This is a genomic window from Coleofasciculus sp. G1-WW12-02 (genome assembly GCF_040219735.1).
Taxonomy (GTDB): domain Bacteria; phylum Cyanobacteriota; class Cyanobacteriia; order Cyanobacteriales; family Coleofasciculaceae; genus Coleofasciculus.
Genome location: NZ_JAVJRX010000059.1, coordinates 1 through 57,671 on the forward strand (window position 1 = coordinate 1; position 57,671 = coordinate 57,671).

Below are 57,671 nucleotides of genomic sequence, written 5' to 3' on the forward strand. Positions count from 1 at the left end.
CGTCGAAGGAATTAACAATAGATTAAAGGTAATAAAACGTTGTGGTTTTGGATTTACCAATTTTTATAACTTTGAAAAAAGAGCTTTATTGTTTTGGCATTTAGTTGATAGTTTAGCATAATAAGTACCGAAGAACCGAAATTCACCGATTCCATCAAGGACTCCTTTCAAGCAGAGATCGCCCTTGGCAGAATTTTTTCTCGGAAAATGATTTCAAAACAATTTTGAAATTTTTAATGATGTTAGGGAGTCCTAATTTAGGGATGTCACAACACCCAGCCGAATTAATTTTAGAAGCGCCAGCCACTCAGATTAGTCAAGATACTATCAAAATTTATTCTTTTGATGAGTATTTCAATCGTTACAAGGAAAAATTACACATAGCCATCAGGCGACAATGGATAGGACAAAAAAGTAAGAGCGAACATGGAAGAGCTATTAGTCTTGCAAAAAAGCCAGATAACTTGCCTTGGGTTTTTGACGACGTAGTTGGAATTCCAAGAGGAGGATGGAGAAATGATATTGATGAAGCCGATAGGAAAACCGTCTATTTTTTAATGATTGAAAAGAAAAAATAGGTGGCGCGATAAAAATATAACGCTTAACTAAGATGTTGTTATGGGGTGAAGTTTTATCTGGTTTAGCTTTTTTTGAGGATCGGCGGCTAATAAATCTTGGTATATACTTTTGGCTAAAGCATAGCTTAAATTGACTGGAACAGCATTACCAATCATTTTGTACCCAGCAGCTAATCGTTCATAGTAAAAAATAAAGTCATCATTAAATGTTTGAATTCTAGCACATTCTCGAACTGATAAACGTTGGTAAGGATTGGGTGATTTAGGGTCAAACATCCATTGATCCTTTCCGATATGAATCATTTTATTTGCCTGGGGATGGATTGGTGCATGACGACCACCTGCCTGAATGGTAAATGATGGTTCATTCCAGGAACGAACACGGTTACGAGACATATAAATACTGGAGAATCCGCCAACCATATATTCATGATTGGCAACAAGACAGTCTTCCCCTCGGGTCTTGTTATTGCTCAATGCCGGGATTGCTGATTCTCGCAAATTCCATAAGGCATCTCGTAAGGTAAGAATACGAGATACAGGGACTAAAGCGTCAAAATTGAAGCATTTATTCAAGTTGATATGATAACCAATAAAAATAACTCGCTTTCTATCTTGAGGCACATTATAATGCCGAGCATTCAAAAGTTTGTAGGAAATGACATAGCCAGCTTCCTCAAAGGCTGCAATAATGTTCTGTAATGCCTTTTCGTGCTTTTTGTGAAGCATTCCTGAAACATTTTCCGCCAAGAAAAAGCGAGGTTGCTTGTCTTTCAAAATCCGGATATACTCTAAAAATAATCTGCCGCGATCGTCATTGAATCCCTTTTGGGTACCTGCCTCACTCCAACTTTGGCAGGGAGGTCCGCCAATAATCCCGAAGCAGTCTGGAATTTCCGCAGAAGAAACCTGTCGAATATCACGCCGATCAAGAAACGTATCTGGATGATTACTTTGATAGGTTTGCCACATATCTTTGTCATATTCATTTGCCCATATCACCTTAAAACCTGCTTGACGAAAACCCATATCTAGCCCCCCACAGCCTGAAAATAGAGAGACAATCGATTTTTCCCTTAACGTTCCATTGGTGTCTAAGTTTTGCTTGTCCATCTTGACGCTTTACATCCTGTAAAAGATTTGAGAAGCCTTTGCTTAAGCATTAACTATTTAATTAGCTAATTATCTTTTTGTCAATATAGCTGTTTAGCTGGGGTACAATTTGCTTAACGTGACTTACTCAATCACTGGGCTAATGGCACAGACGCAAAGAAAGCCGGTATACGTGAAACCAGAACATCATGAAATTTTAAGACGCATTGCTTTTGAGCAACGTTGCAACATTTCGGATGTGTTAGATGCTGTATTGGAACAAGCAGACTGGGAAACAATAACGCAAGAGGCGAGAAATAAGCCTGTAGAGCGATCAATGAAACGGGGAGGAACCGATCAATGACAATATTCATGACTGACTAATGAACTTGCCAATCGTCTATCACCCCGACTACGTTACCCCCCTTCCAGCCGGACATCGCTTTCCTATGTCCAAATTCGGCAAACTCTGTGAACTCCTCCTTGCCGATAATATTGCCACTCCTGAACAAATCTACACTCCCAACACCCCACCCACAGAATGGATTCAACTGATCCACACCCCTGACTACATCCAAGCCTACTGTAACGGCACACTTGACCCGAAAGCCCAGCGCCGGATTGGATTACCCTGGAGTCCCGGCTTGGTTAAGCGAACTTGTACGGCGGTTGGGGGTACAATCCTGACGGCTCAACTTGCCCTGACTCATGGTATTGCTTGTAATACGGCGGGAGGAACTCATCATGCTTTTCCCAGCTACGGATCAGGCTTTTGTATCTTTAATGACCTCGCGATCGCGACTCGTGTCCTCCAGACTCTGGGATTAGTCAAAAAAATCCTCATCCTTGACCTTGATGTTCACCAAGGGGATGGTACGGCGTTTATTTTCCAAAATGACCCCACTGTATTTACCTTCTCCATGCACTGTGAGGTCAATTTCCCCGCCACTAAACAAAAAAGTGATCTTGACATTCCCCTCCCTATGGGCATGGATGATGATGCTTACCTGCAAACCTTAGCCCACTATCTCCCCGATATTTTGTCTGAAGTTCAGCCTGACTTAATTCTCTATGATGCCGGAGTGGACACCCACGCCTGCGATCGCTTTGGGAAGCTAGCACTTACAGATACTGGAATTTACCGCCGTGAAATGCAGGTACTCAGCACCTGTATTGCATCAGGCTATCCTGTCGCCAGTGTGATTGGGGGCGGCTATGGAGATAACCTTAATACCTTGATATACCGTCACTCTCTCCTCCATCGTGCCGCTAATGATGTTTATCGTCATCTAGTGTGAAGGGAACAGAGGTAGGGTGGGCATTATTGCCCACCTTACATAGGGGTGAGCCGAGCACCTAGTAGTTTACAATTCATAATCAATCTCTCGGCACTGATACACTTGAACAAAACTCGCCTGCATTCTCCCACCTCACTTTCGTAGGTGGGGGTTAAGGCGAGGCAAAGTCCCATAGCCCATAAAGTGTTAGAATATCGAAATCTTGAGCGGTACGGTAAAGGACGGAAAAATTCCGAGTAATCCGGAGACACGACCTCTCAAAGTAAGGTAAAACAGCCTGTAAATCCTGTGTGGTCGGTTTATACACGTCAGACCCTAGGTAAAAGTTTTTCTTAGCCCCATAGCGGAAACGACTTGGGGGTGTTTACGGGCAAAAGTTCCCGTAACACGGCGAGAATGCCGCCTGTCGCGAGGGATAAACCCTTGTAATTAAGACACCCACACCTCGCGATTCAGGTGGGGGAGCATTCATGAGTTAAGAAGGTTGCTCTACCCAGCTCGAGGAGATACTGTGCTGCTATCAAAAGGCTTTGAAATTGAGATGTATACTGGCACTCCCCAAGGGGAAATTGTCGGTCTTTCTGATCAGATTGTGGCATCCTTGGATGGATTCATGCGGGAACCCGACAGTCGCAATGTCGAGTATACCACCGCTCCTCTATGCTGCTATGACCGCCTTTTATGTGCATTGGTACGCCCGCGTCAGCAACTACGTGCTTATCTGAAAACCCTGGGAAACTACACCCTAATTCCCGGAAGTACCCTTTCTCTAGGGAGGAGCGATCGCTTCTACCGGTCTGACCCGCAAAACCCTTATCATGACTACATTGAGCAAACCTACGGTAGTAATGTTGTCACCGCCAGTGTTCATATCAATGTGGGCATTTCTGACCCAGAACGGCTGATGCAAGCCTGCCGTCTGGTACGAGTAGAAGCACCCTTATACCTGGCGTTAAGCGCATCATCTCCCTTTCTCGACGGAAAAGCGACAGGGTATCACTCCACTCGCTGGGGGATTTTTCCCCAAACCCCTTCTCAGGTTCCCCTCTTTGAAAGCCATGCTCACTTTATTGAGTGGACCCAAGCCCAACTGGCGGCGGGAACGATGTGTAACGTGCGCCATCTTTGGTCATCGGTTCGACCCAATGGCAATCGACGCCCTTATGATTTAAATCGTCTGGAATTGAGAATTTGTGATTTAATCGTTGATCCGATTGCCCTGCTTGCGGTAACAGCCTTACTGGAAGCCCGTTTGACCCAGCTTTTAAATGATCCGAGTCTTGACCCTCTCTACGGAAGTCAAGGATCGACTCGCACTGCTGAGTTAGTCGCCCTCACCGAAGCGAATGAAATGGCGGTTGCCCGTTCGAGTTTGGATGCCCAACTCACCCATTGGCAGGATGGCAGAACGATTTCGGCAAGGGAATGGATTGATGAACTGTATCAAGAGGTTTTACCCATTGCCAAAGCTAAAGGCTTCAGTTGCTTCCTCTCGCCCCTGAAAAAGATTCTCCGCCAAGGGAATACAGCAGAGCAGTGGTTACAACTTCAATCCGTTGGCTTTGACACTCCGCAAATTCTCAACAGAGCCATTCAAGACATGGCGGAACAAGAAAAAGAACTTGAAGACAAGTTATGTCAAGCTTTGGTAGCTTAGTAAGTAGGAGGGATGATTTGTCAAGAGTAATCGGGCTAAAAATTAAAATATCTAATCAGCTTCTTCCCAAAACTTGATATTAAAAAAACATATAATATCAAAATTTCCAATGGGTCTGAGCCAATTCAGGCAACATTCATGAACGTTTAGGGTAGAACTGAAAAGAGGTTCGAGTTTTTATGCTGAGGGTTGTCTTAGTTTACCCCCAAATTCCGCCCAATACGGGCAATGTCGCCCGTACCTGTGCCGCCACAGATACGGAGTTGCACCTCGTCGGACCCTTGGGGTTTGAAATTAGCGATCGCTACCTCAAACGAGCTGGACTTGACTATTGGCCCTATGTCAAGTTGCACTACCACCAAACGTGGGAGGTATTTAATCAGGTTTACCAACAGCTAGGAGGGCGATGGATTGGTTTCAGCACTTCTGGGCAATACAGTTATGTTCAATTTCCATTTCAACCCAATGACTGGCTTTTATTTGGCAGCGAAACCCAAGGGCTTCCCCAGTCAGTTTTAAGGCGTTGTGACGCAACTGTGTTTATTCCCATGACACAACCCGGTGTTCGCAGTTTGAATCTTTCCGTCAGTGCTGCTTTGGGTTTATTTGAAGCACGGCGTCAACTGGGATACCTGATAAGTGAAAGAACATTGCCTGATAACGTTTAAGTATTTAAAGCAAAAACATTAGACCTTCAGCAGGTGCTAATTCCGGAAATTTGGCTCTACCTGAAGCGTTGAACTGTAGGACGGAATACTACATGTATGTATATTGCCGTATATATAAATTTATTTAATCTGATCAAGATTTAATGAAAATTAATTAAAATTTAACAAGTTCCACCTTTGTGCAGAGGGCATTTTCTTCATTTATCTCTGCCAAAAAATTAATGGCGCTGAATTCAGCTATCTAGAATACGGAAAATCCACTCCTTTGATAAGAAATTTATATAAAAAAGATTCCCGCCCAATCGAGGCGGATTGATAGATTTTAATCATCCCAAGTGGGTTGATCCCAGGTAGCCCAAAGCCAAGACCCGCAAGAGAAAGCGCCGTTTTATCCGATGTGACATTACCGATAACAGCGTTTCTACCCCAGGCAAGCTTGGGTAGACTGTACGGTTGTTCTTTACCAAAAATTCACGTAAAGTGCCGTCTGTAATCGTTAACTGCTAAACTATCGGTTGCTAGACTATGAGCTTGAGCTCTATTCAGTTGCTAAATTCTGCGATCACCGGATATTCTGGAAGGCTAACTAACACCAAACCCGCTTATGAGGAAAGGAAAGCAGGGCTAGCCCTCTTCCGGAGAAAAGCCTGTCAAGTCTGTATGTTCTATGCACAGGTTCTTGGCAAAAACCGCCCGACTATCAACCGCGTCTTTTAGAGGGTTAAGTATCAAACTCAACTATATTGTTCTAGAGACAGCGAGTTATGGCTTCATGAAGGGTGAATCGAGCGGTGATCGTCAACAACGAGAAATTTATCCAGTCAGATGAGCTTGTCTAAATCAAAAAAGCAGGGTACTCTTGCCTAAGTATGTTTACTGTCCGTGATCTAAATCACATTTTTGGGTGAGAACCCTCATTGACTGGGAAAAATCATTTTAGGAACTGTTAAGTGCTCGTCACACACTAGGAGGTCGTTTTTGAAACGGACATTTACGCAGAAGGTTAAACAGGTTCCTTCGTGTGCAGCCAACTCCGCCCACTCCTTTGAGGCGTTATTGAAGCTTTCTGAGGAGAAGCCGTCAGTCGGCGCAACGATTCCGACCGAAGGCAACCGCAGAGCTAGGACTTCTGCTGCCATGATTGGGTTGGCAATTTCCATGGGAGCTTCCAGCTTGTTGTTACCGCAACAAAGTGATGAAGCTCTAGCCGTTGAACCCATTGCCTCTGAGCCAACGCTGACAACTCTGCCTGTTGGCGTGAGTTCGCCTGCGTCTGTGCCAACAGAAAGCCAACCAGACGTTGCCACACTCTCGAAACCGCCGCAAGCTAAACCTGCCCCAGCCCCAGCCCCATCACCAGCCCTTTCCACACCTGTGGTGAAACACAAGGTACAGGAAGGACAAACGCTATGGGAGGTCTCGCAAACGTACCAGGTAGCTCCAGAAGCGATCGCGGCGTCGAATCCTGTCCAACCCAATGCCAATCTGTCAGTTGGACAGCAGCTAAAAATCCCGACAGTGAACGGTATCGTTCACGAGGCTAAACCGGGTGAAACCGTCGAATCCGTATCCAAATCTTACGGTGTCGAGCCAAACCGATTACGGAACTCGAGCAGAGTATCCACAGCCGGTCAGCTCAAAACCGGTGAATCGGTCATCGTTCCCGGTCAAGTCGATGACCTGCTCAAGGCCAGACAAAACGTTGCTCTTGATGATTTAAAACACAAACGGAACCGCTTAAATAGCAGTCTGGCGGAGTTGAGGTCTGAGGAGTCCATCAACCAATCAACAACAGCAGCAACGCCATCAGCGTCAGCAACCCCTTTCCCGACGGCAGAACGGAGACCCGATACCCCAGCGTCAACCGCGACGAATTCCAGCACTCCTATTGGTATCCCGGTTCCTACTCCGGAAATTGCGGCATCGCCGACTGTAGACTCAAAGTCGGTCTATCAACCTCAATCTCCCGTAGTTATTCCAGTTCCTACACCAGAAATTGCTGCATCACCGACGGTGGAGTCTCTAGGAGTCAATCCGTACCAGTCACCTGTGGTGATTCCGGTGCCCACTCCGGACCGAGAAGCCGCATCAAGTTCACAATCAAGAGCTACCAGCCTCTCTGAGTCGTCTGTGGTGATTCCGGTACCCACTCCAGATACAGCGGCGTCTCTGGCTGTGGAGGAAAATACACCGAAGCCATCACCATCATCCGTGGTGATTCCGGTTCCCACGCCAAGTCCAGCCCATTTGACCTCACAAGAGCCATCGGAAGACCAAAAACCGATCACCTTCCCCAATACAAGGCTCGAACCCGTCACAACGCCAGAAATCACGGCTCAACCCCCAACACCGCAGCCAGTGGTGATGGAAACGGTGGTGGCGAATAGAGCGGCGACGACGAGTACTTACGAGGTAAAACCTGGAGATACGATAGACGCGATCGCTCGTCGCTATGGTTTATCCCGTTCTGAATTAATTCAAGCGAACGGCTTAAATAATCCCAACCTGATTCGAGTCAATCAACAGCTCGCAATTCCCACGACGGCATCAGCTGAGTTATCCGAGCAAAGAGTAACGTTTTTACCGGGTATTAAAGAGCAATCAAACAATTTTGTTACTCCCTCAGCACCAGCCGAGGTTGAAGCACCCAGAGTCGTTGTTCCAACTACAACAACGTCCGCCTCACCAATTATCCCAACAGCACCAACATTTCCACCCCCAACCGCTTCATCAACTGTTCTCGCCCAATCATCCGTTGGCGAAAACGCCCCAGCTAATACCCCTATCGCCTTAGATGCGAAGCGGAATCAGTCCGCTAATACTGGGGAAAACCCCTACGTTGAGCGTTTGAGGGCTGATATTCTCAGAATGCGGGCAGAATATCGTCATCAGCAAGCCACAGAACCGACCAGTTCACCCAGCAATGTGGTTGTTCCGGCTGTGCCAGTTGCGCCGAGTTTAGTTGAGCAATCAACACCCGCTAGGGTCAATCCGGAATTCAATCCGCAGCGGTATGAACAGGAAACTCAAACCGCTTCAGTTCCCATCGCCGTACCGCCACCTGCGGCAACCCCATCTGAACCGAAGGAGCAAATCTTAGCCGCCGCCCCAGCCCCAGCAGAAAGTTATAACCCGATGCTGCAAACCCCGGTGGGAACAACGGTTGCACCTCAACTGCCTCCTCTGTCTGCTCCGGATATGTACTTGCCGGATAGCCCTGCCCCATTTAATGGCTATATTTGGCCCAGCAAGGGAGTTTTAACCTCTGGCTACGGTAGGCGTTGGGGACGCATGCACAGGGGTATTGATATTGCGGCTCCTATTGGTACACCTATTGTGGCAGCTGCCCCTGGTGTTGTCGTCACCGCTGGTTGGAATTCCGGTGGCTACGGCAAATTGGTGGAAATCAAACATCCGGATGGCAGCTTGACCCTCTATGCCCATAACAATCGAATTTTGGTGCGTCGGGGTCAAGAGGTAGACCAAGGGCAACAAATTTCGGAAATGGGTAGTACTGGCTACAGTACCGGTCCTCATTTGCACTTTGAGGTTCATCCATCGGGACGCGGAGCCGTTAACCCAATGGCTTATCTACCCAAGAATCGGTAGTTGATTCTCCCCGCGACACAAGTGTGTAGAGGCGTTGCCTGCAACGTCTCTTCTGGCGTGACACCGCTCAAATTGTGGAATAGATTGTAGGTTGAGTTGACGCAAGGAAATCCAAATGTCATGCCACTACCGGATTGATACATCTATCGTGGATAGATGCTAGAAAAGATGCTTGTGTTCACGTAAGCTTTATGCTAAATTAAGGAGGCTGTCAAAAAAAACGGCTCAGTAGCTCAGTGGTTAGAGCAGGGGACTCATAAGCCCAAGGTCGCAGGTTCAAATCCCGCCTGAGCCATTTGATTAGAAATCTTGATAGAGTAACCTTCTCGGGGGAATAGCCTTAGTTACTGTAGGTCTGTTCCCCTGAATTTTTTATCGATTTGACTATTGACTTTGACTATGAATTGACTATGATTAGCTTAAAGCTTAGGTGTTCATAGTCAACAAAAGGTCAGAGCAATGGCTTCTCAATCATCACAGCAGAAGGCTTCTAAGGGTTCAGTAGGTGTTGAATCATTTCAGGGTAGGCTGCGGCTAAGACTTCCGAGGCAGCTTTATAGTGGCAAGCAAAAGTATTTAACGTTAGGACTAGACGATACCTCAGAAAACAGGACAATAGCTGAAGCTAAGAAAAAGCAGATTGAGTCAGATATCGCTACAGAATCCGTAGTTGCTGGAACGTTTGACAGAACATTAGCAAAATACAGACCACACACTCATTTAAAGCTCGTAGAACCTGCTGAAGAGGCACAGAAGGTACTGAAATTGGATGAGCTATGGGAAAACTACACCCAGTTTAAATCCAGTCAATTGGAAGAGACGACAATCTTAAGAGATTATGGAAAGATTCAGAAGCGCATTAAGAAGTTACCAACACAAGACTTGAGTGAAGCAGTAGCTATTCGGAATTACCTACTCAAAACATATTCTGCTGAAGTAGCAAAGCGTACATTAAAACAATTAAATGCTTGTTGCAACTGGGCAATGCGTTCTAAGCTGATTACCTCTAACCCGTTTGATGGTATGGCAAGGGAGATTAAGACTAAGAAGACAAGTAAAACATCTCGAATGGCATTTACAAAAGCTGAAAGAGATGCCATTATCCATGCTTTTGAAAATGATAGGTACTCATCTAAGTTTGCTCCGGTCAGTCACTCCTACTATGCACTATACGTTAAGTTTCTATTCCTTACTGGTTGCCGTCCAGAAGAAGCGATCGCCCTTAAGTGGAAGCATATTGAGAGCAATCGAATTGTCTTCTCTGAGGCGGTAGCAACTGATTTAAGAATTAGGAAGTCTACTAAAACTCATGAAGCGAGAACCTTTCCTATCAATAAACAGTTACAAGCACTTCTAGATGAAATTAAGCTAGAAAATGATTCTTCTGAAGCTTTAGTATTTGCCGCTAAAAGTGGTAAAGAGATAGACGCTCACAATTTCTTAAATCGAGTCTGGAAGCCAGTGGTAGATAATTTAGTGAAGGATGGTCAAGTCAAACAATATTTACCACAGTACAATTGCCGTCATACCTTCATTACAATGGCATTAGAAGCTGGTGTAACTGTTACTCAAGTAGCGAAGTGGGTTGGTAATTCGCCGGAAATAATTATGAAACACTATGCAAGTACAATAAGACAAGTGCAAGTTCCTGAATTATAAGCAATCTGATCTAACAAACTTTAAGGATAGGAATTGTTTCTACACATCACCTATCCGAACTGGGATGAAGCAATGGAAGCTGTTAAAGTGGCACGTAGACAAGGTAAAGCATCAGTCATCTATTCTGCTGCAACGCCTCCAGTCCCTCCAGAACTTTGACTATGAGATGACGATGAATGAAATTGACTATTGCTGACTATCCTTGATTTACAATGCATTCAGCCATTTTGACAAGGGTACTCCGCCCAAGGTCGCAGGTTCAAATCCCGCCTGAGCCATTCAGTTTAAATCTTTTAGAGTAAGCTTTTTGGGGGAATAGCCTTAGTTACGGTATGGCTGTTCCTCTGAATTTTTATGAATTTGACAAACGACTAATAAATTTCCGCCTCAAGCTGACTCAGTGGCACAAAACACTCTTGAGGCAAAAGAATCGGTTTAGCCCGAAAAATTAACTTCCCACGATAGCTAAATCGGTCAATTGCCACACCAGTAGGGCGTTGGGTCAGATGAGGATGGACTTCATAATAGGTATGGTATATCTGCCGAGCGGCTCTGAGGAGACCCGGGTCTAACAACATCGGTAGCCCTGTCCGAGTTTCTGTATAGTCTCCTTGCCGTTGCTGTGATGTGTATACCACCCGCCTAACCCTATTGTTTAATTCATCAACATGATTCTTGTCGGACGTTTCGTTGAATCAGAGTAGCTGCGCTCCTGTTTGACTTAACTTATGGCTGTTTGAGTATCTCAATCAAAGCATGTCCCATTTCCTGGCAACCGACAAGGGTCATTCCTGCTGACATAATATCCCCTGTACGGTTACCTTTATCTAAAACTTTCAGAACTGCCTGCTCAATCTGGTCAGCCGCCGTTGGTTGATTTAACCCATAGCGTAGCATCATTGCGGCACTCAACACTTGAGCCAAGGGATTTGCTTTATTTTGAAGAGCAATATCCGGTGCGGAACCGTGAACGGGTTCAAAAACGCCGGGTCCTTTTTCCCCTAAACTGGCAGATGGTAACATGCCAATACTGCCGGTGAGCATTGCAGCGGCGTCTGAGAGGATATCTCCGAATAAATTCCCCGTGACAATCGTATCAAACTGCTTAGGATCTCGAACTAACTGCATGGCAGCATTGTCAACATACAGATGAGATAACTCCACATCCGGATACTCAGTCGCTAATTGGGTGATGCGATCGCGCCATAATTGAGATACCTCTAGAACATTGGCTTTATCAACCGAACAGAGTTTACCCTGGCGTTTGCGAGCGGTTTCAAATGCCACTCGTCCAATTCGGTCAATTTCGGCTTCTGTATACGCCATCGTATTCACACCGCGCTTTTCCCCGGTAACGCTGGTAAAGATGCCCTTCGGCTGACCGAAATAAACCCCACCTGTCAGTTCTCGCACCACCATAATATCCACCCCTTCAACCACCTCCCGTTTCAAAGTTGAAGCATCAATGAGTTGGGGTAATATGGTGGCAGGTCGTAAATTGGCAAATAAACCCAATCCTGCTCGTAATCCCAACAAACCCGTTTCGGGGCGTTGATGGCGCGGCAGGTTATCCCATTGATAACCACCGATAGCAGCCAGTAAAACGGCATCGCTATGGCGGCATTTTTCCAGGGTGTCAGCCGGTAGGGGTTCACCGGTAGCGTCAATCGCCGCCCCCCCCATCAAGGCTTCCGTGAATTCAAAGCTAAGATTTAACTGTTCGCCAATTACGTTTAACACATCTACCGCGACTGCCATAATTTCTGGACCGATGCCATCACCAGGCAAAAGGGTAATACGGTAGTGCTGCTGTGCCATAACTTACGTGTAATCCTGTGGACAATCTGAAAAAGTGGACGCCTGAACCATGCAACTTGACCAGGCAGTCTCTTATGATAACGGCTAATTGCCCCCCCTGACCGGAATCGGTTTCAATTTTTTAATTTCGTTGGGAAAATGGGGATTGGGGAAGAGGTGAGGAGGATAAGAACGATTTTCTGGATGAAATTTTGAGCATGACTCATAGATAGTGAACTCGAAGGCGCATCCGATTCATCCAGATTAAACACGATAGGTTTTACTAGAGGGAGACTCACATTACGATGGCACTGAATTTAGTTAACCAACTAGGGGAATGGAATCCCCAGTTGTTTCGAGAAATTAAAGGGCGGCTTAAACCCCGCAATATCTTAATTGCCGTAGCCATGTCTTTTTTGGGACAGTTACTGCTACTGATTGGTTTTGCCGGTGAATTACCCGTAGTTGAGGAGGAAAAGATTGGTTACAGCCGTTATTGTACAGGTGTGACTCAGGAATATTCTTCTCCAACCTGTCTATCCGATGGCTTGGGTGGGTTTGTGATCAATTGGTCACTCTGGTGGCAAGATGTATTTGTTTGGCTTAGCCTAATCGGTATTTTTGCCCTTTTAGTCGTTGGCATCTATATGCTGATTAGTGATTTGTTTCAGGAAGAAAGTCGCGGTACCCTCAATTTTCTACGTTTGACTCCGGGTTCAACACTGAATATTTTAGGGGGCAAATTATTGGGAGTTCCCCTGTTACTTTATCTAGTCGCTGCCCTCGCCTTGCCCTTGCATCTGGTGTCGGGTTTGGCAGGTGACATTGGTTTGAGTCAAATTTTCGCCTTCTACGGCGTCCTAGGTGCCAGTTGCCTATTCTTTTTCAGTGGGGCGCTACTATTTGGCTTAGTCGGTAATGGGTTGGGCGGTTTTCAACCTTGGTTGGGTAGTGGCGGAATGCTCATATTCCTGTCGATTATCACCAGCATGGTTCATCACGGGGATATGAGTAACACCCCCATGGATTGGCTGACCTTATTTAATCCGGCAATTTTTTTACCGTACCTGATTGAGTCGAGTTCTCTAGATGCGGTTAATACTTATCCAAACGGTGATTTTGGGGATTTGGGTTGGTTTTATCTCCCCATCGGTAAGACAATGTGGGCGATGGCTGGATTTGCCATTCTCAATTGTGGTTTATGGAGTTACTGGATTTGGCAGGGGTTAAATCGCCGTTTTCACAACCCTACGGCTACCTTACTGAGTAAGCGACAAAGTTATCGGTTAACGGCTTGCTTTGAAGTGATGATTCTCGGATTTGCACTAAATCCTGATGTAAACAATTCGAGAAATTATGCCAGAGGGTTGTTTGAGAATTTTGAATTCCTACTGGTGTTTAATCTGATCCTGTTTTTAGGACTAATCGCGGCGTTGAGTCCCCATCGTCAGACGATGCAAGATTGGGCGCGTTACCGTCACGCCAAACGCTCATCGCGCCAAGGTGGGATTATGGCAGACTTAATCTGGGGCAAAACCAGTCCCGCCCCTGTAGCGATTCTGTTGAATTTAGCGATCGCGTCTGCTATGTTACTGCCATGGATTCTGCTGTGGTCTCCCAGTGAATACAAGACACCGGCGATTTTGGGGCTATTGGTAACCGCCAGTCTCATCGTTTTCTATGCTTCAATTGGACAGCTTATGCTGTTGCTGAAAACGCCAAAACGGGCAGTTTGGGCAGCAACTGTGGTGGGTGGAATCATTATTTTACCGCCGATCATTTTCGGCTTTTTGTCCATGTCCCCGTCGGTAGAACCTACGCTATGGCTATTTTCGGCGTTTCCTTGGGCTAGCATCCAATATGCAGCGGGAACCTCAGTCTTAGTTGCCCTAGTCGGTCAATCCCTGGCATTAGTCTTGTTGAATCTTCAACTGACGCGACAGTTGAGAAAAGCGGGTGAGTCTTCGACTAAAGCCTTACTGTCTGGGCGGATGCCCTTAGAGATTCAGTAATAGAATCATCATTGTGGAGACGTAGCATGCTACGTCTCTACAAAGTTAGGACAAAGAAGGCATTGTTTCACTCCCTTTTTCCATAATAAATTCTAGCAACCAAAAACAAACTACCGTTAAACCTGTCAAAAATGTACCCGTGGCAAAACAAACACTATATCCAAAACTCGCCGCTAAATAGCCGCTGACTAGAGAACCCAAAATCGTTGCTACCCCAATAATTGAATTATAGACTCCCAGCGCCATTCCCTCCTCACCTTTAGTCGCCAGCCTTGCTACTGATAGGGTACTAGCTACATTAATCACAGCCCAAGTCAAACCCGTGAACAGATGGGCAAATCCAATAATGACTAAACTCATTGGTGTTGGCTTTAAAAGTGCCAGGATGGTAAAAATCATAAAAATTCCCACTCGCACGGCTGTTACCCAAGTCAGCAATCTAATACTGTCATGTTTTTGGGCGAACTGACCGATTGGAAAATATAAAAATGCCTCAATCAACGCCTTGCCAAAAACAATTAAAAAAATCAAAGAATTTGTTGCTCCCAAAACCTCAGCCAGAAAAATGGGGAAGGCGAGATAGACAATTTGAATCGCGAGGAACAATAGAGCCGAACAAATGTAATAAAGATTCAGGGGACTATATATCTGCTGCTGTATCTGAGTTAGCCACTCTGGACGCAGGATAAAGTAAATCATTCGGGATGGGTAAAACAGCACTCCCCGTTCAATAACAGCGACAGAGAGTCGTCCCAGTAATAATGGACTAAATGAGCGAGTTGAACGAACCTGCTGGGGTTCTTGCACCCACATTAAACAGAGAATCAAACTGAGTAAGCTTACCCCAGCGGCAAAAACAAATAAACTTCGCATAGCTGAGACAGACCCCCACAAATCAGAGAAAACTTCTTGCCAAATTCCTCCTCCAATTAAAGCGATAACAAAACTCCAACTCCCAATCAGATAAAAACGACCTAATGATTGAGACCATTGTTTTTCTGGAACAGTTTCTAGTAATAGAGCAGTTGATACAGGAATAATGGCTGCCATCAAAAATCCTGCCACTATACTGCATTGCTGCACTTGGATGAGATTATCGGCTACACTAATTAACCCCATACACAGAGAAAATCCGACATATCCTAGAATCAAAAAAGGGCGGCGGGAGCCTAATTGGTCTGAGAGATTGCCCCAAAGGATAAAAGCAACCACACCAGCCAGAGAGACTAAGGAACTGGTTTTACCTACATCTGTGATACTCCCACCAACGACTTGCACGATAAACAGGGAAAGCAGGTTAATGAAAAAGCATTCCCCGATTTTGTAAGGAATTAAGTGAAAAAACCAAAGCGGAGTTGAAGATAAAAAATTGATTTTAAGCATGAGGTTCGGCAAAGAGTACGAATGAAGATTTAAGGTGGTTAATCAGTTTAGTGGTAACGTCACTAACGGCTAATCCAGCAACAGTACGACGGCTTAGTGAGCGCAAAATCACCATGTCAACCGACTGAGAAGCATTGAGAATCACCATCGCCACATCCTCGTGGCGAATGACTTTAATCGAGGTACTGACCTGTGGACCTGCACTACAGAGGACATGAGACAACTCAGACTCAAGTGAAGCAATTTCCTCAGATGTTGTTTGTGAGGGACAAACATGCAATAACGTTACCGAACCTTGATTGGTATCCGCCAGCAGTTGGGCAAATCGCACGGTTCGCACTGTTTGTGGTGTGAAGTTCTTTACCGGCACTAAAAGGCGGCGTATTTTTATTGGCTCATCTAATAGCCGCATCACAGCAACCGGACAGTGGGATGACCAAAAAACACTATCAATGATAGTGCCAAACAAACGCGCCCGTAAGCCGGTATTTTCGCTCCAGCCCATGACAATTAAACGGGCGTCTTGTTCTCGGGCAGTACGAATAATTCCCCGCGCCACATCATCCTCAATTCGGAGTGCGGGTTTCGCCTCAACCTTAAACTCAGAACTAATTTGTTTGGCACGTACCAAAAGCCGCCGACTTTGCCCCAGAGTGATTTGCATCTGGGGTTCATCCATCTGAAGTTGATCCTGGGCAATGGATAAGGGTACAATCTGACCCGATTCATGACGTGCCAATAATGCAGCCATTTCAATTAAAAAGCGCTCCGTCAGAGGGTTGCTAATCGGTACAACTACGGTAAAATTGGAGCGATCGCGCTCAAACTGCTCGTCCAGGACTCGGTGTTCGGCTCGACTTTCCCACCAAAGCACCGATTGGCTAATCTCAGGACTGGGCTTGGGTAGAGGTAGCTGGGGAGCAAATTTTGCGGTTAACACCGGACCGAGAACAGAGGTTACCAGCATTAAAACGATGACACTGTTAAACACCGCCTCACTCAGCAACCCCACCTGCAAACCAGCCAAAGCAGCGGCTAATGTCGCCGCCACCTGAGGCAAAGACAGGGACCACATCACCATCATCTCGTTCCAGCGATAGTGATATAGGACTTTCGCGAGCAAGGCGGCGAGAAATTTACTACCAATTAATCCGGCTAAAATAGCGACAGTGAGTCCGAAACTGCTCCTTAGGGTTTCCATGAATACGGGTAAATTGAGCATTAAGCCCATACCGACAAAGAAAAAGGGAATAAATAAGACACTACCCACAAACTCCACTTTCTCTTTCACCGGAGAGCGCCCCACCACATCATTCACGGCTAAACCGACTAAAAAAGCCCCCACAATCTGCTCGATATGAATAATTTGCGCTCCCACTGAAGCGAGAAACACTGCCAGCAAAACAAAGAGAAATTGATTACCTTGATCATTACCAGTACGGCGGAAATACTGTTTTCCTGCCCAATCAAAGCCAAACAAAACAATCGCCGCATAGATAGCTAGTGAGCCAAGCTGCACGCTCAGAGTATAGAGGGAGAATTCTCCGGCGTGAATTGATACACAAATGGCTAATACGAGCAGCGCACTGATATCTGTAAAGATTGTTGCACCAATAGTGACGATGACGGGTTCAGTTTCAACTAAACCTAGACGCTGGACAATCGGATACCCTAATAGGGTATGGGAGGCAAATAGAGAACCAATGAGTATCGAAGCGTTTAGACCAAAACCAAATAGTTGTCCAATTAGGGTACCGATAATCAGCGGCACAATGAATGTGGCAAAACCAAACCCTAAAGAGCGATTTTTCTTTTTGCGAAACTGTTCTAAATCAATTTCTAATCCAGCCACGAACATCAAATAGATTTTGCCGATGTCCGATAGCAGATGTATGGTTTCGCTTTCAGCACTCAGCAGCCCTAACCCATGCTCACCTAGCACTACCCCCGCCACCAGCAAACCCACTAATCCGGGCAATCGTAAGCGCTCAAAAATTGGCGGAATTGCCGAAATTACTAATAAGAGAATAGTAAACGATACAAGTGGGCTATCAGGAAGCCATGTTCGTACTAATTCCATCTGATCATCCTGGTTTAGATAAAGGTGAAAGACTTTACTGTTTTCAGCGAGAACCGCTATTCAGCCAGAAATAACTAGACGTTCCACCGGAACGTCTCTACTACTGCTATTAATGGACTTACGCTCTAGATTTAGGCTGGAATTAATAGAAATGCTATAGATTTTATGCGGCTCATTTACAGTGAGAACAAGCCCCATAAAACTTATCTAAATTGGCTATTGGCTTGGTGGCAAATTCCTGACTCTTCGTTGCTCAGAGCGAATTTTGGGGAGACAACAATTTGTAGCGAAGCTGCCAAGCTAATCCAATATCTGTTCTGAGCAAGATAGCCCCTGAATACCAGACGCGAAAGTTTCTGTTACTTCCGCTCTACCCTAACTAATACGACGTCTCCTTTGAAATTAGATGAGGAATATAAATTTCTATATCCCTAAGTATACATCTTCTTGACCCAACGCGCTGAAGAGTCAGGTATGGCGCGTAAAGTAAATATGTAGGGGCGGGTTCAGGATCACAAGCTGATGCCAGACAATGCCGCGATCGCTCCACGTTCACTCTCACCCGCTTTGGCTACAGCTTACACCTGTGCCAGTCTAGCTCTAGCCACACGCACCTGGTTCTCGGCTTTTTGCAGGGATGCTGGTAACGCGATCGCGCTTATCTAAAATCGCCATCACCTGTCCCCTTGGACGCGATCGCATATTGACATCCTCACCGCCCTACAAGGATGGCGATTCCTCACCACGCCGTAGGGGTTTGGTAACCAAACCCCTACTGGTCTAATTTAGTTAATGGTGGCTGGGGGTGAATCGCCACAACCTTAGGGTAAGCTGATCAAGCTAGATGCTGCTTATTCTTTGTGTCAAGCTTGATTGAGATATTATGACCTTGACCCAGTTTGCCAAGCTCGCAGATCAACGATTATTCTGCCTATGGTGACTCTACCAATGGAAGCAAAATAATTTTTTTTAGACTAAAGACCCAACTTTAAACTTATGCCAACGTTTCGTGATTTTGTCGCTCTAGGAGTGGGGACTGCGATCGCTCTGCTTTATACAAAACCAAGCGCCTCTCAAGATTTCCCGTCGCCGCTTAGCTTTCAACGTCAAACCCCGACTCATCAAAGTGATGGGGTGATACACAGAAGATTGACAGACGTTGAGTCCCAATCGAGTGAGGAGAACTTACTCGTAGATGCAGAGGATCACTCCATTCCCACCGTTAATTCTCCTGTGAACACGATAGAGGAGCCAACTCCCGCAAACAGAAGTGAATCCTTGACCTCTGCAAGTGAACCCGTAACCTCTGAAACTGAAAATTCCCCCAATCCCTCAGAACTTGCTCAAGACTCTAGTAACAGACGGGTTACCCAAGAGCCAGACAGCTTGATTGTTCAATCCCCTGAAGCTATCCCCTCCCTACCCACTCTGGAAGAACCAGAAACACCCTCACCCGACTTTCTCACGCCAAATATCGAACCTTTGCCGATACCGTCTACCACCCCTGATCTACCGATATTAGAATTACTCAATCCCAGTGCCAATCCATTGCTGTTTCCCACCAAACCAGAAGAAGTCCAAGTGCAAACGACTCAGCCAATTACCCTAGAACAGGCAATAGAATTGGCACGGCGAAACAATCAACAGTTACAAATTGCTAGATTCCAGTTAGAACGAGCGGAGTTTGCCCTGCAAGAAGCCCTAGCTGCCGAGTTTCCATCGATTAGCGCCATTGCCGAATTTATCCGCACTGAGTCGGAACAACGGCTACTAGATCAAACTAACCAAAGTATCACATCGACAAACTTTGAGAGCCGACTGGAATTAAATTATGCCGCCTATACGGCGGGGCGTCGCCCAGCAGCCATTCAAGCCGCCGAACAACAGGTACGCTTCCAGCAACTGGGTTTAGAAAGCATCCTGGCAGATTTACGACTCAATGTCACCAGCACTTACTACAATTTGCAACAGGCAGATGCCGAAGTCGAAATTAGCCAAGCGGCGGTTAATGATGCGGCTCGCAGTCTACGGGATGCCCAGTTACTCGAACAAGCTGGCTTAGGAACTCGATTTGAAGTGTTGCAGGCGCAGGTGGAACTCGCCAATAATAATCAAGCGTTAACCAACGCCATCAGTCAGCAACGCATTGCCCGCCGCCAAATTGCACAATTGTTGAGTTTAGATCAGCAGGTGGGCATCTCTGCGGCTGATCCCATAAATGTGGCAGGAGATTGGGAAATTTCCTTGGAAGAAAGCATTATTTTGGCGTTGAAAAACCGGGCGGAGTTGGAACAGCAACTGGTACAACGTAATATTAATGAACAACAACAGCGCATTGCCCTAGCGGCGAATAAACCCCAGTTGAATCTATTTGCCCGATATAATATTGCCGCCCAGTTGGATGATAGTGATGGTCCGACTGATGGCTTAACTTTAGGAGCGCAACTCCAGTGGAATTTCTTTGATGGGGGAGCGGCAAAAGCCAGAGCCAGACAAGCCGAAACGGATGTCGCGATCGCGGAATCCGAATTTGCCAATGAGCGTGACCAAATCCGCTTCCAGGTTGAACAAGCTTTTTTTGAGCTAACAGCCAGCCAGGAAAATATTCAAACGGCATCCTTTGCCCTAGAACAGGCACAAGAAAGCTTACGATTGGCACGGTTACGATTTGGTGCTGGGGTGGGTACTCAAACCGATGTCATTAATCAGCAAACGGCGTTAACTCGTGCCAGAGTCAACCTGTTGACAGCAATTCTGGACTACAACCGAGCCCTAGCAGAGCTGCAACGGGCGATTAGTAATCTTCCAAATAGTATTCTTTTTGATTTACCTTGACCTTGGCTAGATCATTTTCAATCCGCCGACGTAGCCAATGTAGATTTTCCCGGCTTTTTCGGCTCTTACTAAGTCACCAACCCTAAGACCAAACGGTGTAATCGTTCCACCCTTACGCTTCCTTATCCCTGACTTGCCCGGGACTTCAAAGTGCAATTGACGGCGGAAAAGCCGTATTCTTTCCCCCGTTTCACTGCGCCAGGACGGGTAATGATCTTGAATGGGGAGGGAGTGATATTGACGCTGCCAAAGTGGGTGTAACCGCGAGAGTTAAAGCCAGTGAACCGAACATACTTGACGAAATACCCGCAAGCCAACGTCACTCCATCAACTGCGTGGGTCTCCGGTTTGGCTATAGACTTGTTGGTCAAATCCTTCTCTAAACCTAGTTGAGTTCGGAGTTGAGATGTGCCGTTCCCATCTTTTTGCCAACCGTGCCGGACATAGACAGGAGCGATTTTTTCCATCTGGGATATTGCCCAATTCTGCCCAGTCATTACCGGAGAGAAACCTTTGCCCGACTTGGCACGTTTGCGTTTAGTCTGGTCTATGTCGGCTCTAACCCGTTCATACCCTATCCCAGTTACCGGAAATATTGCCGCCAACTCTTTGACTACCCTTAACTCCAACTGCCGTGAGGCTTTGATGGATGGGGGGAGTTTGCACTGTTTGCGGTTATCAAAGCGGCATTGCCGATGGTTACGTTGCTTGAACGGAACATCCCGGTTGATTCTTCTAGAACGTCGAGACCGTCGTAGCATGGCGCGGGTTTTCATCCGCTTTTTAACGCGACCAAATGGAAGAATAAGGTGCAATTGCAGCAGGGTACATTTAGCTGACTGGACACCGACGCCAGAGTATGACTTTCCCGGATCTACTCCGACAGTAATCGGTTGTACTTCCTCTGCCGATGGTTCGATCAGTTGAACGTGATATACACCCAAGTCCGACCATTTCCCAACAGCTTTACCTTCCTTAAGCCACCGTCTAGCCCTAGACGGCTTAGTGGGCATCAGTGGCTTTCCTTCTTTGCTAACTACTGGAACACGATTCATAGAGATAATCCACTCGTGTAAAATGTTTGCGTCTCTTAAGGCATTGGTAAGGGTGTGTCCTGGATTTACCCAGTTTTCAGAGATTCCTGAACCTACATTTAAGCTGAACTAGAGAAGCGTTCAGAAGTGATTATCCCTTACCAACTCATGCCCTATTCATGTACAGACCGTCCATGGAAGGTCTCTACTGGCAGGTTATCTCTGCCAATCCGCGTCTTCAAGAAGTAAGGCGCGGTTCATGAATTATTCTCGCCATTGTTCCACGCCTTACGTCTGGAACAGGCTTCCCTATCTCCCCCAGCCTTTGTACTCTAGGGGACAATTTCGGTAACGACGCGATCGCTGCTAGAGCCACTCCTGACGATCATACTCTGATCCTGTAATTTACCCTCGGCGGTGGCTCCGGTTACGTTAAAGGGGGGATCGACTTGTTTATAAACGACATTCCCTGACGCCTGCATCTTCTGAGTGGGAATGTCCCACCTGACCTGATTGGCGTAGAGTTCGGCTTGATTGCGACTACCCACACCTTGGACACCTCCCCTTAAATTGGCGACTTCGCTCCCCAAATCTACCTGTCCCTGATTAGCCGTAATGACAACCTTCTCTTGCTGATGGACAATCTGAACAGGCTGATTTGAGCGTACTGTTTCCGCCTGGATGTCCCAGATTGCTTCATTGCTGGATATTAAAACTGGGGGATCAATGGACGTAAGCTGAACATTCTTTTTCAGAATAGCTACTTTGGTGTTTAGGTTATAGTCAGTCTGGTTAGCGACTACGCGATCGGTCACAGTATTATCCTTATACCGTTCAATATGAGTCCGCTGATCCCCAATTAACTTTTTTTCTTTGATTTGCCAAGTCAACTGCTCAGTTTTCAGTTGCACATTTGGGTCTTTCGATATTGTCTGTACAGACCCTTTGAGTTCCATTTGCTCTTGGCGTGTCAAATACCGCCCTTCATTCGCTGTGACCTCGATTTGTTCAGGATGGCGTCCCTCTAAATTTCGGCGCACCACTAATAAATCATCCTGGGGTAACCACTCCAATTCCTCACCCTTGAACACTGCACCATTGCGGGTATCTGTAGCGGTAATTTCTCCTCGCAGAAAGATTTGTTTGCCATCTTCCCGGACTTCCCCGCTCTTGGCTGACACTTTTAAAATAACCTTTCCATCCTGAAATAAATCACCGATTGGCTGTTCAACTTGAGCTATTTTTTTATCTTTACTGTATGTCGCTGTGTCAGCTTTTACCCGCCATAAAGGGCGACCTTGTTCATCAGCTTGCTCCAAGGTGACATTGTTAAACACAAGAGAGCCTTCAATATCAGTGGCTTTTGTATCTTGTTGAATTTTCTTGACCGTTTGGCTGTCAGACTGACAGCCGGAGAGTGGGGCAAATGTCAATAGACAGAGGCTCACCGCCAAATATCGTTTCCAACTCAACATCATTGGAGCAAGCTTATGTGCAATTTTGAGGGTTAGCCATCGTCTACCTCGCGGGACTCTGGCTTGGAGTGAAGCAACCCGGAGGGGGATAGAGGTCAAACCTTACCGTTCGACGCCGCACGAGTTTGACAATCCCACTGTTGACACCAGTCCGGTGTTTCGCTGCAACAACTGGACTTTTTTGGCGGTAAATCGCCCGACGCGCTTCCAGTGAGCATCGCTGAGTGAAACTTGGCTTTTAGTATCACCAGAAACGTAACCGTAATGGGTGACACCTGCTTTAACTGCTTTGACGTAATCGCCCTTCCTAAAACCGTGACAGGTAACTGTTCCACCGTACTTGCGTCGTCCTTTCCCTTTAACGGGAATCATCATGTGTAGCTGACGACGGCATACCGGAGGGCGATTAATCACAGCAAACTGGCACGGCGTCACCTCGATAGACCCTAACCAAGTACCACTCTTACCCTTGATTTGGCGATACCGCATGAACTGGGAAGCGGCGAGGCAAATACCGTCAACAGCATGGGCGGCGGGTGACTCCTCTGCCTTGTTTTTAGCCTTGGGTAAACCGAGGTACTGTCTCAGGGTTGAGGTGTACCACCCCTCCTGAGTGTGAACAGCGTAACCAGCTTGTTCTAACTGCTCTATTTGCCAGTATTGACCAACCATTGCAGGACTAAAACTTTTATCACCTCTGGCTTTAATCACCTCAACTACAACATCCCAAAATGGGTAGATTCGTGATAGCTCCTGAATCACCTTAAGCGCTAACTGCTTGTTAGCCCGGATACTAGGGGGTATCTTGTGACCCTTGCGGTTATCGAATCGGTGTTGGCGGTGATTACGCTGGTCGTAGGGAAGGTTACGGTTAATCCGTCGCCCTCGTCGTCCACGGCGCATCATTGCCCGTTGGGTCATGCGCTTAGTCACGTTTTCAAAGGGTAGGTTTAGGTGGGCTAGAAACAGGGTAGCTTTGGTTGATTGAACTGCAATTCCGGTGAACAGTTTGCCCGGATCGACTCCAGCCACAATTTTTTGGGTTTCCTCCCCTGATGGGGGTTTAACTAACTGGACTTGAAAAATGCCTAAGTCGTCATGAACTACCTTGGCTTTGCCTGTCTTTAACCAGCGTCGAACACGGCTGGCTTTGGCTGGCATTAATGGTTTACCTTTCGGCGATAAAACTGGTACACGAATCATGGATATAATCCCTCGTGTGGGTTGTACGTCCCCTCGACCACCGCTCTTCAAAATGTCCTCTCTTCAAGCGCTTAGACAAGTAAGCTTACAAATAGCCCGAACTGGGGAAGTATTCGGGGGTGTGTATCAGTTAACGGCTCGGCGGTCTATTCAACTCTTGCGTTGCCAGTCCTGTCTCTGGCAATCCCTGATTTCAAGCGATAGCTAAATCAGGGTTGTTGAATAGTCCTTACGCCCGAAAACCAAGGACTAATGACTCATAACTTATGACTAATGACCCATGGATTGGTCTCCAGGATCATCCATCATGCCAATACCAGACAAAGGACGGTAGGTATAGTTTTGTCGCGGGGATTTGCGGATACTTTCTTGGATCTGATCCAGATCAATATACCGATCCGCGACGTTAATTAGACTATCGCTAGTCATTGAACGTAAACTAACTACCTCAACCCGCACTCCTCGATAACTGACAGCATCTACAGCATAAGCCAGATCTCCATCACCGCTGACAAGAACGGCTGTATCATAAGACCCAACTAACGCCATCATATCCACAGCAATTTCAACATCTAGATTCGCTTTTTTCGAGCCATCAGGTAACTGCACTAAATCCTTAGCAATGACACGGTATCCATTACGGCGCATCCACAGCAAAAACCCTTGCTGCTTTTCATTGGTGCGATCAACACCAGTATAAAAGAAGGATCGCAGCAATCGGGAACCTGCAGTTAAACGAACCAACAGTTTCGTGTAATCAATTTCGATGCCTAATTGCAAAGCTGCATAAAACAGATTGGAGCCATCGATAAATATGGCAACCCGACCGCGATTTTCTAAAACTTGTTCAGGTGTAAAAATGGGATCAGTACTAAAATTATTCAACATGATTTTTATGCCTCTGTTTTTTATGAAAGAAATAGATGCCTCCTTCTTCCCAACCCTCTTCTCGTCTAGTCAGCCCCAAGTTTCTCGTGGCTGAAAACGACAGAACACCATTTGGCTTCCATCGCCCAAAAACAGGTGGAGATTTACTTTAGCGCTGATTAGCTAAGGTTCCCCAACGGCGATGACTGACTGATGTTTCATGATCTTAAATGAGAGTTTTTTGGTTAAAGTCAATGGGATAGCCAAGTTTTTGGTAGATATCGATGTTGATCGGGAATAGTCAGCGAGAACAGACAAGCTGCTAGTCTAGCTTATTACCTGATACTGTACAAGACCTGCTAACTTGGGATACTGTTTCCCATTCTTGTACAAACTCCCAAACTCATGTTTGGTAAGGAATAGGTTAAATGAGTTGAGGGCATTAATTCCAGAAATGATGTTTTTGCCGACTTGCCTCAAGGTGAGGACAGTCTGAGTATTAGCCACGCGATCGCTTAACCGTTACTTGATCAACTCTGGAATATGCTCGCTTGCCACTGTCTTGGTGGATACCCTCTACTCTAACCCTTTGGTAATAAGCATACCTCTTACCTAAGCTTTGGCGAAGTAAGTCCTTAAGTTGGTTGGCTAAGTTGCTCTTGACGCCTAAATCTGTTTCTTTGAGTTCGGTGAGAAATCATCGATTGTTTCCTAAAACGCCCTCCCTTACTTGGTTGGCATGGTATTGCCAGTTGGCTTTACTTAACATTTTGCCCAGAAGAAGTATTAAATACTACAAAATATTAACAAAGTTTACTAAACTTTGTTTAAAAAAGCTTAAACTAACTAAAAAAAAGAGTTATTTCTCAATATCAGGAATTATTTCGTTAAATTAGCATAGCTCAAGCTCATCTCTAGGTTGAGTGACAGATCAACGGTCTAGATATTGGGCAAAGGCAGCAGGAGAGGTAAGATCTTTCTCTTTGTCGCCTATTCATATAATAGCTATTTTGTCAACTGCTGTTGTTGAATGGGGGAAGTGCGAGAGTTATGAGTTTTGACCCAACACTAAGCCCATAAGGCATGGTGCGTGAGTTAACTCTCCTGGTTTCCCAGGCTTCCCCAGCTTTCCCAGCTTATCCATCCGCCCTATCCTCCCCATCTCACAAAGCTTCCAGACGTTCCACGCCTTACGTCTGGAACAGGCTGTCTCATCTCCCTGATTGTTCCCATCTTCCTCTCCATTTCAATCATCCCCACCTTTAGATATTTGCCAGTCAGCCGTATTACCGCTTATTGTAAAGAAAGATTAAATAACTATCCCTGAGGATTGTATCAGTACTAATCAGTACGGAACAGTGTCTCAGGAGAGAAAGCCCCTACGGGGGAAAGTCATCTAGTATCATCGAAGGGTTGCCTGGAGTCAATGATGCCAGAGCTAAAGAGTCATCCTTATTTTCTGACACCCCGATCGCACAATCCCGATTATCCCTTATTCGTATTTTTACCGGGGATGGATGGAACCGGTCAGCTATTGCGATCGCAGATGCCAAGTTTAGCCGCAGCGTTTGATGTTCGTTGTTTGGTTATTCCTCCCCATGATTTGAGTCCCTGGGAAGACTTAGCCAATCACGTCGCCAGTTTAATTACCAAAGAACTCAGCCAACGACGCTGCCAAAGCGTTTATTTATGTGGCGAGTCATTTGGTGGCTGTTTAGCGCTGAAGGTATCCCTCAGTGCCCCCCATCTATCGCACCGAATCATTTTAAGTAACCCAGCCACATCCGTGAGTCAACCCTCTTGGTTACTTTGGGGATCGCAATGGTTAGGCGTATTACCGGATAATATTTATCACTTATCTGCCTTGACATTGTTACCTGTTTTATCATCCCTCAATCGGATGGTTCCCAGCAATCGCCGCGCCCTCTTAGATGCTATGCGGTCAATGCCTGCAAAAACTATGCATTGGCGAGTCTCAATGCTGAGGAATTTTAAGGTTCATCCAGGACAACTCGAACAGTTGACCCAACCCGTCCTCATCCTCGCCAGCGCTGCTGACCGCTTGTGGTCTTCTTTAGCAGAAGCCAAGTCATTAGTCAAGTATCTGCCAAATGCCACGATGTCAGTGCTACCGAAATCTGGTCATGCTTGTTTACTAGAAACGGATGTCAACCTATTTGAAATATTAAAACAACAAAATTTTTTAGATCTCAGCCTTCCTCAGCCCGAAACTGAACCCGATTTATCGGAAATTATAGGGGTTGTTTAAGCGAGGAGTTGATCTGAACTATCAGAGACGTACCCTGCTACGTCTTGAACACCTCATTTTCCTTACCTTCCCCATCTTCCTCATCTCCCTCATCTCCCAGACGCGCCGTGGCACATCTGGAAAACAAATGTTAAGCTTATCAGTCGGTCAATTTTGATTAAATGACCTGATGTCAACAAAACTTTATAATTTTGTTAAGACATCTTATACTACCAATGGATAGTTAATAAGGAGTAAAGACAACGATGTCGGAGGCAATCAAGCCACTGACCGTACCCAGAGAATTCTTGGGTCCCCCCGAAGATTTTAATCTAACGTTACTAATGTTTATAGTAGCGATAGCTCTGATCGTCTTCTCGACCTGCGGTTACTGGCTGTGGGAGTTACCTGCACCCTTGTGCTTTAGCATTAATGTCCTAGCATTGCATATGGCGGGTACGGTAATCCATGATGCCTCTCACAATGTTGCCCACAAAAATCGGATCGCGAATGCGCTGATGGGTCATGGGAGTGCGCTGATGTTGGGGTTTGCTTTCCCGGTGTTTACCCGGGTACACATGCAGCATCATGCCAATGTTAATGATCCAGAAAACGATCCCGATCATTTTGTGTCAACGGGGGGACCTCTGTGGTTAATTGCAGCACGCTTTTTTTACCATGAGGTCTTTTTCTTTAAGCGCCGCTTGTGGCGTAAGTATGAACTGATCGAATGGTTCTTGAGCCGAGCTTTCGTTGCTGGGGTGATTTACCTGGCGTGTCAGTATGGCTTTTTGGGCTACATTATGAACTTCTGGTTTACCCCAGCACTGGTTGTCGGGTTGGCATTAGGCTTGTTTTTTGACTATTTACCCCATCGTCCTTTTAAAGAACGCGATCGCTGGAAAAATGCTAGGGTTTATCCTAGCCCGATCCTGAATATTATGATTATGGGTCAGAATTACCATTTGATTCATCATCTGTGGCCCTCTATTCCCTGGTATAAATATCAAGGAGCCTATAGAGCTACTAAGCCTCTATTAGCAAAAAAGGGCTGTCATCAGTCATTGGGACTGCTACAAGGCAAAGATTTTTTAAGTTTCGTCTATGATATTTTCCTGGGAATTCGTTTTCATCATAAACGGTCTGAGAAAACTCGCGAAAATTAGACAGATGAGATTGGGTTCGTAGTAGGGGTTTGGTAAGCAAACCCCTACTGTCGCTGAATGTAAGTCAAAAGCAGAGGCGATAAAACCAAAATGCCTAGGGTGCGATCGCGCCCTAGGCATGTCTTTGTCTGAATGGCTTGGTGTAGAGGCTATAGGTAGGCACATTTTTCCATGGTGAAAATCATATCAGAGAAATGGTGCGATCGCCCCTTGTCTGTAGGATGACCCTTGAGAGTGCCGAATGGGGATAAACAGGGGCTGGCGGCAGAAATACTTAACAAAACTTTATTAAGATTTGTTAAAGAATTTAAGCTAAGGCGAGTAATCTGTCTTAAAGTTCAGAGTGGTTTCTACTTTCTTGTACACTTGAAAATCCTGGAATTTCTAACTTTGGGTTTATCCCTTACTCTCCTAATACGCTTTCTCAACGCATCGAGTCGCGCTGTGATTATGTCGCTTTTGAGAGGGCGACAGCCAGCCGTTATAAATCAGTTTCACGCTCACCCTCGGAACCTGCCCAGCCAGTGGTGGAAGGGAAAAAAGTTCCCTTGGAAACGGGGGTCATTAAAATTGACCCGAACTACTGCGATCGCAGCGATGGTAACAGCCGCAGTAGTGGTTGGCAATGGGGTTTCCGCGCAAATAGCCCCAGCCAATCCCAGTACTCTGGCATCCCTGAAAACGGTATCGGTTCCCGAACCTGACAATATTGGAGACTTTATTAAGGACAAAACTGCCGCGATTGCCCTAGGAAAGACATTATTTTGGGATATGCAACTGGGGAGCGATGGTTTCACCTCCTGTGCCAGTTGCCATTTCCATGCAGGAGCCGATAATCGCTCCAAAAACCAGCTTAGTCCAGGACTGTTGCAAGTCAACCCTAATAAAAGTCCCAATCCGGATCAGGTATTTGACCTAGGTGGGGCAGCCAACTACCAGCTTAAGCCGGAAGACTATCCTTTCCACAAATTAAGTAATCCCAATAACCGCAACTCCACAGTTTTGGCTGACACGAACGATGTCAGCTCCTCTCAAGGCGTTTTCTTATCGAAATTCAATGACATTATTCCAGGCAGTTCCCAAGAAGATGTCACCTTCCTACCTGACCCAGTTTTCCATGTCGGAGACATCGAAGTTCGTCGGGTAGAACCCCGCAACACGCCCTCTGTGATTAATGCCGTGTTCAACTTCCGTAACTTCTGGGATGGACGCGCCCAAGAAGACTTCAACGGCGTCAATCCCTTCGGCGCCAGAGATGCCAATGCCTTTGTCCTCAAAAAAGACAAGAATAACCTAGAAAAAGTCAAAATCAGCCTCAACAATTCATCGTTGGCATCTCAAGCCGTAGGACCGCCTTTGAGCTTCTTCGAGATGTCTGCTGATGAGCGCACATTTCCGGATATTGGCATCAAACTGAATAAAAACAAGAAACGAGCTAAGTTGGGTCAAAGGATTAACCGACTCAGACCCCTAGCCGATCAACTGGTGCATCCTGAAGACAGCGTTCTGGGTAACCTGAGCCAAGCACCTAACCCAGGGCTGACGACATCAAATTATGAGTCGATGATTAAGGCGGCGTTTAAGCCGGAGTGGTGGAATTCCAATCAGGCAATCCGGATTGAAGAGAGTGGTGAATTGACGTTCTTTAACCCGAAAAATCAGACTCTGACGACTAACGAATTCTGGCAAATCGACTATAACTTTACCCTATTCTTTGGACTCGCGGTTCAGGCGTATGAGGCGAGCTTAATTTCCGATGAGACACCCTTCGACCACTATATGGAAGGGAAAACCAACGCCCTCACTGAGCAACAAAAGCGAGGGCTGGAGATTTTCCAGAACAAGGGTAAATGCATCAACTGTCACGGCGGACCCGAATTTACTAATGCATCGGTGGCAAATGTCAAAAACCAACCCCTCGAACGCATGAAGATGGCTCAAGGTGTTGCGGTTTATGACAATGGTTTTTATAACATTGCTGTCAGACCGACGTTAGAAGACCTAGGTGTAGGTGGTAAAGATCCCTTTGGTCAACCCCTGTCTATGTCGCGCTTGGAACAGCAGGATGGTTCTCCTTTCCCAGTTGTTCCTGGTGATGAGGGTGCGCCAACCGGTGCGCTCAAGCCCCAGGAGCGAGTAGCTGTGGATGGAGCGTTCAAGACTCCGGGTTTGCGTAATGTGGAACTGACTGCTCCTTTCTTCCACAATGGTGGACAGTTAACCCTCAAACAAGTTGTGGAATTTTACAATCGCGGCGGCGACTTTCACAATGAAAATATCGCCAATCTCGACCCAGATATCGTAAACCTAGGGCTGACAGAGCAGGAACAAGCGGATTTAGTGGCTTTCATGAAAGCTCTTACCGATGAACGAGTACGCTATGATAAAGCGCCCTTCGACCATCCGCAGTTATTAATTTCCGACGGACAGCAGGGGAACCAACAGTCTGTCCAGAATGACGGTACTGGCAAAGCTAAGGATCTGATTTTAGAACTACCTGCTGTAGGTCGTAACGGTGGTTCGGTTCGGGCGAATTTCCTGGAAATGGCGGTACAAACTGAAGCAGAATCAACCTCATCCACCGCCGAGACAACGGCTTCTCCCCCTGGAGGAGGATACACCCAACAGGATTGTCCGGCTGGAACGACGTTCGTCCCTCTACCTGGAGGGTACATGTGCCAGTGACCGAAAAATTGGGTTACCCAACCCCTACGGCGTGGTGAGGAATCGCCGCACTTATAGGGCGGTGAGGATGTCAAATCCGGTGTAGAGACGTAGCATGCTACGTCTCTACTAGAGGGTAAAACTTTTAAGGACTGTCAAAGTAGCCGTATCCTTTAGAGGGTCAGCTATTTTTTTAGTTTGGCAACGGGTAATAACAACGATTTTTGAATGGCTTCGTTCACTTCGGGAGTTACACTCTCAGCCCTCTTGAGACAATTGACCAGAAATTCATTGGCGTTGTAATACTGCTTTAATACTGCCACTTGCTCCTGATTGAACTGCCAATTATGACCGACATTGCGTTGCTCAATCATTGCCGTTCTCAGGGCTTCAATCCAAGCTTTACCCTTTCCTTGCCACCAGTCCTGAAACTCGCTTATCGTTTCAATTAAATTAGCTTGATGGTGGAAGTCTTGCAGTAATTGACGTAGCGACGGAGCTTGGCTGCTTCTCCAATTCGGCAAAACTTTACTATTATCTTGCTTATTCTCCAGCAAATTAGCATAGTTAAGCGCACGAGAAATGACTGAACCCAAAACATCTATGGGATCGTCCGTTAGCGCTAAGACTTGATTGAGAGCTAGGATGCACTCGATAGCCAGATCAAAAGCCAGTTCTAACTCAAGATTGTCGGTTAACTTGGGGTTTAAAGCACGAGCTAAAGTCAGCGTATTGCCAATCCCACCCAGAATCTGATCCACAGACAGATCGAAGTAAAAAGCGCGAACAATTGCTGATTCATAAGCTGTCGGGACGGTACCTGCTTTCTCATCGAGCCAGGTCAGAAATTTTTGGAGTTGTTTGTCTTCAGCCACCAGTCCATCTATCTGTTGTTTCATCAGTTCTAACAGAGGGTCTGCTTTGGGCAACATCTCAGCCGTGAGCAAGCCAACTTCTTGCCAAAACTTGTTAGTTATTTGACGGGTAATCAATTGCAATGCTTTATTGAGTTCGTTAGATGTCGGACTAGCAACAATGGCTTTAGCCGTTAAATATTCATGAAATATTAGATGTGAAAAGGAGTAAATTCCTTTAGCACGCTCGACTAATATGCCATGTTGTGCTTCGATAGATTTGACGACGGTATAGCTATCTAGTGGCTCATCTTCACAGATGTTTGGATTATTGGGTAAACTGTGCAGATAAGTAGCGATATACTGTTCAATTTCTTTTTGCTTAAACAAATAACGTCCTTGTGTGGCAGTGAAGAAAGCGATTTGATTAAGCAAGTCTTCCTGGCGCTGTACGGATATTTTTTCGCCAACTCCCGTTCGCTCAATACTGCGCTGAGTATCCCAGGTTTTGAGCAAAATATCTATGGCTTCTTTATATAACTCTGAGCGAGATTGAGGAAAACTATTTGATTGCTCGAATACTAGACATAGGAAGGTGAGTAATAAGGGATTGGTTGCCAAGTCTTTGATGGAGTGATGACTCTGAATTTCATCAATCAGTTTCTTTTGCTTGCACTCATTATCCAAGAACCATTTTTTCACAAAACCGATAATTTGTTGCTGATCAAATTCTGAAAGTTATACTTCTGTAAACTTTTCAAATCTATAGTCGATTGCGGCAAGTCTGCAACTAATCACAAAATGATTTTTATAAAAATCATCAGCTAGTTTATTGATTTCTCGGATTACGTCTCCTCTATAGGGCTGGCTAACTTCATCTAGACCATCTAATAAAATCAAAAATCTGCCACTATATAACAATTTCTTAAAAAGATTAATTTCCTTTTCGTAACACATAAAGAAAATTCTCTGAATATAATTTTGTAAGTTGAGATTTCTTTCCGTAGACACGAAATCTTTAAGAGAGATAAAAATCGGTAGTTTTTTATCTGGAAATATTCCAGAATCACCCTGAAGCGCTAAATACTTTAAAAATGTTGTTTTCCCTGACGCGGGTTTTCCGAGAATTATCAGCCTTGAATACTTCTCAATGGCTTGCAATCCCAGTATTCTTTCTTCGGGGTTTTTATTCAAGCTGGAATAATTTTCAGTAATCCCCAGATCAGCAACTTCAAGACGCCTACGGGATTGGATGGTTTCTAAAACATGAACGTCGATGTAAATCTTATTTAAAGGAATCGGCTGGGACATATCCAGCACCCGCATTGTGCCATACCGATGTTGAATACTCCCATATCCTTGCTGATACAATCTATGGACAATCACATCAAGTTGAGAACTGTTTGACTCGGAGGCTGTTGTTTTTAAGTCCCCCTCGCTAGACGATGGCTGACTGATTTCGTCCCATTCGAGATCAAGACTTTCACTAAGCTGGATAAAATACTGACGATCGACTCGCTCCCCTCGGAAAAATTTACTGATGGTTTGACGAGTGATTTGCAACTGTTTAGCTAACGTAGTCTGGCTCAAGGCTTTCGCCGTTAATGCCTTCTTGGCTTGTTCTATGCCTTGGAGAGATAGCTGTAGCGATCGCTTGGCTCGCTTGCTCATAATTCAATCTAGTGATTCCAGAGGGATAAAGAAGCTGCTATTGAGTAATTTCACTGACAAAGCCAAAGTTTTACATGTAACTTCCCTAAGTTTGACAGCATGATCTCTGATTTCCCTTGTCTAACGGAGCTTAGGCAGGCTCAGTCGTGTTACGGTTGCCAGCGCAGGTTCTCATAAACTTTACATTATTTTACATATTTTAGCATTGCTTTACAAAAGTTTTACCTCAGCTCAACCTAATCTTTGACACCCCTTTGGCAAAATCCGAAGGGGACGAAGAGCTTTTGCCATTAGTTCCGCTGCTTAACAAATTTTTAGGTCATAGACTCTAGGGAACGCATGACGATTAAGAGGAGAGAACTACTGAAGTACGCCGCGATCGCAGGAGGTTTGCTTGTCCTACCCGCCGGATTCCAGCGCATTGCCCATGCTAAAGATCCGGAGAGTCCCGCCGGGAATCCCTTTACCCTACCTTTCCGGGTACCGCCAGTACTTCAGCCAGTCCGCAGTGATAACACGTCCGGTTCTAATGGGTTACAAGATTTTGAAGGAACCGATTACTACGAAATAGCCATCACAAAAGCACAGGCGCAGATCATCCCAGGGAAAAGCACTGAGATTTGGGGCTACGGTGGCATATTTCCGGGTCCGACGATTAAGCAAAAGCGGGATCGGCAGTCAGTTGTCCGCTACATCAACAAACTGGATGTGCCGATGGTGATTCACTTGCATGGGATGGCGGCGCTACCGGAGTATGACGGTTGGGCGCATGACGCTGTAGAACCGGGTTACTATAAGGATTTTATTTACCCAAATAACCGACCTGCTACAATCTGGTATCATGACCATGCCCTTCACAAAACTGCCCCGAATGTGAACATGGGGCTAGCGGGAATGTATATTGTCTATGATGAATACGAACAGAATCTCAACCTACCCAGTGGTGAATATGATGTACCGCTAGTCATCCACGATAAAATATTTGACCGTAAAGGTCAGATCGTCTACGACGATCAGGGTCAAAAAAGTTTGTTCGGAGATGTGATTACGGTTAATGGTGTAGCATGGCCCCGGATGGAGGTGGCTAGACGTAAGTATCGTTTCCGGGTACTCAACGCTTCAGTTTCCCGATCTTACCGACTCAAACTAAGCAGCGGCGATGAGTTTATTATGATCGGCACAGATGCTGGGTTGAGAAGTGCCCCCGTCGCCGTAGACAGCTTCCGCATCAGTATGGCAGAACGCTATGAGTTTATCCTTGACTTCTCCAAATATCCGATTGGCACGAAAATTGTGCTGGAAAATGAGTCACCCGACAATAACGAAGATTACGAAAAAACAGATCGGATCATGCGCTTTGATGTGGTACGGGATGCCGAAGATACCAGCGAAATCCCCAGCACTCTCCGCTACGTGACGCCTGTTTCCCAACTGATTCCCCAAGCAGTACGTACCCGAGAATTCCGCTACGAACGCACAGGCGGTCAATGGGTAGTCAACGGCAACACTTGGAATCGCTACGAATCTGATGCGAATCCCCAAGTTGGCGATGTTGAGATTTGGACATTGTACACGAATTCAGGCGGCTGGTTTCATCCGATTCACGTTCATCTGATCGACTGTCAGATTATTGACCGCAATGAACAACCACCCTTTGTCTATGAGGAAGGCTGGAAAGATGTCATCTACGTAGGTGGTAATGAGTCAGTACGAGTCGTGGGCAAATTTGGTCCCCACACGGGCAGATATATGACCCACTGTCACAATTTAGTTCACGAAGATCACGATATGATGCGGGCAATTCAAATCGGCAATAACTCGACTGATCCGGCTTTAGTCGCTCCGCCCAAGCCACTACCCGCACCACCCTTATAAACTGAAATTCCCCCCAGCCAAAAATGGTGGAATAGATTTTACAGTTTAATCGGGCGCAAGCCCCTTGCGTCCCCCTATTAGATCCCCCTTCCGTCCCCCTTAAAAAGGGGGAGACCAGAGGATGCGAGAGCGTTTTTTGAACGGGGGAGACCAGCGGATGCGAGAGCGTTTTTTGCACGGGGGAGACCAGCGGATGCGAGAGCCTTTGTTGCATGGGGGAGATCAGCGGATGCGAGAGCATTCGTTGACACCAATGAAGGCGTTACGCCCCTACAGTTTCGGCTCTCCCGTACCTAGGGTGAATAGCACGCTCAGATGAGGTTGGTGGGCATTGCCCACCCTACGATATATCAAGGGTTTCAGTTTTGAAAATTGCCACAACCTAAATAGGATTGCTATAGAGGGTTTTCCATCACAAGTAAGGGAGAGCTACAATTATTTTGCCAATCAAGATTGAGTATTGATTCTATCAACTTAGTTTTCCGGACCATACAAGGAATCGTCGAATTCTTTAAGTTTTTTTACGTTATAAACCTGAGGTTGTTGTGCATAGGTACGAGCCGTAGAGGTTGGACGACTCAGTTGCTCTTTGCCGCACAAGTTACTCAGGTCTAAAACTGTGCCGTCTTCGGTTTGCATATAGCACACTGGATCATCGATATTTAGGTTTATTGAGCCTTGAGGTTGGGTATCCGGCAAAACTGGATTACTAAACGTTGCTTTGGCTACCAGTAAAGTTACAAGAGCAGCAATAAATGATATCATTAAAAATGATTTAATTTTCATGAAAAGCTTCTCCTGAGAATTCAAATTTAACAAACATTATAGCATATTAATTGGCTTAAGTTCAAATATTTATCCTAGAATTTTGATAAATAAAAAAAATCTTATGCTAGCTGCTAATTAGCCAATAGTCACTATTGGTATTCTTGCCCTAACGTTGATGGTTGAAGAGAATTCACGGAACTCGACCAACTCCCGTGGAGCCTACTTAGACTGAATTATAAACCTTAATGGTTGGGATCAGGGCGGGTTTATTGAATTGAGGGGTTTCTCGCCACAGGTAACAGTAAAACCCGCCCCTACAAGCTAATTTCTTTTGTCTGTGTTTAAGTTTAATTGTTAAATAAAGAGGTGATAAAACCAAAAGGCAAGTTGTGCGATCGCGCCTTTTGCTGTGTTGGTAGTAAGGGCTTTAGTCTTCAAAAAGCTAGGTCGAATCAAGTAACTCAACCAACTCGCGTCTGTTTACCTAGACTGGATTATAAACGTTAACGGTTCGGATCAGGGCGGGTTTATTGAATTGAGGGGTTGTTGCCACAGGTAACGGTAAAACCCGCCCCTACAAGCCAATTTGTTTTATCTGTGTTTGGGTTTAATTGTCAAACCGATCAATAAACAACAGTACGCCGTTCTGAGAAGTTATGTTCAGTCATAACGGTAGCGATCGCACGGGCTATTTTTTGTCCTCCAGACATAGACGGTTCTACGGGAGAAATCGTGGAGTAGTCTGTTACTTCATCACAAATCACCCGCAAATCGATTAAGGGTAAACCCGCTTGAACCGCTTGTCGAATAATACAATCATTAAACATCGATAACACGGTAAATGCTAATAGACGCATGACTGGATCAAGGAGGGGACATTGGTCATAAATTGTACAGAGTGCAGTCGGTTTATCCAGTGACAACACCGCTTTCAGCATCTGCTGATAGTTGTGGTAAAACTCCGCTTTCATCGTTGCGATCGCGTCTAACATCTTTGGGGAAGATTGGGTGGATTGAACCAAGATAGAGGCATATTGTAACGCATCATTACCGCCCACACTAATAAATACATGGCTGGCGTCTCTTGGTAAGCGCTGGATTTGGGAATCAATCTCCTGAATCGAATCTCCATCCACAGCTAGAAGAGTTGCCTGATCTCCTTGAGGTAAGCAATTTTTTAGCAAGTCAATGACAGATAAACCATCAGGTACATAAGCAGCATTATCAAAAATTGAATCCCCCAGAAGAATAATATGTGCCATGATTTTATACTTTACATGATTTTAGATTGTAGATTTGCCTGTGTAGCGGCGGTCACTCAACAAGAAGTCAAGGAGATCGTCTACAACTGCCCAGATAATCGTTAACTTTTCACGAGTCTATCTATTATTTTGGCATATTTCATGGAGCTGATAGTCAAAGTATTGGAATTTTTTTACCGTTATTCATACCAGACGATGCTTGATCACCCATAAGCCAATAGGTCACCATTTCGCCTCTCCCCCTCACATTAATCGCTCCTCGCTTTTCCAACGGGTAGTTATACTTGAGTCGCTCATAAGTCGCTTCAGTGACTTGAATACGTCCAGCTTCACCAGAGGATTCCATCCGGGAAGCAATATTAACAGCATCTCCCCACAAATCATAGATAAACTTTTTCGTACCAATAACCCCAGCAACCACAACGCCTGTATTAATACCAATGCGGATTTTAATATCCTCACCCAGTTCAACTTGAAAGCGTTTCATCGCCCCTTGCATTGCCAATGCCATTTGCGCGATCGCCTCCGCATGATCGGATCGCGGAATTGGTAAGCCAGCCGCCACCATGTAGGCATCACCAATCGTTTTTATTTTCTCTATTCCTAATTGATCAACTAACTCATCAAACCGGGAAAAAATCTGATTGAGTAACTTAACCAACTCAATCGGTTTTAACCGAGCCCCTAGGGGAGTAAATCCAACTAAATCAGCAAATAAAATGGTCACATCGTTAAATTGTTCAGCAATGACATCGGGATTATTTCTGAGCTGATCAACAATAGGCTGAGGCAAAATATTCAGCAATAACTGCTCTGACTTTTGCTTCTCTACATAAAGGGCGGCTTCTGCTTGCTTGCGATCGCTAATATCTCGTGCGACTAAAATAGCCGTCTCTGTAGACAGGGGAGAAATCGTTTCCGCTAACCAAACCTCCTTGCCATCAATCGGTAGGGAATATTCAATCGAGACAGTTTCCTGGGTCGATATTGCCTGGAGAATCGCCTGGAGAATCAGATCAGCTTGGGGACGTGGCAAATCCTCATGGAGTTTTCTACCCATCATTGCCTCTGGTAATTTGTAAACATTTGCCACCTTAGTGGGAATCATATTCAAACAGCGTCCCGAAACATCTCTCACTGTCACCATATCAGTCATTGCCGCAAAGAGAGCTTTCATTTCGGCTTGCACTTTCTTCTGTTGCAGCACTGTTCCCAATTGAGCCGCCACACCATTGACTAACTTGGTCAATCGTTTGTCTTCAGAACCGTTAGAATGGATAAAAAATACCAGGATTGCCAATACTGAAGAGGGGGAACTGAGCAAACAACTGTTCGGTTGGGTTGTTGGTTTATCGAGGTTAACATTGGCAATAATCGGTACACCAAAACCCGCTTTTAAACCACAAGCTGTCGCTGATTCCAATCGCAGCAAAACATCATCGGTTTGACTAAAATCGCTGATCCATTGAGAGTGTTGAGTTAACCAAACTTTTCCCGGAATCTCTTCTCCTGGGTAGAACGTGAGTAATTTACTATATTCTCGGAAACCCTCAATGGCTACCTGCAAACTCGGATCAAGTCCTTGGCGTTGACAATGCCAACGGCGGCTAGAGACTAGAATTGACTCATCAGTGGAAGGAATCCAAGCTTCGCCATAAATCCAACCCGTGATTTCGCATAACTTCTGCAATGCTACCTCTAAAGCCGTATCAAAATCGGACGCCGCATTAATTGCCTGAGAAAGGTTTAATAAGAGTTTCACCTCTTCTTCCGCTTGTTTGCGATCGCTGAAATCCTGCTGAGAACCGACAACCCGCACAGGCTGTCCGTTTTCATTCCATTGCACTTGTCCCCGTGCCAAAATCCATTTATAACTACCGTCTTGACAGCGCATCCTGTACTCAAACTTGTACGGGGGAGTTTTTCGCGTTAAATGGTCTTGCAATGTGGCTAAAACTTGATCAATATCCTCTGGATGGACGAGATTACGCCAACGATCGAAGCTTTCCAGTACTGTTGGATCGGTGTAACCTAGCATCCCTCCCAAGTGAGGAGAAGCAAATACTTTTCCAGTGGCGATATTCCACTCAAAGATGCCATCCTGAGTACTATTTAGCACTAATTGCCAACGGTCTTCACTTTTACGTAATGCAGCTTCAGTTTGTTTTTGTGCGGTAATATCCGTAATTAAACCTTCTAGATAAAATACCTTTCCATCGGGTTCAAAAATGCCCTGACCTTGTTCCCAAACCCACTTTAATTCGCCAGTTGCGGTGATAATTCGATAAGTGAGTTGGTAAGAATGGTGATTATCTAGAGCCGCTTGTATCTGATCAAATACAGGGTTTTGATCATCAGGATGAATGAGTTGATTGTACGTGAGTATTTTTTGCTTCGTGAAGGCTTCAACTGGATAACCCGTAAGCTCATAGCAGCCTTCACTGATAAAAAGCATCGTCCAGTCTGAGTCATTGAGACAACGGTAAGCAATACCGGGTATATTACTCATTAATGTTGCCAGACTGCGTTGGCTTTCCGCTAAATCAAACTCGGTTTGTTTATGTTCTCGCGCTTCAATTGCCAAGGACACTAAATCGGCAAGCGATCGCGCGAAATTCTGGTCTTCTGGTGTCCAGTGGCGAACCCTTCCCACTTGTCCTAAACAGATAATTCCGGCGATTTCTCCTCTAATCTGAATTGGCACATCCAGAACCGAGGTGATACCCCAGGGAATCAAATAAGACGCCGACAATTCTTGCGTTCTCGGGTCAGTTTGGGCATAATCTGCGGCAATGAGTTGGTCATGCTGTAATGCCTGAAAATAGGTAGGATAGTTCGCCACAGCAAGTTCAATGTCTTGGCTATGGTGGTTTTGATGCTTGTCAAATAGGTCAAAACAGTGGAGTTTGGTTCTGGTTTTGTCAAATAACCAAATCCCCGTGCGTTCAACGCCCAGACTTTTCACACCGGCTTGGGTAATTTCAGCGAAAGCGGCGTTTAAATCGCCTTGATGGATGGCGGGACTTTTAGCTAATTGAGTCAACACCAGATTATGATTACGCAGCGCGATCGCACTTTCCTGTAAGGCTTGTTCGGCTTGCTTTAACTTATGCGTCAAGGCTTCGAGTTGGCGCGATTTTTGCTCATAAAGCCAGGTTTCCTGAATCCCTTGGCTGACTTGAGAGAGCATTTCAATTACTAAGTCTGATTTGTTAAAATCGAGTTTTTCAACTCCTAACCAAGGAAGCGGTTTAATGAGATTTTTACTCCTGTGGATAACCTGAAATTGTCCACCGGGTAAAATTTGTCCAATATAGGAATATTTGCCAACATGATGATTGGGTTGAATTTGAATCAGTCCCCCCGGTGCAGCAAAACTTTGATTATATGCCGCTAATCGTACCTGATCCACGGCAAAAGATTGGGCAGATTCGACGGCTAATTTCCACAGGTACACTTGACTGTAAGCCGCTTCAATCGGATCAGAGGTAACCCGATTTACACCATATCGCGCCTGAAATTGCTGCACAAATCGATTATTTTCGGGTGTATTTAGACTCTGGAAATAACTCCAACTGGCATAATGTCCAACAGCCACATCGTCCAGGGTTTGGAGTTCCACTTCCGCGACACTCACCGCCAGAATTGGAATGTCATCAGCGGTTATCCCTGCGTCTCGGTACTGATGATAGAAAAATTGGTTTCCTTGTCCATTAAGGGTATTGAAAACAACATCCGGTTGGGTTTGTTGAATTCGTGCGATCGCGCCGCTAAAATCTGTCTCCCCTAAGTCTACATATTCTTCCCCGACGACTTCCCCACCTTGTTGCTTGAGTTGGGAGGCGATGATCTTATTTAAAGTGCGGGGAAAAACATAATCGGAACCTAGCAGATAGAATCGCTTTCCTTTGTTAGACAGTAGCCAAGAAACGGCGGGTTCCACTTGTTGATTGGGACAAGCGCCCGTATAAAAGATGTTAGGAGAGCTTTCGAGTCCTTCGTATTGTAGGGGATACCAGAGGAGAGCATTTAAGGTCTCAAATGTGGGTTTAACCGCTTTACGGGTAGCCGACGTCCAACAGCCAAAAACTGTGGTTACGCCCTCAAATTGAATCAGTTGTTGGGCTTGGCGTTTAAATTCTGCTGGATCAGATGCACCATCAACCACAAGCGGCTCAATGGTTTGAGCCAAAACGCCTCCGGCTTGATTGATTTGTGCGATCGCCATCAGGGCTGCATCAATTAATGGTCTCTCACTAAGAGCCATTGTGCCAGTTTGGGAATGCAAGATACCAACTCGCACTCCAGATGCAGAAGATGGCTGGTTTAAAGGCAACATGATCAAAGCCTAGGGTTATTTTATACAGAGTGTATGAGGAATCTATAGATAGTCTTTTTCAAGGCAATTGAGTGGCAACCAGGAGTTTTATTCAAGTTAAAGTCTAATTACACAAAACTATAGAGCAAAATCAACGCTATGAGTTTTAGAGTTTGAGTTTAGTTATATTATACTTGGGTTAACCTAAATCATTTCATAAAAATTGAGGGTTATAGTTTTAGATAGGTTAGAGTAACTTCAGGTAAATTCAGGTATATTGAGTTACAATGCCCATCTTTCATTTCATTCTACTTTGCCTCCTTACTCCTTCTCTTCTGCCCTCTGCCTTCTTGTCCTAGTCCCACTCCATTTTTAAAGTAGGCACCAACCGTTGCCAGTTACTTAAAAGCTTATTTTGCCAAGGCATTTGTGTTGAACCTTTAACCATCAGTTGAGTAATTTTTTGCTTACGTACACGAATTACAAATCGAGACAAGACACTCATTCCCGAACTGTTCAGGAATTCTAGCTGCTGTAAGTTCATCGTAATCAGGGGGAGTTCTTGAACCATAACCTGATCCAGTAATTCCTCGATGGGTTTATAATCAGAAATTAGGCTTTCCCTCAATAAACCTTTGAAGTTCACGGTTGCCGTTGTTGGTTCATACCATACCGTATAGTCTTCGGTCTGAATGCTCATTCGATATACTCCATCCTATTACTTATGACTTCATTAGATCGTTAGCTGTACCATTGTGGTCACCGTTTTTACTTCAGGGTTTTGGTTAATGGTTTCAATTTTCCAGCCTAACTTAGCACTATAATCATTAGTCATGCTGAGAAAACCCAACTGCGATTGATCACTATTCTCTTCAGCACCTTTTTCCAATTGTCTAAAATAAAATTCATTAAGATCAGAGGTAAGAAATTCGTCAACAAATGCCTCCATTTTTTTTAACTTGTCTTGATTCACGCAATTTGTAGCCATTAATATTAATGTTTTTTCCTGCAAGCAGCTACTAATTTTTATTGGATATTTAACCAGACTATCATGGAATTTAATGCAATTCTCTAATAATTCATTGGTGATATAAGTCGCGGCACTCTTGATTTTTAGTTGTCGTTCAAAGGTTTGGATATCGTCCTCATGGGTAGGAAAAAGATTGGCGATATAGTCCGTCATGAAAGCAACAGACAAGTAGCGAGTTTGCTTACGGCGGGCGCGAGAAATTGCGTGGACATACAACTCCAGCGTAAAAAGCTTGTAATCGGCAAGTATATCTTCTCTGAAGTTTCCTAATATTTGATTCATATCCTTTGAGATTATAGTTTTTTGAGAATGGAAAACATGAACAGCGATTTACTTCTGTTTAAGTATCACCAACGTAATATCATCAGCAACTTTTTGTTTGCCAATATGACGCCGTACATCGTCAATCACGACTTGTCTAATTTCCTGAGTCGATTTCTGATAATTCCGACTAACAATTTCGCATAACCGCTCTAGTCCATATTGTTGTCGCTGGGAGTTATAAGCTTCTGTAACACCATCCGTGTATAAGACTACCACATCTCCTGAATTTAACTCTATTTTTTCCTGAGCAATAAACTCAGAAATTTCTTCCTCTAATCCTAAAGGGAAGCCCAGATAAGTTGTATTAATCCGTTCCACTTTTCCTCCATTACGCACCACAATAACATCCTCATGTTGACCACTGACACCCAAAGTGCCATTGGCATAATCTAAAACAGCCAGAGTTATATTTTTATAGGGATTAATCCGCTGGATGTTGCTATAAATAGTGCGGTTGAGAATATCCAAAAATCTCACCGGATTGGTTTCCTCACTTTCTTGTAAGGTTCGCACAGCCGTTTGAGTCATCAACATCAAAACTCCACTTTCTAAACCATGTCCGGTTACATCACCAATGCTAATTTTGACGTTACCATTCTGTTGAATTACGTCATAATAGTCACCGCCAACTTCATCAGCAGGTTGCATGAATCCAGCAATATCTAATCCTTCCACTAAATCCAGTTCCTCCTGTTTAGGTAAAATCATCTGTTGTAGTTTCTTGGTGACCTCGATTTCAGAACTCAGACGCAGGTTTTCTTGTCGGAGTTTTTGATTAAGAGTAGTAATTTTTTGATGGGCGGCTTGCAGCTCTTGTTTTTGGAGTTCCAACTCCTGATTTTTTTGCTGTAACTGTTGCGCCATGAATTCAAGCTGTTTTTGGTGGGTTATGTCCTTGATTACAAAACTACATCCGGAAAATCCTTTGACAGGTAAATAAATAGGGGTTATTTCTAAACGTAGATAATAGGATAAATGCTGAATCTCTTGGTAAGATTTGCGTTTGTTCGTTTTCGCTTTATCGAAATATTTTTTGGCTAAATTAAACTGCTCATTATCTGATAAATTAAATAAATGTTTATTTAAAAGAGCAGATTCATTAAGCAAAACTCCATGAACAGATCGGAATTGCATGATTTCAAAGAATCGACTATTAAATTCGACTAACCGTCCCTCACTATCCAGGATAGCAATACCCTCTGATGAATTTCGCACGATACTTGTCCATCGTTCTTGTCCCAAATAAAACTCCCGGAAAAGATCATCATCTTCAGCCAGTATATTTTCAAAAATTGCCAGCCATTCTTTATCTCGTTTAATTAATCGCAGACGGGAAATAAATTCGTTTTGGTTAACTAAAATAACAATCGTTAAGTCCAGAAATCCTTTTTTATATTGACTTAATTTTTCATGAAATAAAAACCTGCCTCTTTTATCTTTGCGACTAAACAAGCTGTCTAACGGCTTTCCCACAATAGACTGAGGAGTACAGGCAAAATGTTCACAAAATTCCGGAGTAACGTTAAATATGTTTAGGGAGTCATCTAAAACGAGCATTCCTCCTGTATAAACGGCATAGAGAGGACAATCCTTCACGATATTAGCTCCTGTTTATTTAAAAAAACTATTTATTATTGCTTTCGCCTAGTCACTCACTGTAGTAATTAAACCGCCTCGTTAAAGTAATTCAACCTGGAATTTACAAGATAATTCTTGACAACAAATACAGTGGCTTTCTTCTGAAGCATAGGTTCCTACCCGTTCCTCAACAGTACCTTCGCCATGAAGGAGTGCCATAATTCCCGCTGCGACACCTGTTAACGCAAAACATTGGGGTTCTGTTGCTTCGCCTTTATAGGCTAGATAACCCAAAGCTTCGTATCCATTGAGAGCTTCCATTTGCAACGTTTCGCCCGGTTCATAATTGATGACATGCCAATTGCCCCAACCCAAACCATTTGTTACCGCAATTAATCCATATAAGTTATCCGATTCTTCTTCAACCATGGGGGCAATTAACTCATACCATTCTGCTGAAATAATAATACCGCGAAGGGTGTTCACAGCACAGACTTCTCCAGCAAATAAAAGAAGTTGTTTAGCTGTACTGAATAACCCTTGTTTTTTCATGCTTTCTATAAAACGAATACAGATTAAATTATAAAAATCCGCTGGAGTGTTAGCTAAATAAACATTAAACGCCGGAATTAATCCCTGATTATTCCCATAAAACGGCATTTCAACTAGAGCATTAATAATTTTTTTCTCATCAATATTAGAGTGAGCAAATTCACTCGTGGGTTTAGGGTTAAACTTTAGGTTTAGCTTCGGCAGATAAGTTACAGAAGTAGTTCGGGATTGATCGACGATAAACTGACACGTATCCGCACCCATATTCATACAAGCTTTTTCCTTGACATACACCGATTTTCCAGTAATTCCATGAATCACACCTTGAAGATACCCTTCTGTAAACGTACAGACGGGACAGTTTGACTCAATAAATCCGGCTTTCCATCCTTCGACAAAGTGGGAACTACTTGACGTAACTATGCCTTGATTAATTTGGGAAAAGTCCAAATGTCCATATCCTAAGTGAGCATAGAGTTTTGCGGCTATTTGCCATTTATCTGCTAAGGTATCTTCAGAATCAAAAAAATTCTGGATATAGTCTGAGAAGATTTCTTCAGTCGCTGATAAAATAATCGCTTTGCCATTAATTTGCTTAGTGCCTTCTATAATATTTTGCAGGCGAGCGTTATAATGATGGCAGTGAATCACTACCTCTTTTTTGCCAATAATGCGACGATAAGTATGAGGGTCAAATACTAAATTGAAGCGTTCAGTTAATTCTTTTTCTGTTGGAGTTTTCATTGGTTCTTAGTGAGTGGCGGTCTAAAATTGTTCATGGTACTCCTTCAGAGAATAAATATAGCCTTTTCATTTGAGTTATTAATCTCACCCTGAGAGGGGTAAGGTTTTCACGTTTCATTGGGAAATGCTATAGACAGGGTTTATTGCCTAATGAAGTTGCCATGAACGATAAACGATGAATCCTGAGCCTGGGACTGTATTCCATGGAACCAAAAACGGCTATAGATTGAGATTATATCAGTTTATAGAGAAATAGGATCAAGGAAGAGACATTCGATTGGAAAGAGACATTCCATTGGAAAGAGACGTTCCACCGGAACGTCTCTACAAGGTCAAATCAGGGATACTTTGGTAGCTTCTGTTACCTTTTTTGAAGAATTAAATCAAAGCGTAAACCTTTGCTTCCCATGGGAAAATCGGTTCTCTGCCAACCCATTCAGGAGGAACGATGCGGTTTTGGGTGATTTCTTTCCACTGCTTACCTTCTGGAGTGGGCGACCAATTCGGGACTTTATATTCAGAACCTACAGGAGTTCCATAGTCTGAGAAATTAGCCACGACAATCACGTATTCATCCGCCTTTTTGCCACGCCGCCAGACTAAAACCCGTTTACCTTCATGGAAATCGGCATGAATAAACTCATTCTCATTCACGGCTAGTGCCTTAGATGAGGTGCGGAAGCGAACTAACCGCGCCACATACTCAAAGATGCGTTGTCGCCAATCCTCTTGGACTCGACTATAGTTTACTGGGTCCACCTGTTTATGATCGGTATGTTCATCACTAATATCAAGATCCTGCTGATCCGCAAATTCATCCCCTGCCAAAATCAGGGGAATCCCAACAGCGGTTAAAAGACAAACAAATGCTAGCTTAATCCGGGGTTCAGTATCGTAAACTCCATTATTAATTAGATAGTTATAGAAACGCTCATTACCTAAACCGCCTACATCATGGGACGTGAGATAATTCACCGCTTGAGCGCTATCGGTAAAGCCTAAAAAACGACAATCAATGAGTTTGCGGACACTCCATTCAAAGCTAGAGTCATTAAAGGCATTCTTGCCTAAAATTACCTGTCGAATAATCTGCTTAAATTTTTCGTTCCATAGTCCATCTAAGCGATTTTGGTGAACTAAGGCTAAGGGGACACTTAATTCTTCGCCAACAACCAGAAAGTGCTGACTTGAACCTCCCCGTTTTTCCCAAAGCGTGCGGGCTAACTCTCGGAATTTTTCCAAAAAGTCATAGTTGCCGACATTATTAACGCTATCGAGTCGCAAACCATCCACCCGATAATAGTTCAGCCAATGAGCCATATATACTTTCATATATTCACGGGCTGGCACAAACCAGGATTTTTTGCCAAGAATTGGATGATAGCCTTCTACCCAATAGTTGTACTTAAATAAATCACCACCAAAACCATTGCGACCCACTTGTTCAGGGTCACGTTCCGGATTGCCCTGTGGTCGCCATTGGACATAAAAATCCAAAAAATTTATGTTTTGATACGGATTATTTCGGGAAAACGCCATCACCATATCGGCAAAGAAACGCATTCCCAACTGGTGACACACTTTAATTAGATTGGCTAAATCAGTGGATGCGGTTGGTGCATCTTGACCCTCTGGATGTCCTAAATCAAAATCAGCCGCAAAAAAGTTAGCTGTACCATATCCCCATTCCAGCTTGTCATCACTATCGGCTGGAGGCAATAATTCTAAGGCATTGACGCCTAATTCCGCCAGATGAGCTTTGCCTTCTGCTAAGGTTTCAATGTGGCTAAAATTAGGAGACGTGGCTTGGGGTTGCAATAAAGACAGCACATCCTGAAACGTACCGATTCCTACCTCTCGATTTTCCTCTGTCCTCCCTTTTGTCCAACGGGTTGGTAATTCATAGATCACCAGTTGATTGTTTGGGGGTAGAGTGTCTAATGGGGCGTCTCCTTCCCAGTTCACCGTTTGTCCGCCCGGATCACAGGGGATTAGGATGCCATTGTGATACAAAATCACACTAGCAGGATCATGACTGGCAATACCACCTTCCTCGTCAGGGATGGGGGCGATTATCCGGCGGTCTACAGTGGTGGCGGTTGGATCAGTGCAATAGAGAACTTTGTTAATATTGTCAGGGTTATAGGGTTCAGTATTGTGGATTTTAAACCAGTACAGGTAAACTTGCCCTTCTGTCAGACCACAGTCTTGAGCGGAGACTTCCCACAACTCCGGGAAATCAGGAGATTGGCTGAGGGGAAATTCACCAACTTTCTCGAATCGATCTGAAGCCTTAGCTGAAGGTTTAGCAATGTAAACGCTGGGCGGTGGTTGGGATATACCAGGACGCCACAAGATGAAGTGGGTCTGCTTGCGGCTTAATAGATCGACGAGCATAGTATGGGTCTCCTGAGTGGGAATCTTACTTTGGGTTGATCTGTACAACCGACCACCATTCTATTCTGGGGATTTGAAACGTCAATTCTTCGACTGTCATGTTCGCTTGACTAGCTAGATTTAAAGCGATGCTGATCAAGCCTGATTTAATAAGTAAAACTTTTCAATTTTATGTTTTAGTTTTAATATTCTCAAGTCAATCGGATTTAGGGCGGGCAGAAAAAGTCACTGGCAAATCCTGAGTTGACCTGGGTTTGAGTTTGTAGTATGTTGTTACGGTAATGCTGTATTGGGTGTTTTTTGTAGCATTTTTTTAAACTACATTGCTTAAATGCCTTGAAAATGCGTAATTTTATCCCCTCTCTTGTCGAAAAAATTTAAAAAATACAAATATATTACATTACCTAATTGTCAGAACTCGAACAGGGACGAATTTGACAAAAAAGCAGTTTAATGCATTAGATAAGAATTAAAATAAATTATTATTAGGTTAGGACTTACGCAAAGCCTCTATGTGTTCTATGTGTAGTGGCGTGACACAGCTAAAATTGTGGAATAGATTTGACCTTTAAACCGGGCGCACGCCGTGCGCCCCTACAATGCTAATCCACCAATTAAGGTGTGCCACACCAGTAGGGTGTGTTAGCGTAGCGTAACGCACCTTTGCCACGATACGTGGTGTAGATGTGTAAATCCTGTAGGTATTATTGGTGACAAGTTATCCGCAGCGATTTAGCTTGAGAAATTAATTACAGATGCACAGAGAAATAAAACCATGCGAGAAAAAATTGTCAAACTATTATTTACTCCTATTCCGGGAACCAAAAGTATAGAACAAGGGCTGTTCAGAGTTATTTGTATATCATCAACTAAGTTAAGACAGTGGTCATTTTCTAGTTTAATTTTTCTCCTCAAGTCACTTCGCTGGTTCGTACCGAGTGTAAGTGTATTATTAGTTATCTGGATGATTGGCGGTAATTTCTTCGCTGCTCAACAGGAAAAGGAAATTGAACAAGACATCGAAGAATTTGTCAAACGGTTCCCGGATACTGAACCGAACGATTCGGCGTTGAAGTTACGAGCTTTGATGGCAAAATTGGCAATACATGGCGGTGGTACGCCTGAGTTTCCTATTGACGCCTATACCATGTCTCATCCAGATTTTGCTGTCTCTGAAAGTGACAGAACAGCTTTTGAAGAAATTCGGGAAGAACTAAGAAATTATTTGGATGCTCAAATCAGCAAACCAAATGATAAACTTGCTCCAATACCCGACAAATTAAGACAATATTTAATAGACAATACGGAAGACATAGAAGCGATTAGCAAGCATCTATTAAATAATGAAATTCCTCTGTGGCAAAGAGATATAACTCCAATAGTGGAGGGGGATTATTCATTTCCTTTGCCCAGTTATTTGAATTTGGTTAATTTTCAAAACGTGATTTTACTGGATGTATTAGAAAAAAATAGCCGTGGTCAAGTTAAACAAGCAGCCGAAATGCTAGAGGTATCCTGGAATCTCAATCAGTCACTTCGTAACGACTATTATCTGATTAGTCAATTGGTTGTCTTAATTATGGGCAGATATAGTACAGGTGTAATCAGAAAGCTTGAATATCTTCCCGTAGAATGGCAGCAGCGCTTATTGGAACATGACTACCATCAATCACTGTTAACTTCTCTAGAAACAGAATTTGTATCTGGATTCAATTTTATGCGAAATTTACATTTATATCCACTTGAAGAGGTGTTGATGACGGAAGATTTATTATTGGCTTTACTACTCAAATTTCCTATTTTCAAACCTTATCGTCGCCTTTCTGCAATTGATACGTATAATACACAAATGAAGCTTCTGCCAGAATATAAGCAACACAATATATGTTTGTCAGATTCAGCCGCATCAGCAACACTTGATACAAATCCAGCCTGGTGGAACATTCATGGTCAGACAATAGCACCAGCCTGGTTCAATCAACCTCGCAAAGCGACCCAATATATGCTTGAATTAGAATTAACCAAAAAAATATTGCAGGTCAAAGCATTAGCTGCCAAAACCGGAAAATGGCCCCAGTCAGTCCCGAATATGGAGTCTGAGATTTGTCCTGGTGTTGAATGGGTTTATCAAGTGTCTCCTGATGGTACAATGTCAATTTCTCTAAGTGAGCAACCTGAATGGTTAACCGAAAGAATAGAAAATCAAAATGCACTTCCTCTTACTTATAGCACTCAGCAAATTCCTAATTATTAGAACAAAGTATTTAATGTTAACCTAATTTGTATGTAGTCGGCACTTTAGTGCCAGAAAGAGCGCTAAAGCGCTCACTACGAACTTACCATCCAACCCAAGCTATGCTTACACAAGCTAAACGAAATTGTTATACCTTACTTATAATTGGCTGTATCAGCCTTTCATTCTCTCTGCTGAGTGTGAGTCAGGGATGGGGACAAGAATCTGTTGATAAAGAGACTTCCTTATATATCGAACAATTAAAAAATGATGATGATTGGCGCAAGCGCAGTCAAGCGGCTTCGGCTTTGGGAGAAATTCGTTCAGAAACGGCTATTCCAGCGTTAATTACATCCCTAAAAACTGAGCAAGATGAAGTGGTTCGCCTCAGAGCAACTTTTGCCTTAATCAAGATTGGTTCACCTGCTATTCCCAGCTTAATCGAAACCCTGAAACATGAAAACGTATCGGCTCGTTATAGTGCGACTTTTGCCCTAAGTCAAATGGGTTCGCTGGCTTTTCCCAGCCTGACTGAAGCCTTACAGAGTCAGAATGAACTTATTCGCACTAATTCAGCTTCGGCTATCGCTAAAATTGCTGAACATCGCCAAGATAAGGCAGAAAGTCTATCGATGTCTAATTTAGTGCAAGCTATCTCTAATTTAGAACAGGCTCAAAATCGTATCACTTCTTTCCAAAATATTGAGACTACCATCAATCCAATTCAATCAGGCTTTAAACAGGAAGACATTGATACGATACGAGACTCTCTAACTATTCTGAAGGCTGAACGGCGCGATCGCATTCGATCTCAAGTCTTTAATATAGTCTTTATCACTCTCGCCTCACTATCAATCATCGGTGGTATAATTATTTGGCGTCGCCCTGACTTGATCTTGCGGTTCAGTCGAGTTCTTGTCCAATCGAGAGAACAGAAAGAAAGATTTGATTACTTTCGCTCACAAGTCCAGCAATTCTTCCAACACGCAGGCGCAACCACCAGCCGTCAAGGGAAACGTAGTCTCAAGCTTACCTCGATTCCAGGTAGACTAAACTCCTATACGCCTTTACCGATCATGCTAACCCTTGACCAACCTGTTGACGAAGACGTAACTGAGTTAGTCAAACAATCTAGCCAATTAACGGGCAATTCTCACCAAAAAGCTGCTATTCTGTTGTATCGAGAACCACCAGATACCCTGTTCCGAATGCGGATGGCGGAAGTTAGGCTGCGCGACCATTTTATCCTGATTCCGATTCCTTTTGCCGCGATTGAACAGGCGTTATTAGATGGTAGCACAGCTTCGGGACTTTTAGCCCAATATACAGACCGCTATTTACCAGGTGCTGACTTATTTGATGATCGGAATGCTATTGGCGATACTCTCTCGTTTTTTGGTCGTGTCGAACTTCTCAACCGTCTGGAAGAAGAACTGCGTCGCAACCAAGGAATTGGTCTTTTTGGCTTACGCAAATCTGGCAAAACCTCCATTCTCCTACAATTAAGTTTTGCCATGCGCCAGCATCCCGTGGTTCATATTGACCTGCAACGCTATAGCGGAAAACAGCGTTATGGGGCTGAATTACTCAATCAAGTCTTACAACAACTAATCAAGTTAGTTAATGAACACCATCCTCAATCAAAGGGTACTGACTTAAGCTGGGTTCGTAGTAGGCACTTTAGTGCTAGAAGCGCTAAAGCGCTGACTACAAACTCTGTCAGAATCGCTAAAGCGCTGACTACAAACTTTAAACCATTTTCCCAAGATAGCCCCGCGCCTGATTTAATCTCTGAATTCACCCAGCGCATCAATACCTTATCCCCCTTACTCCAAGCCGCCGGATATCACCTCCCGATTCTCTGCTTCTTAGATGAAATTGAACGGATTATTCCGACAAAAACTGACCCAAAAGAACGAACCGAAGAATTCAACGCTTGTTTCGGGGTGCTGCGGGTATTAAGTCAGGAACAGCGCCAACTCTCCTTACTGGTGGCTGATGTTCATGCGGACTGTAATCGGATTAACCAATGGCAACAACCGGATGTACCCACAAATCCAGTGTTTAGCTTTTTTAAAGAATACTTTGTCTCTCCGTTTTCCCAATCTGAGACAACCCGAATGTTAACCGATATCGGTGAACTGATGGGCGTAACCTTTGATCAAGCCACTCAAATCGCCATACATCGAGAAAGTGGCGGACATCCCTTTATTGCCAGACAATTGGCAAGTTTACTCTGTAAAAAAGTCGCCCCGGAAAATAAGGGCGAAATTAACCTATCCGCCGCTCAACGCTATCTGAATAAACCCTTTACCTATTCAGGTGTACTCAAAGATTACTTTGGACAAAATATCTGGGCAGATTTAGACAAGCGTCATTTTACCTGTGCGATCGCGCTGCTGCAACTCCTCACCTGTAACCAAGAAACTCAGCCGCAGATAACCGAGGAAGCCTTGTTTGCCAGACTCAACCCCGAATTCACCCAAAGCCAATGTCTAGACGCCTTACTCTGGTTAGAAGCCGTGGGATTAATCCATCGAGATGCGATCGCGGACAAGGATTACTATCAGTTACAGGTTCCCCTTCTATCACGCTGGCTACGGATGCAAATGAAACCCGAAGAAATTCAACAATGGCAGCTACAATAATATCATTCTTTTACCCATTGGGAAAACCACAAATGACAAATGACGAATAACAATCGCCCCTTCGATAACTTTAGACTCGCTATCTCGAAACCCGACTACTTTTTCGGACGTCAGGAACTCCTCGCCAACGTCATGCGATCGCCCTTTCAAGTGAGAATCATTCTCGGTGGGCGTCGCTTAGGTAAAACTAGCACGTTAAACACCATTCAATGGACGCTTCTCAACCGAAATAGCCGTGCTTTTCCTGTCCTCTTTAATTTACAACAAGAACAACCCGAAAGTCTAGATAACTTCCGATATTTGCTCATCCTCCGATTACAAGAAGCGCTTATACAAAAGCAAACCCAATCGTCAAACGCCGAGTCTCGATTAGGCTTGAGACGAACCTATCGCCGCTTACTCAGACAGTTTTCCGGTGGCGAAATTGGCATATCTGGATTTAAATTAAATGTTACCAATCCCCATCAAGAACGGCGTTTAATTCACGAAGACTTCCGCCAAAATTTATTAAAAATCATTAAACACCTGCAAAAGCACAACCTTGAAGGCATTTGCTTTCTCTTAGATGGCGCAGAATTTATTGTCCGCCAAGAGTGGGCAAATGATGCTTGGAGTTATCTGCGGGGATTAAAAGACACCGACACTGCTATCAACCCTTTCTTAGGATTCTGTTTCTCTGGCTATCGTGACTTGAAAGATTATCAGCAACGAGTAGGTTCTCCGCTGCTGAATATTGCCGATGTAGAATGGTTAGGGACATTAACCGAATCCGACACGCGATCGCTAATTATTCAACGCCGTCAAAATGAAGGTGTTCCTCTCACCGAATCGGGATATAATACGATTCTAGATTGGGCTGGATATCATCCCTATCTTACCCAACAACTCATTAATGAGATTTTCGATGATTATCAGATGAAAAAATCCCGTTCTACTGAGAGTTTTATGCTGCATCAACAACGAAAACATGACCGCGATTTTTCCGCTTGGTGGGATGAAGATCAACGATCTTATGGTTTTAGTCAGGTAGAACAAACCGTTTATCGTACCCTCGTTCAACAGCGAGAAGGAACGGCTGAGACGTTAGCAGAACAAGCGCAATTGAGCTTTGGACAAGTTGCGGATGCGTTGGAAGTTTTGACCGGAACGGGTGTGATTCGCCAGTTAAATGATGAGCGATACACGATGGGTTCAAAACTCTTTGAGGAATGGGTGGTACGGGAGAGACGTTAATTCAGCAGCCCCTAATTCTTCGATAAAGTCAATTAAGATTTTATCATCAAAAACACTCCCACAGCAATCATTATACAGCCTGCACTCATATTTATTCCTTTTCTTATTCTAGAACTGATCAGTAATCTCGCTCTATCCGCCATGAATGCATAACCGAGTTTAACACCGCCTACAGCTACTGTAGTAATCGCGATAATGATGATAGTATCAAGATAAGAGATTTGGGAAATATCAATAAAAGCTGGGAAAAACCCCAGATAAAATAAGGTTGCTTTTTGATCGGCTAATGTAATAGATAGTCCTGCGATAAAACTAGACAGCCAAGAAGATTCCATAACGGCGGCTGTCTCCACTTTATTCACTTTTGCCCGACATAACCCTATTCCCAACCAAATAAGATAAGCGCCACCCAGGTACTTGATCAGGAAAAATAAGCCTCCTATTTTTGCCGCCAGCAGTGATAAACCCCAAATGGCAATGATAATGAATATGATGTCACCGACTACTATTCCTAGGGTGGTGAAAACACCATGAATAAAGCCAGATGTAGCGGATCGGGTGGAGACAGTCAATACACTGACACTGGGAATAGAAGCCCGAACAACCATCGCGCTGAATAATGCAACAATGGTGCTAAAGGTCATACTGCTTTGCATAACAATTACAGCGCTTTTGGTAGTAAGTGAGGTACACAGACAGATCCCCGACTTCTCAAAGAAGTCGGGGATCTTGCTTAGAAGACTGATAAAGGGCACGATAGTGTCGTGCCCCTACCCAATCAATCTTAATCAGTTAAGCCCGATTTAGGGTGACTGATTGAGAAACGCCTCGATCGCGTCGGCGGCGAGATGGCTAATCGGCTTACCTTGACTCGCGGCGGCGTCTTTGAGACGGCTGTAAAGATCATCGTTGAGGGAAATCCGATGTCGGGTTTTCTGGGTAGGTTTGGCAAAGACGTAATTGGCAGAATACTCCCGAATCGCATCAAAACCCACGCGATCGCAAAAATCCCCGAAACTTTCCCCAAGTTCGCGCTGTTGCTTGAATTGCATCAACATAGGTTCGAGGAAGGATTCGAGTTCCTCAATCGGCAGTTTTTCGATATAGGCTCGTGCTAACCTTGTCTGATCCGGTGAACCTCCTAACCAAATTTCGTATTTTCCTGGCGCACTCCCGACAAATCCTAATTCTGCCATGTAAGGTCTGGCACATCCATTAGGACATCCAGTCATGCGGATGACAAAATGCTCATCCTTTAACCCCAACTTGTCCAACAGCACCCGAATCCGCTCGGTAATACTCGGAATTACCCGTTCTGATTCAGTAATGGCTAAGCCACAGGTGGGTAGGGCTGGGCAAGCCATGGAATAGCGGACTAAGGGTTCGATACCCTCTGGGGTGATTTGCACCCCGTGTTGGTTGAGAATCTGTTCAATGGTTTGCTGCTGGTCCTTTTCAATCTCATAAAGAATGGCATTGTGGTTGGGTGTCATCCTCATGGGTAAGTCAAATTGCTTGACAATTTCCCGTAGGGCTGTTTTGAGTCGGAAATTGCCCTCATCTTTAACTCGCCCATTCTCAATGGAAATGCCTAAAAATAGCTTACCGTCTCCTTGCTCGTTCCATCCCAGATAGTCTTTATATTTAAAGGCGGGGAGGGGTTTGTAGGCGGCTAGGGGTTTACCAAAGTACTCCTCAACCTTAGCGCGGAACTTATCAACGCCCCAATCATTGATCAGGTACTTCATCCGGGCATGACGACGACTCACGCGATCGCCATAGTCTCGCTGAGTTGCCACAATGGCTTTGATTAAGTCGAAGATATCATCTTTTGCCACATAGCCAATGGGGTCAGCCATACGGGCAAAGGTTTCTTCTTTATTATGGGTGCGTCCTAAACCACCACCGGCGAGAACATTGAATCCTTCAAGTTCTCCCTGCTGATTCATCATCACCACCAAGCTAACGTCTTGGGTGTAGAGGTCAACCGAGTTATCGCCCGGAACGGTAACACTACACTTAAACTTACGGGGCATATAATGTTCCCCATAAATCGGTTCTTCTTTATCCGGGAATATCGTACCGTTGCCATTACGCTGACGCGCCGCTTTCACCTCTGGGGCTTCTTCGGCGCTAATTGCCTTTTCCCCATCCAGCCAAATTTCATAATAAGCGCCCGTCTGAGGGGTTAATAAATCGGCAATTTTATCGGCATACTCCCAGGCATATTGGTAATCAGGACGAGTCTTGAACGGGGCGGGAGGTGCCATGACATTGCGGTTTAAATCCCCGCAAGCGCCAAGGGTTGAACCCATATTGCGGACAATGGCGGCGATGGTTGCCTTTAAGTTCTTTTTGAGAATGCCGTGAAGCTGAAAACCTTGGCGAGTGGTGACTCGCATGGTATGGTTCCCGTATTCATCGGAGAGTTGATCGAGTGTCAGATAAAGTTGGGGGGGGATAAACCCGCCGGGAGAACGGGTTCGCAGCATGAACTGATAGTCTTTTTCTTGCCCTTTAATCCGGTTATCGCGGTTGTCTTGCTGGTAGGAACCGTGAAATTTAAGAATTTGTACCGCATCGCCACTGAAGTGGGTGGTGTCTTCCAGCAACTCGCTGGCTACGGGTTCGCGTAAGAAGTTACTGCGTTCTTTTATGCCTTCAAGCTTAGACGTTTTCTGTACAGAGGGATTCTGAGATACAACCATGGATGCTATAAGTCCGAACGGATCAGCTATATTACCGTAAATCTATCGGGATTACGTTGAATATTTTGATCCTAATACCTGGGTCATCGGTGTGGGCGCGACTTTGATATAAATTAAGATTGCTGTCTTTGCTGGCGGTTCCTGTGCGATC

Annotated in this window: 39 protein-coding genes, 1 tRNA gene and 1 pseudogene; 19 read left to right on the forward strand and 22 right to left on the reverse strand. The window is 44.6% G+C overall.

The features are described 5' to 3' along the window. Both RID09_RS10205 and RID09_RS10210 read left to right on the forward strand, forming a co-directional pair. The coding region (locus RID09_RS10205; protein ID WP_446335901.1) for a transposase at positions 1–121 on the forward strand (121 nt) is incomplete at its 5' end. Positions 122–224: 103 nt separating this feature from the next. Further along, a complete protein-coding gene (locus tag RID09_RS10210) occupies positions 225–578 on the forward strand; it encodes a hypothetical protein (RefSeq protein ID WP_446335835.1) in 354 nt (117 codons plus the stop codon). Positions 579–605: 27 nt separating this feature from the next. On the opposite strand, the gene RID09_RS10215 is transcribed toward RID09_RS10210, so the two are convergent. Continuing rightward, positions 606–1,691, reverse strand: a complete 1,086-nt coding sequence (locus RID09_RS10215) for a DNA cytosine methyltransferase (RefSeq protein ID WP_446335836.1) — start codon at positions 1,689–1,691, stop codon at positions 606–608. A 142-nt stretch (positions 1,692–1,833) separates the two neighbouring features. On the opposite strand from RID09_RS10215, the gene RID09_RS10220 reads away from it, so the two are divergent. The 7 genes from RID09_RS10220 (at position 1,834) to RID09_RS10250 (ending at position 10,561) form a co-directional block, all read left to right on the forward strand. Next, the gene (locus RID09_RS10220; protein WP_446335837.1) at positions 1,834–2,034 is read left to right on the forward strand and encodes a hypothetical protein; all 201 of its coding nucleotides are present in this window, start codon (positions 1,834–1,836) and stop codon (positions 2,032–2,034) included. A 19-nt stretch (positions 2,035–2,053) separates the two neighbouring features. Further along, on the forward strand, positions 2,054–2,968 hold the full coding sequence (locus tag RID09_RS10225) for a histone deacetylase family protein (RefSeq protein ID WP_446335838.1): 915 nt from the start codon (positions 2,054–2,056) through the stop codon (positions 2,966–2,968). A 511-nt stretch (positions 2,969–3,479) separates the two neighbouring features. Next, the gene (gene gshA / locus RID09_RS10230) at positions 3,480–4,625 is read left to right on the forward strand and encodes a glutamate--cysteine ligase (protein ID WP_446335839.1); all 1,146 of its coding nucleotides are present in this window, start codon (positions 3,480–3,482) and stop codon (positions 4,623–4,625) included. 179 nt (positions 4,626–4,804) lie between these two features. After that, positions 4,805–5,293 (forward strand): tRNA (cytidine(34)-2'-O)-methyltransferase, encoded by a 489-nt coding sequence (locus tag RID09_RS10235; RefSeq protein ID WP_446335840.1) that lies wholly within the window; start codon positions 4,805–4,807, stop codon positions 5,291–5,293. A 978-nt stretch (positions 5,294–6,271) separates the two neighbouring features. After that, positions 6,272–8,902 carry a peptidoglycan DD-metalloendopeptidase family protein gene (locus RID09_RS10240; protein ID WP_446335841.1) on the forward strand — a complete coding sequence of 877 codons (2,631 nt, stop codon included), beginning with the start codon at positions 6,272–6,274 and terminating at the stop codon, positions 8,900–8,902. 222 nt (positions 8,903–9,124) lie between these two features. Further along, a tRNA-Met gene (locus RID09_RS10245) sits at positions 9,125–9,197 on the forward strand. Positions 9,198–9,361: 164 nt separating this feature from the next. Further along, positions 9,362–10,561 (forward strand): tyrosine-type recombinase/integrase, encoded by a 1,200-nt coding sequence (locus tag RID09_RS10250; RefSeq protein WP_446335842.1) that lies wholly within the window; start codon positions 9,362–9,364, stop codon positions 10,559–10,561. Positions 10,562–10,932: 371 nt separating this feature from the next. On the opposite strand, the gene RID09_RS10255 is transcribed toward RID09_RS10250, so the two are convergent. Together RID09_RS10255 and leuB are read right to left on the reverse strand one after the other, a co-directional pair. Continuing rightward, a complete protein-coding gene (locus RID09_RS10255; RefSeq protein ID WP_446335843.1) occupies positions 10,933–11,199 on the reverse strand; it encodes a hypothetical protein in 267 nt (88 codons plus the stop codon). A gap of 88 nt (positions 11,200–11,287) precedes the next feature. After that, a complete protein-coding gene (gene leuB, locus RID09_RS10260) occupies positions 11,288–12,379 on the reverse strand; it encodes a 3-isopropylmalate dehydrogenase (protein ID WP_446335844.1) in 1,092 nt (363 codons plus the stop codon). Positions 12,380–12,663: 284 nt separating this feature from the next. Between leuB and RID09_RS10265 the strand changes: the two genes are divergently transcribed. After that, positions 12,664–14,370: an ABC transporter permease gene (locus RID09_RS10265; RefSeq protein WP_446335845.1), complete on the forward strand. Its 1,707-nt coding sequence runs from the start codon at positions 12,664–12,666 to the stop codon at positions 14,368–14,370. A 45-nt stretch (positions 14,371–14,415) separates the two neighbouring features. Here RID09_RS10265 and RID09_RS10270 read toward each other — a convergent pair whose 3' ends face one another. Beyond that, positions 14,416–15,753, reverse strand: coding sequence for an MFS transporter (locus RID09_RS10270; RefSeq protein WP_446335846.1), 1,338 nt, complete (start codon positions 15,751–15,753; stop codon positions 14,416–14,418). Further along, on the reverse strand, positions 15,746–17,833 hold the full coding sequence (locus tag RID09_RS10275; protein WP_446335847.1) for a cation:proton antiporter: 2,088 nt from the start codon (positions 17,831–17,833) through the stop codon (positions 15,746–15,748). The genes RID09_RS10270 and RID09_RS10275 overlap by 8 nt, the downstream gene beginning before the upstream one ends. Positions 17,834–18,355: 522 nt before the next feature. Between RID09_RS10275 and RID09_RS10280 the strand changes: the two genes are divergently transcribed. Both RID09_RS10280 and RID09_RS10285 read left to right on the forward strand, forming a co-directional pair. Beyond that, complete coding sequence (locus RID09_RS10280) at positions 18,356–18,499, forward strand: hypothetical protein (protein WP_446335848.1); 144 nt, start codon at positions 18,356–18,358, stop codon at positions 18,497–18,499. A 330-nt stretch (positions 18,500–18,829) separates the two neighbouring features. Further along, entirely contained in the window at positions 18,830–20,668 is a 1,839-nt protein-coding gene (locus RID09_RS10285) for a TolC family protein (RefSeq protein ID WP_446335849.1), read from the forward strand. Positions 20,669–20,689: 21 nt separating this feature from the next. On the opposite strand, the pseudogene RID09_RS10290 reads toward RID09_RS10285, so the two are convergent. From RID09_RS10290 to RID09_RS10305, 4 genes and pseudogenes are all read right to left on the reverse strand, one after another. Then, positions 20,690–21,723, reverse strand: a pseudogene (locus tag RID09_RS10290) (RRXRR domain-containing protein); the annotation flags it as partial. A 311-nt stretch (positions 21,724–22,034) separates the two neighbouring features. Then, positions 22,035–23,180: an LPS export ABC transporter periplasmic protein LptC gene (gene lptC, locus RID09_RS10295; protein WP_446335850.1), complete on the reverse strand. Its 1,146-nt coding sequence runs from the start codon at positions 23,178–23,180 to the stop codon at positions 22,035–22,037. Between the two features lie 99 nt (positions 23,181–23,279). Continuing rightward, positions 23,280–24,380, reverse strand: coding sequence for an RRXRR domain-containing protein (locus tag RID09_RS10300; RefSeq protein WP_446335851.1), 1,101 nt, complete (start codon positions 24,378–24,380; stop codon positions 23,280–23,282). Positions 24,381–24,650: 270 nt separating this feature from the next. Next, entirely contained in the window at positions 24,651–25,268 is a 618-nt protein-coding gene (locus RID09_RS10305; RefSeq protein WP_446335852.1) for a LabA-like NYN domain-containing protein, read from the reverse strand. A 1,405-nt stretch (positions 25,269–26,673) separates the two neighbouring features. Here RID09_RS10305 and RID09_RS10310 point away from each other — a divergent pair. Beyond that, complete coding sequence (locus tag RID09_RS10310) at positions 26,674–27,516, forward strand: alpha/beta fold hydrolase (protein WP_446335853.1); 843 nt, start codon at positions 26,674–26,676, stop codon at positions 27,514–27,516. 245 nt (positions 27,517–27,761) lie between these two features. Further along, positions 27,762–28,661: a beta-carotene hydroxylase gene (gene crtR / locus RID09_RS10315; protein WP_446335854.1), complete on the forward strand. Its 900-nt coding sequence runs from the start codon at positions 27,762–27,764 to the stop codon at positions 28,659–28,661. Between the two features lie 149 nt (positions 28,662–28,810). Here the strand turns inward: crtR and RID09_RS10320 are convergent, their stop codons facing one another. Then, a complete protein-coding gene (locus RID09_RS10320) occupies positions 28,811–28,942 on the reverse strand; it encodes a hypothetical protein (RefSeq protein WP_446335855.1) in 132 nt (43 codons plus the stop codon). Between the two features lie 289 nt (positions 28,943–29,231). Here RID09_RS10320 and RID09_RS10325 point away from each other — a divergent pair, with 289 nt between their 5' ends. Then, positions 29,232–31,346 (forward strand): cytochrome-c peroxidase, encoded by a 2,115-nt coding sequence (locus tag RID09_RS10325; RefSeq protein WP_446335856.1) that lies wholly within the window; start codon positions 29,232–29,234, stop codon positions 31,344–31,346. Between the two features lie 164 nt (positions 31,347–31,510). Here RID09_RS10325 and RID09_RS10330 read toward each other — a convergent pair whose 3' ends face one another. Together RID09_RS10330 and RID09_RS10335 are read right to left on the reverse strand one after the other, a co-directional pair. Further along, positions 31,511–32,881, reverse strand: a complete 1,371-nt coding sequence (locus RID09_RS10330) for an NACHT domain-containing protein (protein ID WP_446335857.1) — start codon at positions 32,879–32,881, stop codon at positions 31,511–31,513. Positions 32,882–32,917: 36 nt separating this feature from the next. Continuing rightward, positions 32,918–33,850, reverse strand: a complete 933-nt coding sequence (locus RID09_RS10335; protein WP_446335858.1) for an NACHT domain-containing protein — start codon at positions 33,848–33,850, stop codon at positions 32,918–32,920. Positions 33,851–34,189: 339 nt separating this feature from the next. Here RID09_RS10335 and RID09_RS10340 point away from each other — a divergent pair, with 339 nt between their 5' ends. Then, entirely contained in the window at positions 34,190–35,725 is a 1,536-nt protein-coding gene (locus tag RID09_RS10340; RefSeq protein ID WP_446335859.1) for a multicopper oxidase family protein, read from the forward strand. A gap of 474 nt (positions 35,726–36,199) precedes the next feature. On the opposite strand, the gene RID09_RS10345 is transcribed toward RID09_RS10340, so the two are convergent. The 8 genes from RID09_RS10345 to RID09_RS10380 form a co-directional block, all read right to left on the reverse strand. Beyond that, positions 36,200–36,511, reverse strand: a complete 312-nt coding sequence (locus RID09_RS10345) for a hypothetical protein (RefSeq protein WP_446335860.1) — start codon at positions 36,509–36,511, stop codon at positions 36,200–36,202. A gap of 605 nt (positions 36,512–37,116) precedes the next feature. Beyond that, a complete protein-coding gene (locus tag RID09_RS10350; RefSeq protein WP_446335861.1) occupies positions 37,117–37,755 on the reverse strand; it encodes a GDSL-type esterase/lipase family protein in 639 nt (212 codons plus the stop codon). 154 nt (positions 37,756–37,909) lie between these two features. Continuing rightward, positions 37,910–42,094, reverse strand: a complete 4,185-nt coding sequence (locus RID09_RS10355) for a transporter substrate-binding protein (protein ID WP_446335862.1) — start codon at positions 42,092–42,094, stop codon at positions 37,910–37,912. Positions 42,095–42,428: 334 nt separating this feature from the next. Next, positions 42,429–42,773, reverse strand: coding sequence for a slr1659 superfamily regulator (locus RID09_RS10360; protein ID WP_446335863.1), 345 nt, complete (start codon positions 42,771–42,773; stop codon positions 42,429–42,431). Positions 42,774–42,806: 33 nt separating this feature from the next. Beyond that, on the reverse strand, positions 42,807–43,385 hold the full coding sequence (locus RID09_RS10365; RefSeq protein WP_446335864.1) for a slr1658 superfamily regulator: 579 nt from the start codon (positions 43,383–43,385) through the stop codon (positions 42,807–42,809). A gap of 48 nt (positions 43,386–43,433) precedes the next feature. Beyond that, positions 43,434–45,023: a SpoIIE family protein phosphatase gene (locus RID09_RS10370; protein ID WP_446335865.1), complete on the reverse strand. Its 1,590-nt coding sequence runs from the start codon at positions 45,021–45,023 to the stop codon at positions 43,434–43,436. Between the two features lie 81 nt (positions 45,024–45,104). Beyond that, complete coding sequence (locus tag RID09_RS10375) at positions 45,105–46,301, reverse strand: V4R domain-containing protein (RefSeq protein ID WP_446335866.1); 1,197 nt, start codon at positions 46,299–46,301, stop codon at positions 45,105–45,107. A gap of 378 nt (positions 46,302–46,679) precedes the next feature. After that, positions 46,680–48,698, reverse strand: coding sequence for an alpha-amylase family glycosyl hydrolase (locus tag RID09_RS10380; protein ID WP_446335867.1), 2,019 nt, complete (start codon positions 48,696–48,698; stop codon positions 46,680–46,682). 775 nt (positions 48,699–49,473) lie between these two features. On the opposite strand from RID09_RS10380, the gene RID09_RS10385 reads away from it, so the two are divergent. The 3 genes from RID09_RS10385 to RID09_RS10395 all read left to right on the forward strand — a co-directional run bounded on the left by RID09_RS10385 (position 49,474) and on the right by RID09_RS10395 (position 54,812). Then, complete coding sequence (locus RID09_RS10385; protein WP_446335868.1) at positions 49,474–50,952, forward strand: hypothetical protein; 1,479 nt, start codon at positions 49,474–49,476, stop codon at positions 50,950–50,952. Between the two features lie 101 nt (positions 50,953–51,053). Then, positions 51,054–53,579 carry a HEAT repeat domain-containing protein gene (locus RID09_RS10390; RefSeq protein WP_446335869.1) on the forward strand — a complete coding sequence of 842 codons (2,526 nt, stop codon included), beginning with the start codon at positions 51,054–51,056 and terminating at the stop codon, positions 53,577–53,579. Between the two features lie 39 nt (positions 53,580–53,618). Then, positions 53,619–54,812 carry a helix-turn-helix domain-containing protein gene (locus tag RID09_RS10395; RefSeq protein ID WP_446335870.1) on the forward strand — a complete coding sequence of 398 codons (1,194 nt, stop codon included), beginning with the start codon at positions 53,619–53,621 and terminating at the stop codon, positions 54,810–54,812. Positions 54,813–54,844: 32 nt separating this feature from the next. Here RID09_RS10395 and RID09_RS10400 read toward each other — a convergent pair whose 3' ends face one another. After that, positions 54,845–55,456, reverse strand: a complete 612-nt coding sequence (locus tag RID09_RS10400) for a LysE family translocator (protein WP_446335871.1) — start codon at positions 55,454–55,456, stop codon at positions 54,845–54,847. Between the two features lie 159 nt (positions 55,457–55,615). Next, complete coding sequence (gene sir, locus RID09_RS10405; protein ID WP_446335872.1) at positions 55,616–57,520, reverse strand: sulfite reductase, ferredoxin dependent; 1,905 nt, start codon at positions 57,518–57,520, stop codon at positions 55,616–55,618. Positions 57,521–57,671: the final 151 nt, after the last annotated feature.

Coding starts and splice junctions, on each gene's coding strand:
- RID09_RS10215 (WP_446335836.1), bottom strand. CDS start 1,691: ATGGACAAGCAAAACTTAGACACCAATGGAACGTTAAGGGAAAAATCG.
- RID09_RS10220 (WP_446335837.1), top strand. CDS start 1,834: ATGGCACAGACGCAAAGAAAGCCGGTATACGTGAAACCAGAACATCAT.
- RID09_RS10225 (WP_446335838.1), top strand. CDS start 2,054: ATGAACTTGCCAATCGTCTATCACCCCGACTACGTTACCCCCCTTCCA.
- RID09_RS10235 (WP_446335840.1), top strand. CDS start 4,805: ATGCTGAGGGTTGTCTTAGTTTACCCCCAAATTCCGCCCAATACGGGC.
- RID09_RS10250 (WP_446335842.1), top strand. CDS start 9,362: ATGGCTTCTCAATCATCACAGCAGAAGGCTTCTAAGGGTTCAGTAGGT.
- leuB (WP_446335844.1), bottom strand. CDS start 12,379: ATGGCACAGCAGCACTACCGTATTACCCTTTTGCCTGGTGATGGCATC.
- RID09_RS10265 (WP_446335845.1), top strand. CDS start 12,664: ATGGCACTGAATTTAGTTAACCAACTAGGGGAATGGAATCCCCAGTTG.
- RID09_RS10270 (WP_446335846.1), bottom strand. CDS start 15,753: ATGCTTAAAATCAATTTTTTATCTTCAACTCCGCTTTGGTTTTTTCAC.
- RID09_RS10275 (WP_446335847.1), bottom strand. CDS start 17,833: ATGGAATTAGTACGAACATGGCTTCCTGATAGCCCACTTGTATCGTTT.
- RID09_RS10280 (WP_446335848.1), top strand. CDS start 18,356: ATGCCAGACAATGCCGCGATCGCTCCACGTTCACTCTCACCCGCTTTG.
- RID09_RS10285 (WP_446335849.1), top strand. CDS start 18,830: ATGCCAACGTTTCGTGATTTTGTCGCTCTAGGAGTGGGGACTGCGATC.
- lptC (WP_446335850.1), bottom strand. CDS start 23,180: ATGATGTTGAGTTGGAAACGATATTTGGCGGTGAGCCTCTGTCTATTG.
- RID09_RS10300 (WP_446335851.1), bottom strand. CDS start 24,380: ATGATTCGTGTACCAGTTTTATCGCCGAAAGGTAAACCATTAATGCCA.
- RID09_RS10305 (WP_446335852.1), bottom strand. CDS start 25,268: ATGTTGAATAATTTTAGTACTGATCCCATTTTTACACCTGAACAAGTT.
- RID09_RS10310 (WP_446335853.1), top strand. CDS start 26,674: ATGATGCCAGAGCTAAAGAGTCATCCTTATTTTCTGACACCCCGATCG.
- crtR (WP_446335854.1), top strand. CDS start 27,762: ATGTCGGAGGCAATCAAGCCACTGACCGTACCCAGAGAATTCTTGGGT.
- RID09_RS10335 (WP_446335858.1), bottom strand. CDS start 33,850: ATGAGCAAGCGAGCCAAGCGATCGCTACAGCTATCTCTCCAAGGCATA.
- RID09_RS10340 (WP_446335859.1), top strand. CDS start 34,190: ATGACGATTAAGAGGAGAGAACTACTGAAGTACGCCGCGATCGCAGGA.
- RID09_RS10345 (WP_446335860.1), bottom strand. CDS start 36,511: ATGAAAATTAAATCATTTTTAATGATATCATTTATTGCTGCTCTTGTA.
- RID09_RS10350 (WP_446335861.1), bottom strand. CDS start 37,755: ATGGCACATATTATTCTTCTGGGGGATTCAATTTTTGATAATGCTGCT.
- RID09_RS10355 (WP_446335862.1), bottom strand. CDS start 42,094: ATGTTGCCTTTAAACCAGCCATCTTCTGCATCTGGAGTGCGAGTTGGT.
- RID09_RS10360 (WP_446335863.1), bottom strand. CDS start 42,773: ATGAGCATTCAGACCGAAGACTATACGGTATGGTATGAACCAACAACG.
- RID09_RS10365 (WP_446335864.1), bottom strand. CDS start 43,385: ATGAATCAAATATTAGGAAACTTCAGAGAAGATATACTTGCCGATTAC.
- RID09_RS10375 (WP_446335866.1), bottom strand. CDS start 46,301: ATGAAAACTCCAACAGAAAAAGAATTAACTGAACGCTTCAATTTAGTA.
- RID09_RS10380 (WP_446335867.1), bottom strand. CDS start 48,698: ATGCTCGTCGATCTATTAAGCCGCAAGCAGACCCACTTCATCTTGTGG.
- RID09_RS10385 (WP_446335868.1), top strand. CDS start 49,474: ATGCGAGAAAAAATTGTCAAACTATTATTTACTCCTATTCCGGGAACC.
- RID09_RS10390 (WP_446335869.1), top strand. CDS start 51,054: ATGCTTACACAAGCTAAACGAAATTGTTATACCTTACTTATAATTGGC.
- RID09_RS10395 (WP_446335870.1), top strand. CDS start 53,619: ATGACGAATAACAATCGCCCCTTCGATAACTTTAGACTCGCTATCTCG.
- RID09_RS10400 (WP_446335871.1), bottom strand. CDS start 55,456: ATGACCTTTAGCACCATTGTTGCATTATTCAGCGCGATGGTTGTTCGG.
- sir (WP_446335872.1), bottom strand. CDS start 57,520: ATGGTTGTATCTCAGAATCCCTCTGTACAGAAAACGTCTAAGCTTGAA.